Below are 56,534 nucleotides of genomic sequence, written 5' to 3'. Positions count from 1 at the left end.
TCCGGTGACCACCGTCGATCTGGACAACGGCGCCGACTGGGGTGCCCGCGTGGGCGAGGTCGAGGCCTACTCCGACATTCCGGAATGGCGCCTGGCCGTCGTTCTGTCGGTCGACGAGAACGAGGCGGCCATCGGTCTTCAGCCGCCGCGGCTGGCGTCCGGCGCGCTGTCGATCGAGCGCGAGCGCGGACGCATTCCCTACAAGGAAACCGCGTGGCGCCGGCTGCAGGACGGTCCCAAGCGGGGCCAGGACCATGCCCGCTACACGGGCGTGCGCAACATGACCGATCTCGTGAAGCGCGGCGACGTGGTCTACGTGCAGAAGGTCGAGGGGACCGAAGACGGGAACGACATCTGGCGGCTGCGCCAGGTGCCGGAGATCTCCGGCGGCATCGTCGCGATGGATCCGCACACCGGCCGCGTGCTCGCAATGGTCGGCGGCTTCAGCTACGCCGAAAGCGAGTTCAACCGCGCCACGCAGGCCTACCGCCAGCCCGGCTCGTCGTTCAAGCCGTTCGTCTACGCGGCGGCTCTCGATAACGGCTACACGCCCGCGAGCGTCGTGCTCGACGGCCCGATCGAGATCGATCCCGGCGCGGGCCAGGCCGTGTGGCGTCCGAAGAACTACGGCGGCAAGTTCGCCGGCCCTTCGACGCTGCGCTACGGCATCGAGCGGTCGCGCAACGTGATGACCGTCCGGCTCGCCAAGGACATGGGCATGCCGCTCGTGGTCGAGTACGCGCGCCGCTTCGGCATCTATGACCAGCTGAAGCCGTACCTGCCCATGGCGCTGGGCGCCGGCGAGACCACCGTCATGCGGATGGTCGGGGCCTATTCGATCATCGCCAACAGCGGCCAGAAGGTCACGCCGACCCTCATCGACCGCATCCAGGACCGCTACGGCCGAACGATCTACCGGCACGACGACCGCGTCTGCCAGGGCTGCGTGGCCGACGAATGGCACAACCAGCCGGAGCCGACGATCATCGACGAATCCGAGTACGTGCTCGATCCGATGACCGCCTACCAGATCACCTCGATGATGGAAGGCGTCGTCCAGCGCGGCACCGCGACCCGCGTCAAGGTTCTCGGCAAGCCGATCGCCGGCAAGACGGGCACCACCAACGACGAGCGTGACGCCTGGTTCATCGGCTTCACCCCGGACCTCGTGGCCGGCGTGTATGTCGGCTATGACCAGCCGCGCCCGATGGGCCGTGGCGCCACCGGCGGCCAGATCGCCGCGCCGATCTTCATCGACTTCATGAAGGAGGCGCTTGCCGACAAGCCGGGCGTGGAGTTCCGCGTGCCGGAGGGCATCAAGCTCGTCCCCGTCTACGCGAAGTCGGGGCAGCCTGCGCCGAACGGCGGACCGGGCGTGATCCTGGAGGCGTTCAAGCCGGGCACCGCCCCGGGCGACACCTTCTCGGTTATCGGCATGAGCAACAACGGCAAGTCGTCGCGCTCCTCGGTGACGCGCGAGAGCGAGCGGGCCGTGCTGTCGGGCACCGGCGGCCTCTACTAGCCCTCCATACCTGTGCGGACCGCTCGGCGATTGTGCGATCGGTCCCGACCCCTTATGTCGGTGGTCCCGCCCGCGTGGCGGGGCCGTGCCACCCCAATCGGACATTTGCGATGCGAACGGACACGATCAACACGGTCGAGGAAATCAAGCAGGCGTTGGGCCTGCTGAGGAGGTATCTTTGACTGGGATCAGGCACTCAAGCGGCTCGACGAGCTGAACGCAAAGGCCGAGGATCCCAGCCTCTGGAACGACCCCGAGGTCGCCCAGGGCCTGATGCGCGAGCGCCAGTCGCTGGAGGACCAGATCGGTGCCGTGCGCCGTCTCGAGCAGGAACTCACCGACACCGTCGATCTGATCGAGCTCGGCGAAGCCGAGGATGAGGCGACGATCGTCGAGGATGCCGAGAAGCAGCTGAAGACCCTGCAGTCCGAGCTCGCGCGCCGCCAGGTCGAGGCGATGCTGTCGGGTGAGGCCGACGCGAACGACGCCTACCTGGAAGTCCATGCCGGTGCCGGCGGCACCGAAAGCCAGGACTGGGCCAACATGCTGTTGCGCATGTACGTGCGCTGGGCCGAGCGTGCCGGCTACAAGGTCGAGACGCTGGAAGTCCACGACGGCGAAGAGGCCGGCATCAAGTCGGCCACCATCCACGTCAAGGGTCACAATGCCTACGGCTGGCTGAAGACCGAATCCGGCGTGCACCGGCTGGTGCGGATTTCGCCCTTCGACAGCCAGGCCCGCCGCCACACCAGCTTCGCCTCGGTCTGGATCTACCCGGTGATCGACGATTCCATCGAGATCGAGATCAACGAAGCCGATGTGCGCGTCGACACCTACCGCTCCTCCGGCGCCGGTGGCCAGCACGTCAACACCACCGACTCCGCCGTGCGCCTCACCCACGCGCCCTCCGGCATCGTGGTGGCCTGCCAGACCGGCCGCTCGCAGCACCAGAACCGGGCGACCGCCTGGGACATGTTGCGCGCGCGCCTCTATGAGGCCGAGCTGAAGAAGCGCGAGGAAAAGGCCATGGCCGAGGCCGCGTCGAAGTCCGACATCGGCTGGGGCCACCAGATCCGCTCCTACGTCCTGCAGCCCTATCAGCTGGTCAAGGATCTGCGGACCGGTGTGGAGAGCACCGCGCCCTCCGACGTGCTCGACGGCGACCTGAACGCCTTCATGGAAGCCTCGCTCGCCCAGCGCGCCTACGGCGACACCGCCGCGGAAATCGCGGACGTCGAGTAGCGCCTCCTTCGTCCGACCGGATCGGATGGACCGAATCGAAAAGGGCGCCGCAGGGCGCCCTTTTTACGTCCGGATCGTTTCCAGCGGCCGGTAGAAGCCGGGGGTGAGGCCAGCCTGGGACCGCGCGCGGTCGTTGAACGGCGGTTTCAGCGCGCTCCGGAAATGCTTGCGCACCAGGGCGTGGAAGGTGGGCTCCGCCGGCCGGCGTTCGCGGTCGCACAGGAAGCGGAACCACTTGGCGCCGTAGTAGACGTGCTTCTTCTCGTCCTCGTAGATCCGCCGCAAGACGGCGGCGTCGGCCGTGTCGCCGCGCGCTTCGGCCTTCGCGATCATCGAGGGGGTGACGTCGAGGCCGCGGGCCTCGAGGACCAAAGGCACGATGGCGAGCCGCGCGGTCAGGTCGCCGCCGGTCTCCTCGGCCGCCTGCCACAGGCCGTCGTGGGCGGGCAGGTCCCCGTAGCGTGCGCCGAGCTCGGCCAGTCGGTCGCGCAGCAGGCCGAAGTGGATGCTCTCTTCCAGCCCGACCGTCACCCAGTCGTCGAAGAAGGAGCGGGGCACGCGCTCGCCGGCGAAGCGGCCGACGATGTCCCACGCGAGATCGACGGCGTTGAGCTCGATGTGGGCGATCGCATGCAAGAGGGCGATGTGCCCCTTGCGGCTGTCCGACGATCGCCGCGGCATGTCGCGCGGGGCGAGCAGGCGTGGTTCCGCCGGGCGGCCGGGACGTGTGGGGGGCGGCGGGTCGAGCGACGGGAGGCGCAGCGAAATCTCGCGGGCGAACCACAGGGTGGCCGTGCGATGGGACAACGCGATCTTGGCGTCGAGGTCGGCGGTGGCGACGATGGTGCGCGCCGCCGCCGCCAGCGATGCGGGCGGCGGCGGGGTCGTGGACGCGGGCCGGCCGTCGGTCACAGTGCCTCGGCGGCCTCGAGCACGGCTTCCGCGTGGCCCGGCACCTTCACCTTGCGCCAGATGCGGGCGATCTTGCCGTCGGGTCCGATGAGGAACGTTGCCCGCTCCACCCCCATGTACGTCTTGCCGTACATGGATTTCTCCACCCAGACGCCATAGCTTTGACATACCGATTTGTCTTCGTCCGATCCCAGCGCCACGCCGAGATCGTGCTTGTTGCGAAACTTCATATGGCTGGCGACGGAATCGGGTGACACTCCGATGATCTGGATGCCGCGCTTCGCGAATCGCGGCATCAGCTCCGAAAAAGTCACGGCCTCTTTGGTGCAGCCGGGCGTGTCGTCTTTCGGGTAGAAGTAGAGAACGACCGGTTTGCCGGCGAACGAAGACAGCGAAACCGTGCCGGATGCGTCGGTCGGGAGATTGAAATCCGGTGCAGGATCGCCTTCGGAAAGCGTGCTCATCTCGTGGACCTCGTTGTGTCTGGCTGGGGATCGGCCCCGGCCTGCCAATGATGCGTTCTGGGAACGGCCGCGCCACCCCACGCAGGGGTGTTGCCTGCCACGGGGCGCCGGTCAAGGCGCCGCGCCGGTCGCGTCGCCTGGAGCTTGGCTGAAGCGAGCATGAGACAAGGACGCGGGCCGAACCGGCTCTTCCATGCCCATCTCTTCTGTCGCGGGCGTTCTCGCCCGCGCAAGGCCGCTCGCTTGGCCGGGCTGGCGGGCGTGGTTCTGCTGGTCCTCCTGACGGCGCTCGTCATCCGCATCCTCTCCGCGCCCCTCAATATTCCGGTCGCCGACCGCACCGTTCGGACGATCCTCACCAGCCTCGCGGGCAAGAACGGTCGCGTCGAGGTCGGTGGCGTATCGATCGCATGGGCGAAGAACCGCGGCTTCGAGATCCTCGTGCGCGAGGTGGTGCTGCGCGGGCCTGCCGGCACGCTCAGTGCCCCCAGCACCGTTTTCGACGTGTCCACGAAGTCGCTGTTTTCCGGCGAGATCCGAATCCATTCGATCGCGATCGAGAAGCCGAAGCTCAGCGTCAACTATCCGACGGCCGGACCGGACGAGCCGGGAAGCGCGGCGGCTGAACGCGGTCCGCCGCTGCCCGTCGCCTTCCTGCCGGAGCTCGAGCAGCGCCTGGCGCGTCTCTCCACGATCGCGCGCACCTACGGGCTGAACACGTTCCGCATCGACGACGGGGAGATACGCGTCCCCGTGCCCGACGCGCGCCTGCCCGACCGGATCTTCACCGAGATCAACGCCACCCTGCGTCCGGAGGCCGATGGCGACGTCGCGATCGACGTGCGGGGCCGCGCCGAATCCGGCGGCTGGCACTACACCATGAACCGCTCGAGCCATCCCGACGGCTCGCGCCTGGTTGCCGGCGGAACGGGGCTCGGGCTCACCGATCTTCTCAACCTGCCGATCATCAAGTCCGGTTTTGGCCTGTCGCCGGAGCTGGCCGCCTGGTTCTCCACCGACGGCAAGCTGGAGAAGGCACGGTTCCAGATCGGTGTTGACGAGGGGGTGTTCCAGATCGCCCGGGACCCGCCGCGGACGGTCGATCGCCTGCTGATCGCGGCCACCTGGGACGCGGCTGCGGATCTGGTCACCCTCGACCCGATCGAGATCGTCGCCGGCTCGACGCTCCTGACGGGGAAGGGCATCTTCACCCCGCCGAATGACGGCAGCGACACCTGGCAGTACCAGCTCACGGCCGACAATGCCCGGCTAGCCCCCGACGACATCGACGGCCCCCCGCTGGACATCCCCGTCCTCTCCGTATCCGGCACGCTCATCCCGAGTCGCAGCTATCTCACGTTCGACAAGTTCGTCGCGCGCTCGACGTCCGGCGCGATGATGGGCGCGGGTTCCTTCGATTTCGGACCCAGTGGTCCCAACCTTGCCGCCGCGCTCAGCCTGTCGCCGATGTCGGCCGCGACCCTCCTGCGGATGTGGCCGGTGACCCTCGGCTACGAGGCCCGCAAGTGGATCGTGGAGAACGTGCGCAGCGGGCAGATCGAAACCGCGGAGATGGAGTTCTCGCTGCTGCCGCTCGACATGGACGGCGACCCGCAGAGCAACAGCACGATGGACCGCACCATCGACATCGCCATCACCTACCGCGATGCCTCGCTGGTGCTGCCCGGCGAACTGCCGGCGATGACCCGGGCGGCAGGCACGGCGGTGGTGGCCAACCAGCACGTGACGCTCCATGCGAACACCGCTGCACTCGAGCCGCCCGAAGGGGGGCCGATCTCGATCCAGGAATTCTACGCCGACATTCCCTCGGTGATCGCGCAGCCGCCCATCGGCACCATCCGCACCCAGCTTGAGGGGTCCGCCGCCGCGGTGGCGTCGCTGACCAGCCTCGATCCCATCGATGCGCTGAAGCTGCTTGGCGTTGCGCCCGGCGACCTCACCGGCACGATCTCCGCCGGGGTGGACGCGGTCGGACCGCTCGGCGACACCATCCAGCCCGACGCGCTGAAGTGGGCGCTCGAGGCCCAACTCACCGATGTGGCAAGCTCCGTCCCCATCCAGGGCAAGACGGTGAAGGGCGCCACCCTGTCGGTGGTCGCCGACCAGACCCAGGCGACCCTGAAGGGCAAGGCGACCGTCGATGGGGTGAACGCCACCATCGACTACACCGCGGTCTTCTCCGGCGCCGACCAGGGGCAGGCGGGCGACGTGTCGTTCGTCCTCACCGAGGCCGAGCGTAAGAAGCGCGGCTGGGACCTCGGGTCGCTGCTCGGCGGCCCGATCGAGATCAGCGTGGTGGATTCCACCGACGGCAAGCGGCGCGTCGTCGCCGACCTGAAGGATGCGCGGCTGACCGTGCCGGGCTTCGGCTGGACCAAGGGGGCTGGCGTGCCCGCCAAGGCCTCGTTCGAGCTGGTCGAGATCGACAAGACGGTGGAGGTCAACGACCTGAAGGTCACGTCGGACGGCCTGGATGTCGTCGGCGCGGTGCGCATCGAGGACGGCCAGCTGGCCTCCGCGGTGTTCGACCGGTTCGCGCTGCGGCCCGACGACCAGGCGACGCTCAAGGTGCAGCAGGCGGCGAAGGGCGGGTACGACGTCTCGCTCACCGGCCGCTCGCTCGACGGGCGCGGATTCCTGGCCTCGCTGAAGAACCGGGCCGACGGCGACGGCGGTGGCGCCTCGGGCATGAGCGGCCCGCTCAATCTGCGCGTGGCGCTGGACACCGTCCAGGGCAACGGCGGCATCAACCTGACCGACCTCAACGGCACCGTGCGGCTGAACGGCGACAAGCTCGGCTCCCTCGACCTGACGGCATCGAGCAACGGGGGCCGCTCAAAGGACATCGCGGCGACGCTCGCCCCCCGCAAGGGCGGCAGCAGGGTGCTCTCGGTGGCGACCGGCGACACCGGCCGGGTCCTGAAGTTCCTCGGCATCTATCAGCGTCTGGTGGGCGGCGAGGGCAGTCTGGACGCGACGCTGCACAATGACGGGCCGACCACCGGTGTCATCAACGTGAAACGGTTCGAGGTCTCCGGCGATCCCGCCGTCGCCGACCTCATCAACAAGACGGTCAGCGGCAACGGGCGGTCAAACTCCGATCCGCGTCCGCTGGCGTTCCAGCGGCCGGAGGCGGCGCGCACCACCGGCGGCTTCGACGACCTCGTGGTGCCGTTCCGCGAGAGCGGCGGCCGGGTCGAGATCACCGACGCGGTCCTGAAGGGCCCATCGATCGGCGGCACCGCCGGCGGCGTGCTCGACCTGGAGAACGACCGCATGCAGATCAGCGGCACGGTCATCCCCGCCTACGCCATCAACAACCTGTTCGGGCGGGTGCCGGTGCTCGGCGAGATCCTCGGCGGCGGCAAGGACGGCGGCCTGTTTGGCGTCACCTTCCGCCTGGACGGCCCGCTGAAGAGCCCGTCCTTCTCGTTCAACCCGGTGTCTGCGGTGACGCCGGGCATCTTCCGCCGGATCTTCGAGCAGCAGGACGCCGACGGCGTGCCCGCCTTCGATCGGCCGGTGACCGGCGACGGCCGCAACAACCGCTACTGAGGCCTCCGGGACGCTACGGATGGCTCCCGGCTGGGCCGGGGCGACACAGCTCCAGAGCCAGTGTCATCCCGTCAGGAAGGGATGCCCCTCTCACTCCGCCTTCAGCAGCACGTGCTTCTTGCGGCCGAGCGATAGCTTGATGACGCCGTCGCCGGTGAGGTCGCCGGCGCCGAGTTCGCGACGCTCGTCGTCGACCACCTGGTCGTTGACCCGGGCGCCGCCACCCTTCACCAGCCGGCGAGCCTCGCCGTTGCTGGCCGCCAGGCCGGCGCGGCGGAAGGCCTCCAGCACGCCGATGCCGGCTTCCAGCTCGCCCATCGCCACCGCCACCGTCGGCAGGTCGTCGGCCAGCGTGCCGGCCTCGAAGGTCTGGCGGGCCGTCTCGGCTGCCTTGTCGGCGGCGTCGCGGTCATGGACGATGGCGGTCGCCTCGGTCGCCAGGATCTTCTTCGCCTCGTTGATCTCCGCGCCGCCGAGCGCTTCCAGGCGGGCGATCTCGTCGAGCGGCAGGCGCGTGAAGATCTTTAGGAAGCGCCCGACGTCGGCGTCCTCGGTGTTGCGCCAGTACTGCCAGAAGTCGTAGGCGCTGAAGACGTCCTCGTTCAGCCACACGGCGCCGTTGGCGGTCTTGCCCATCTTGGCGCCCGACGAGGTGGTGAGCAGCGGCGTCGTCAGCGCGTAGAGCTGCGGCGTGCCCATCCGGTGGCCCAGATCGACGCCGTTGATGATGTTGCCCCACTGGTCCGAGCCGCCCATCTGCAGCCGGCAGCCGTAGCGCTTGTTCAGCTCGACGAAGTCGTAGCCCTGCATGATCATGTAGTTGAATTCGAGGAACGACAGCGACTGCTCGCGGTCGAGGCGGATCTTCACGCTGTCGAACGACAGCATCCGGTTGACCGAGAAGTGCCGGCCGACGTCGCGCAGGAACTCCACGTAGTTCAGCTTCATCAGCCAGTCGGCGTTGTTGACCATCAGCGCGTCCGACGGCCCCTCGCCGAAGCGCAGGATGCGCGAGAAGATCCGCTTGATGCTGGCGATGTTGGTGTCGATGGCCTCCGGCGTCAGCAGCCCGCGCTGCTCGTCGCGGAACGACGGATCGCCGACCATCGAGGTGCCGCCGCCCATCAGCGCGATCGGCCGGTGCCCGGTCTCCTGCATCCAGTAGAGCATCGTCGCGGAGATCAGGTTGCCGATGTGCAGGCTGGTCGCGGTGGCGTCATAGCCGACGTAGGCGGTTACCGTCTCGGTGCGGAACAGGTCATCGAGGCCGCTCTCGTCGGAGACCTGATGAATGAAGCCGCGCTGGGAGAGCGTCGCCAGAAAGTCTGACTTGAAGCCGGTCATGGAACGAGGATCCTGTGGTATCGGTCGGGGCCGGACCGCCCCTTTGGCCTCGCGGTTTACCAGCCTTGCCGACAAATTCCAGATGCGGAGTGGAGATTGAGTGTCGAAATGAGCGACGGTCGGGTGATGCGCGCCGTCGGGCTGATGAGCGGCACGTCCATGGATGGTGTCGATCTGGCGCTGGTGGAGACCGACGGTGAGGCCTCCGTGGTGCTCGGGCCGACCGAATTCACACCCTATCCGGTGGCGCTTCGACAGCTTCTGAAGCGCGCCAACGAGGTGGCTCTCGGCCTCGACGACCGCACGGCGCGGCCGGCGCCGCTCGCCGAGGCGGAGGCCTGGGTCACCCGCGCCCAGACCGAGGCGGTGGCGGCCTTCGTCGCTGGTCTCGACCGCGTGCCGGACGTCGTCGGCTTCCACGGCCAGACGGTGATGCACGCGCCCGAGCGTGGCATGACCATCCAGCTCGGCGAAGGGGCGGCGATGGCCCGCGGGCTGGGCATTCCGGTGGTCTACGATCTGCGCGCCGCGGACGTGGCGGCCGGCGGCGAGGGCGCTCCGCTGGTTCCGGTCTTTCACCGTGCGCTGGTGCTGCAGGCGGGCTTGCCGCTCCCCGCCGCCGTCCTCAACATCGGCGGTGTCGCCAATGTCACCTGTGTCGGCCCCGGCGGCGATATCGTCGCCTTCGACACGGGTCCCGGCAACGCGCTGCTGGACGACCTGATGGAGGCGCGGCACGGGGAACTGATGGACGAGGGCGGCGCGCGGGCGGCGGCGGGCAAAATCGACGAGGCGGTGGTGCGTGCCTATCTCGACGATTCCTACTTCGACCGGCCGGCACCGAAGTCCCTTGACCGCAGCCACTTCGACCGCACGCTCGTCGACCATCTGTCGACCGAGGACGCGGCCGCCACGCTGGTGGCGGTGACGGCGGGCGCGGTGGCGCGGGGACTGGCGATGCTGGAGGTGGCGCCGAAGAGCCTGATCATCGGCGGCGGCGGCGCGCGCAATCCGGTCCTGATGGCGGCGCTGGAGCAGGCGACCGGCCTGGTGCCGCAAAGTGCCGACGCGTTCGGCTGGTCGGCGGCGTTCCTGGAAGCGCAGGCGTTCGGCTATCTCGCCGTGCGGGCGCTGAACCGTCTGCCGATCACCTTTCCGAAGACCACCGGCGTGCCGGCGCCGATCACGGGCGGCGTGCTCGCCCGCCCGTGATCGCGAGGACTTAACGCGAAGGCGCTTACATGTGGCCTTCGTCGGTCAGCCGCTTGTCCAGATAGCCGCTGCAGTGGTCCATCAGGATGTCGATCTTGTCTTCGAAGAAGTGGTTCGCGCCCGGCACGATCTGCTGATCGATGACGATGCCCTTCTGGGTCTTCAGCTTGTCGACCAGCGTCTGGGTGTCCTTCATCGGCACCACCTTGTCGGCGTCGCCGTGAATGATCAGGCCGGACGACGGGCAGGGCGCCAGGAACGAGAAGTCGTAGAGGTTCGGCTGCGGGGCCACCGAGATGAAGCCCTCGACCTCCGGGCGGCGCATCAGGAGCTGCATGCCGATCCAGGCGCCGAACGAGAAGCCGGCGATCCAGCATGCGCGGGCATCCGGATGGATGGTCTGCACCCAGTCGAGGGCGGCGGCGGCATCGGACAGCTCGCCCGAGCCGTGGTCGAAGGCGCCCTGGCTGCGGCCGACGCCGCGGAAATTGAACCGCAGCACGGCAAACCCGCGCTTCTGGAACATGTAGAAGAGGTTGTAGACGATCTGGTTGTTCATCGTCCCGCCGAACTGCGAGTGCGGATGAAGCACGATCCCGATCGGCGCGTTGCGGTTTTTACCAGGCTGGAAGCGGCCCTCGAGGCGGCCAGCCGGGCCTGCGAAGATCACTTCGGGCATCGGATCGAATCCTTTAGGAGACTGTTGCGGGGGAAGGCCGGCACCGGGGTCGTCGCAAGACATGAAAATCTTGACGGCAAGGGTCACCTTCCTACACTAAGATAATCTGGAACCGTTCGAAACCGATAGCGCGCCGCGCGGAACGCACCGCGTGGTATTCGGATGGCGACGGAGTGGGCGGGTTATCCACAGCCAGGCCGCCCATTGCAAGATTTTTCCGGAATCGATCGGGGTTGAGATGGCGACGACGGCGAAGAGCCGGGTCTTCTTCGACTGGAACGCGGGCGCGCCGTTGACGGCAGCCGCGCGCGACGCGGTCGTCGACGCCCTGTCGCTCGTCGGCAACCCGTCGTCGATCCACACCGAGGGTCGGGCCGCGCGCCGGCTGATCGAAACGGCGCGCGCTTCCGTCGCGGCGCTGTGCGACGTCGCGCCGGCCGCGGTCACCTTCACCAGCGGCGGCACCGAGGCCAACCAGACCGCGCTGTCACCCCTCATGGAGGTCGATGGCCGGCCGGTCCGTTTCACGCGCCTGCTGGTGTCGGCGGTGGAGCATCCCTCGGTGATGGCCGGCGGCCGGTTTTCCGCCGACGCGGCCTCCGTCGTGCCCGTCGATGCCGACGGGGTGATCGATCTCATCGCGCTGGAGCGGATGCTCGGCGAGGGCGAGGGCCCGATGCTGGTCTCCCTCATGGCGGCCAACAACGAGACCGGCGTGATCCAGCCTGTGGCCGAGGCCGCCCGCATCGTGCGCGCCGCCGGTGGCCTGCTGCATGTCGACGCGGTCCAGGCGGCCGGGCGGCTGCCGCTGTCGCTGGACGCGCTCGGCGCCGACGTCCTCACGCTGTCGGCCCACAAGATCGGTGGTCCGCGCGGGGCCGGCGCCGTCGTGCGGCGTCCCGGCCTCGCCATCGCGCCGCTCATCACCGGCGGCGGTCAGGAAGGCCGGTCGCGTGCCGGCACGGAGAATCCGCCGGCCATTGCCGGTTTCGGGGCCGCGGCGCGCGGGGCGATCGACGATCTCGCCTCACAATCGCGCGTTTCGGCCCAAAGGGACTGGTTTGAGCGGTCGCTCATGCTTATCTCCCCCGGTGTGACGGTTTTCGGCGCGAATGTCGCCCGGCTGCCCAACACGTCGGCCTTCTCGGTGCTCGGAGTGAGCGCGGAGACGGCCGTGATCGCGCTTGATCTTGCCGGCGTTGCCGTGTCCTCCGGATCGGCTTGTTCGTCGGGCAAGGTCTCCGCCTCCCATGTCCTCGGCGCCATGGGCGTGCCGGCCGAGACAGCGGCGGGCGCGATCCGGGTCAGCTTGGGCCCTTCGACCTCCGATCCGGAGATCGAGCGGCTCCTTTCCGCGTGGCAGACCGTCAGCCACCGTTTCGCGCGGCGTCCGGAAAATCCGGCGTCGCATTCAGATCGTCTTCGACAACCAGCGGGCCTTGAACCCGCCATGGATGGAGAGACCGATGCCAGCAGTGCAAGAAACGATCGACCAGGTTCAGTCGATCGACCTGGACAAGTACAAGTACGGCTTCATCACGGACATCGAGTCCGACAAGGCGCCTAAGGGCCTTGATGAAAGCACCATCGCCTTCATCTCCCAGAAGAAGGGAGAGCCGGAGTGGATGCTGCAGTGGCGCCTGGAGGCCTACAAGCGTTGGCTGACGCTTGAAGAGCCGACCTGGGCGCGGGTGCACTACCCGAAGATCGACTTCCAGGACCTTTATTATTATTCCGCGCCCTCCACGGCGGCGGGGCCGAAGAGCCTGGACGAGGTCGATCCGGAGCTGTTGCGCACCTACGAGAAGCTCGGCATTCCGCTCAAGGAGCAGGAGATTCTCGCCGGCGTCCGCAAGCAGGGCGAGGCCAGCACCCTCGACGAGGACGGCCTCAGCGCGCCGTCGGGCCGCGTCGCCGTCGACGCGGTGTTCGATTCCGTGTCGGTGGTGACGACCTTCAAGAAGGAGCTCGCCAAGGCGGGCGTCATCTTCTGCTCGATCTCGGAGGCCGTCCGCGAGCACCCGGATCTGGTCCGCCAGTATCTCGGCACCGTGGTGCCGGTCAGCGACAACTTCTATGCGACGATGAACTCGGCGGTCTTCACCGACGGCTCCTTCGTCTACGTGCCGCCGGGCGTGCGCTGCCCGATGGAGCTGTCGACCTATTTCCGCATCAACGAGCAGAACACCGGCCAGTTCGAGCGGACGCTGATCATCGCCGACAAGGGCTCCTACGTGTCCTACCTGGAAGGCTGCACGGCCCCCCAGCGCGACGAGAACCAGCTGCATGCCGCCGTGGTCGAGCTGATCGCCCTCGACGACGCCGAGATCAAGTACTCGACGGTGCAGAACTGGTACCCGGGCGACATGGACGGCAAGGGCGGGATCTACAACTTCGTGACCAAGCGCGGCGACTGCCGCGGCGCGAACTCGAAGATCTCGTGGACCCAGGTGGAGACCGGCTCGGCCATCACCTGGAAGTACCCGAGCTGCATTCTGCGTGGCGACAATTCGCGTGGCGAGTTCTACTCGATCGCCATCTCGAACGGGCACCAGCAGATCGATTCCGGCACCAAGATGATCCATCTCGGCCGGAACACGTCGAGCCGCATCATCTCCAAGGGCATCGCCGCCGGCAAATCCGAGAACACCTACCGCGGTCTCGTCCAGGCCCACCGGCGGGCCACCAACGCGCGCAATTTCACCCAGTGCGACTCGCTGCTGATCGGCGACCAGTGCGGCGCGCATACGGTGCCCTACATCGAGGCGAAGACCCCCTCGGCGCAGTTCGAGCACGAGGCCACCACCTCGAAGATCTCCGACGACCAGCTGTTCTACTGCCGCTCGCGCGGCATCGGGGCGGAGGAAGCGGTCGCGCTGATCGTCAACGGCTTCGTCAAGGACGTGATCCAGCAGCTTCCGATGGAGTTCGCCGTGGAGGCGCAGAAACTCATCGGGGTCAGCCTGGAAGGGTCCGTGGGCTGATCCCAGCATGGACGCGCACTTCTGGTTCAGGCCGAAGACGCGGGGATACGGCGCCGTGCCTGTCGACTGGCGGGGATGGGCGGCCATCGGGATCTACCTGGCTGTCCTGTTCGTCGCCACGCTCGGCTTCATCGCTGCCTTGACGGAAGCCAACACCGGCCCGGCGGTCGCCGCCACGGCCATCTACCTCGGCTTCGTGGTCATCTGGACCCTTGGCTTCCTGGGACTTGCCCGCGCCAGAACCGACGGAGACTGGGCCTGGCGCCCGAACGAACATGAAACCGGCCCGGCGCCGCTCCGCGACAGAACGCGCGAGCCGGCCGACGGTCCCGACGCAACAGACGGACATTGAGACGATGACGAACATGCTCGAGATCAAGAACCTGCACGTGAGGGTCGAGGACCGCGAGATCCTGAAGGGGATCGACCTGGACATCGGCGCCGGCCAGGTGCACGCCATCATGGGCCCGAACGGCTCCGGCAAGTCGACGCTCTCCCACGTGCTGGCGGGGCGCGAAAACTACGAGATCACCGAGGGCACGGTCCGCTTCAACGGCGTCGACCTGCTGGAGATGGAACCGGAGGAGCGCGCCGCGGCCGGCGTGTTCCTGGCTTTCCAGTACCCGATCGAGGTTCCGGGCGTCGCCAACATGACGTTCCTGAAGACCGCGCTGAACTCCCAGCGCAAGGAGCGCGGCGAGCCGAACCTGTCGACGCCGGACTTCATGAAGCGGGTGAAGGCGGCGGCCGACAAGCTCGCCATCAGCCAGGAGATGCTGCGCCGGCCCGTCAACGTCGGCTTCTCCGGCGGCGAGAAGAAGCGCAACGAGATCCTCCAGATGGCGGTGCTCGATCCGAAGCTGGCCGTCCTCGACGAGACCGACTCCGGCCTCGACATCGACGCCCTGAAGATCGTCGCCGACGGCGTCAACGCGCTGCGCTCGCCCGAGCGCTCGTTCATCGTCATCACCCACTACCAGCGGCTTCTTGAGCACATCGTGCCTGACGTGGTGCACGTGCTCGCCGGTGGCCGCATCGTGAAGACCGGCGGCAAGGAGCTGGCGCTCGAGCTCGAAGCGCGCGGCTACGCCGACTATGTCGAGGCCGCGTGAGGGAGGCTGACATGGCACAGACCCCCGAGATCAAGCGCACCCCGGCCGAGACGGCGCTCGCCGAGTGGTTCGCCGCCGGCGAGGGCGAGCGGGCCGGCGAGGGCCCGGTCGGCGACATGCGCGCCGAGGCGTTCGGCCGCTTCAGCGGCCAGGGCCTGCCGCACCGCCGCATCGAGGCCTACAAGTACACCGACCTGCGCGCGACGCTGCGGACGCTGCCGACCGCCGCCGGTCCGGCAGCGCCCGAGGCGGCCGCTGCCGCGCTTGGCGCCGTGCCCGCCCTGGAAGGCGGCTTCGCGCCGGCGCGCATCGCCATCGTCAACGGCCGCTTCGAGCGGGGCCTGTCCGACCTCGACGGTCTCGACGGCGCGGTCACCGTGCAGGGCTTCTCCGAGCTGTTCGCCGACGGCGATCCGATCCTGTCGAAGCTCGGCGCACTCGCCGCCGACGTCGACGATCCGATGCTGGCGCTCAACACGGCGCTGTTCGACGGCGGCGTGGTGATCACGGTCGCGGCCGGTGCCACCGTGGCGCGGCCGGTCGAGATCCTCCACGTCATCGCCGGCGAGACCGCGCTCACCACCATGCCGCGCCACGCGGTCTTCGTGGGCGAGGGCGCCTCCGTGCGCATCCTGGAGCGCCACGAGGCGGTCGGGCCGGTGGCGCACACCACCAACGCGGCGATCGAGCTGGACGTGGCCCCCAAGGCCTCGGTGGTCTGGGCGAAGCTGCAGGCCGAGCCGCTGGCCGCCACCCACATCGGCACGATGACCACCGCGATCGGCGCCGACGCCCGCATCGCCCACCTGACGGTGACGCTGGGCGCGAGGCTTGCCCGATCGCAGGTGTTCGCCCGCATCGACGGCGAGAACGTCGAGGCCTCGTTCGACGCCTCCACCTTCGTGCGCGGCGAGCAGCACGCCGACAACACCCTCGTGATCGACCACAAGGTGCCGAACGGCGTCAGCCAGGAGCGTTTCCGCACCGTCGTCGACGACACCGCGCAGGCAATCGTCCAGGGCCGCATCAACGTCTGGAAATACGCCCAGAAGACCGATGCGCGGATGATGTCCAACGCGCTCCTCCTCAGCGAGGGCTCGGAGGTGGTGAACAAGCCGGAACTCGAGATCTACGCCGACGACGTCCAGTGCGCCCACGGCGCGACGTCCGGTCAGATCGACGAGGAGGCGCTGTTCTACCTGCGCTCGCGCGGCATCCCGCGGCGTCTCGCCGAGCGGCTGCTGATCGAATCGTTCCTGATGGGCACGATCGAGACGCTCGGCGACGCGGAGTTCACCGAGATCCTGTCGGCGCGCATGCGTGCCGCCCTGGCGACGGGATGAGGAAGCCATGAGCGACGCCCTCGACATCGCCGGCCAGGCGGCCGCCCCCTACGACGTGGAGGCGGTGCGCCGGGATTTCCCGATCCTGTCGCGGACCATCCACGGCAAGCCGCTCGTCTACCTGGACAACGGCGCCTCGGCCCAGAAGCCGACCGCCGTGCTGGACCGCATCCAGCGCGCCTACGCGGAAGACTACGCCAACGTCCATCGCGGCCTGCACACCCTCGCCAACGCCTCGACCGAGGCCTACGAGGGCGCCCGCGCCATCGTCACCGCGTTCCTGAACGCGCCGTCGAGCGAGGAGGTGATCTTCACCCGCTCGACCACCGAGGCGATCAACCTGGTCGCCTCCAGCTTCGGCGGCATGGTGCTTGGCGAAGGCGACGAGGTGGTGCTCTCCATCATGGAGCACCACTCCAACATCGTTCCGTGGCACTTCCACCGCGAGCGCAACGGCGTGGTGCTGAAGTGGGTGGACGTGCGCGATGACGGGTCGTTCGACCTGGAAGCCTTCGAGCGCGCGCTCACCGACCGCACGAAGATCGTCGCCATCACGCACATGTCGAACGTGCTGGGCACCGTCGTGCCCATCAAGCAGGTGGTGGAGATCGCCCACGCGCGCGGCATCCCGGTGCTGGTCGACGGCAGCCAGGCCGCCGTCCACATGCCGGTCGACGTGCAGGACCTCGGCTGCGACTTCTACGTGATGACCGGCCACAAGCTCTACGGGCCGACCGGCATCGGCGTGCTCTACGCCAAGCGCGAGCACCTGGAAGCCATGCCGCCCTACATGGGCGGCGGCGAGATGATCGGCAGCGTGTCGCGCGACACGATCACCTACGGCGACCTGCCCAACAAGTTCGAGGCGGGCACGCCGCCGATCGTCCAGGCGATCGGGCTCGGTGCCGCGCTGGAGTACATGCAGGCGCTGGGCCGCGACCGCATCGCCGCCCATGAGCGCGCGCTGACGGCCTACGCCCAAGAGCGCCTGCAGGGCATGAACATGATCCGGCTCTACGGCAACGCCGCCGACAAGGGCGCGATCTTCTCGTTCGACATGGACGGCGCCCACGCCCACGACGTGGCCACCATCCTCGACCGGGAGGGCATCGCGGTCCGCGCCGGCACCCATTGCGCCGAGCCGCTGCTCGCGCAATTCGGCGTCACCGCCACGTGCCGGGCATCATTCGGGCTCTACAATACGCTCGAGGAAGTCGACCGCCTTGCGGACGGCATCGAGAAAGCCCATAGATTCTTTGTGTGAGGAGAGCCGGAATGAATGAAACGACGCTCGATTCCGCTCCGGATGCGGCCGTGGACGACGTAACGTCCGAAAACGGGCAGGTCTCGACCATCCCGGCGGAAGAACTCGACCGGCTGACCGACGACATTATAGCGTCTCTAAAGACGGTCTATGATCCGGAAATACCGGTCGATATCTACGAACTCGGTCTTATATACAGGATCGACATCGACGACAGTCGCACCGTCGACATCGACATGACGCTGACGGCGCCCGGTTGCCCGGTGGCGGGCGAAATGCCCGGCTGGGTGGAGAACGCCGTGTCCACCGTCGAGGGCGTCGGCGACGTGCGGGTGAAGATGGTCTTCGATCCGCCGTGGGATATGAGCCGGATGTCCGACGAGGCGCGCGTCGCGCTCGACTTCTTTGGATAGTTCCGGGCAGACGAGTTGGGTTTGCTGGAGAGTGAAGTCATGGCCGTAGCAAGACCGAAGCCGCAGGTGATCACCCTGACCGACGCCGCCGCCGAGCGCGTGCGCGAGATCATGGGCAACGCCGACAAGCCCGTCGCCGGGCTGCGCATTGGCGTCAAGAAGGGCGGCTGCGCCGGCATGGAATACACGATGGAGTACGTCGAGGAGGCCAAGCCCTCCGACGACTGCGTCGAGGACAAGGGCGTGCGCGTCTTCGTCGATCCGTCGGCGGTGCTGTTCCTGCTCGGCACCCGCATGGATTTCAAGGTCGACAAGCTGCAGGCGGGCTTCGTGTTCGAGAACCCCAACCAGGTGTCGGCCTGCGGCTGCGGCGAATCCGTCGAGCTGAAGCCGGCCACGCTCGAAGACGCCTGATCCCATGGACGTCTTCGACCGCCTGAAGGACGAGGCGGCCGATGAATGGGCGGCCTATGTTGGCCACCCGTTCGTGGAAGGCCTTGGCTCCGGCGAGCTCGACGAGGGCGCCTTCAAGCACTACCTCGTCCAGGACTACCTGTTCCTCATCCAGTTCGCGCGCGCCTATGCGTTGGCCGCCTACAAGGCGACCACGCTGGACGAATTGCGCACCGCCGCCCGCGGTGTTTCCGCCATCGTCGAGACGGAGATGGACCTGCACGTGCGCATGTCGGCCCGCTGGGGCCTGACGCGCGACGATCTGGCCGAGGCCGTCGAGGCCCGCGCCACCGTCGCCTACACGCGCTTCGTGCTCGACACCGGCCAGCGCGGCGATCTCCTCGATCTCTACACGGCACTTTCCCCCTGCATGCTCGGCTACGCCGAGATCGGCGCCAATCTCTCCGAGGTGCCCGGCGCGCTCGGCTCGGCCAACCCGTACCGGGAATGGGTGGCGGAATACTCCGGAGCTGCCTTCCAGGCGGCCGCCGGCGAGGCCCGGGCCGCCCTCGACAAGCTCGCCCGGGACCGGCTCACCGAGGCCCGCTGGCCCGACCTCGTCGACATCTTCCGCCAGGCCACCCGGCTGGAGGCGGAGTTCTGGGACATGGGCATCACGCTGTCCCAGTAGCGCGCGCTGGCGCCGCGGTGTGACCGCTGGCATCATCCGGTAACACCCGGAGACGCCGGCCGCGTGAGCGCAGGATCGCCCGTTGCTCGATCAGGATTATCTGGAAGATCTTTTCGCCCCGTTCGGGCCGGTCACCGTCCGCCGCATGTTCGGCGGGCAGGGGGTGCGCTTCGGCGACCTGATGATCGCGCTCGTCGCCGGCGGCGTCGTCTATCTGAAGGCGGATGCCGAAACCGTGCCGCGCTTCGAGGCGGCGGGCTCGGCCCCGTTCGATTACGACCGCAAGGGCAAGTCGGTCAGCCTGTCGTTCTGGCGGTTGCCGGAAGAGGCGGTCGACGATCCGGACGCCCTGCGGGAATGGGCGGAGCTGGCGCTCGGCGCTGCCCACCGCTCGGCGGCGAAGAGCCCGCCCCGTAAGCCCCGAAAGAGCAGGCGAATATCCTGAGCGCCCCCGCCGGGATCGCTCTGCTCGCAGCCTCCGCTCGGAGGGCCCGGCGGTCGGCTGGCAGTCGCGCGCTGGTTTCGTGAATCCCAGTAGAGGTGCGGGATTTTCCAGCCGGGATGATCTGTGGGTCCAGCCCGGGAGTCTCCAGGATGGACCGCATCTTAATCCTCAAGCAAATATATATAGTGGTGATTTTCTGTCAGTGCCTTCTCAGGCCGAACAATACATAATGCATCATCGCCGTCTACATACATGCAGCGAACAATATTCTTTCCGCTGACGAAGTGGCCGTTTCGAAGTTCACTATGATGAACTCGTTTAGGCTTGCGTCCCGCCTGTGCCAGGCCAGTCTCGATTGAGTCTGCGGTTTCGTCGCACCAGTCTTCAACATCTTCAAAGACGCGACAGTCGATACGGATTACACCACGAACCATTGTGACAGCCGGGGTGTCACGGCCCATGCGTTTCGCTTTTGCTTGATCGTAGCATGTAAAGTGAGCCGATGTCTTCGAATACTCACGTTCCACGCATTTGAAATTGAACCATTCACTTAGATTTCTGGCTGTTTCCGCGATCGTATGTTCAAGGCTAACCGGCCCGTACCGCATCGTTCCAGCCTGCGCTGACGGAACAAGAAATAGGAACACGAGTGCAGTCAGAAGAATTTTCATCACCGCCCACCAAAGCAAATCCTTTGGCAGCATAGTTCCGCGGTCAGCAGATTATCAAGGCTCCCGAGAGATCGTAAGTTCACCGGCCGGCCGATCATGGCGCTTGGACCTGCCATGCGCCGACGTTTGCCCCGCATTATTCAGCGGTGGCAGGCTAAGACATCAGCGCACGTTGAGAAGTGTGCGGATCCGCGCGTACTGATCCTCGATGGGCCGGTTGGCGCGGGCGGGATCGGCCGGCGGCAGCATCTCCGGATCGGTCTCGCAGACGACCCGGCTCTCGCCGCTGCGCGCGGCGACGGTAAGGCAGCGGTCGGCAAGCGCGATGGCCTTCGCAGGATCCTCGTCCGCCATCAGCGAGACGGCGGCGGACGCGAAGATGACCTTCGCGTTGCCGTGCATCTCCGCCAGGTCCTTCTTGGCCTCCAGGCTGCGGCGCACCGCCTCGGCGATGGAGACCGTCTGGCGCAGCGTCACGCCCGACAGGATCAGCCCGATGGTCTGGGCATCGTAGCGGTAGACGGGGCCGAGCTTCTCGAACACCCGCGTCAGCGCCACCAGCATCACCGCCTGCATCGGCGAAATCAGCAGGTCGTTCTCCGCCTTCGCCTCGCCGGGCCGGCGGCACGACGACAGGAAGATGGTCTGCGGGCCCTTCTTGGCGTCCGGGTGCAGCCAGCGGCGTCGCACGTCCTTGGAGAAGGCATGGCGGTTCGGCAGCTCGGAGAGCTTGTCGAAGGGGGTTGCGCGGACGGACGGAGCCTCGGGCGCCGTCTCGACGGGGCGCGGGCGGGGCTGCGCGAAACGCCCGTCGGCAGGGGAATGGGGCGCGGCCGGACGCGACAGACGGATGGGGGAGACGGGGGGCGCGGCATCGGGAGCCGTCCGGCGAGCGTCGGACAGGTTCTCTGGGGCGCGGGGAAGGCCGTGGAGGGCGTCGGAGACGGCGCCCCGGGTGGCGGCAGCCATGGCGGGCGCGACGGCGCTGCGGCCGGGTTCAGGGGCCGGCTCGGCCGCCATCCGCGCCGCCGCCGGCGGCTCCGCGGGAAGCAGCATCAGCAGCCGGTCGATGTCGTCGCGGGTGATGTCCTGGCCGCGGCCGTCCATCCGGTCGATGTAGCCGGTGACGACCGGGTCTTCCTGGGTGACGTAGGCGAACCAGACGCGGAAGGTGTCGGCATCGACCGAGAAGCCGCGCCGGTGCGCTTCCTGGATGGCCATCCGGGCGAGCGAGATCGACGTATCGGTGGCGGCGTTGATCAACTCGAGTTCCCCATCACGCGGTCGAACGGCTCAACGCCGTGCGACGGTCCTGGGGAACTGTCCTAAATCTCGGTTAACCGCGGGTTAACCGGCGGGACTCTGCGAGCGGAAAAGGGGAGTGAGAGCCCTTCGGCCCTCAGTCCACCAGCGTGTCCGAGGTGTTGTCTTCCTCGCCGCCGTCCTCTTCGTCGGTGGACGGCAGGGGTGCCGGGCTCGGGCGCACGGGCCGGAGCAGGAAGGCGGGCACGAACTCGCTCTCGCCGAACACCGGCTCGCTCTCCTGGCGCGACCGGCGTCCGCCGCCGCGCTGCTGCTGGGAGGAGCGATCCCGCGAGGTGTCCCGGGGAGCCGGGGCGCTGCGCGCGGCGGGTGCCGCCGGCGCAGGGGCAGCGGCAGCAGGTGCCGGCGGGGTCGGAGCGGCGGCCTGCTCCTTCTGGGGAGCGGCCTCCGACGATCCCGAGGATCCGGAAGATCCGCCGCGCGAGCGACGCCGCGACCGCGGAGCGGCCTCCGGCTTCGCTTCGGACTTGGTGTCGGCGGCAGGTTCGGTCGTCGTCTCGGCGGGTTTCGCCTCGGCGGTCTCGGCAGCCTCGGCCTGTGCCGGCTTGGCGTCGCCATCCCGGCCGCGACGGCTGGAAGACCCGCGGCGGCGGCCCGAAGTGCCGCGCGACGCCGGAGCGTCGTCGTCGGCTGCCGGAGCGGCCGGCGCATCGCCTTCCCAGGGAATCTTCTTGCCGATCAGCTTTTCGATGTTGTCGACGGCGCGCTTGTCGCCCGGCGTCACGATCATCTGGGTCGTTCCGGCGCGGCCGGCGCGGCCCGTGCGGCCGATGCGGTGGACGTAGTCTTCCGGGCTGTGCGGAACGTCGTAGTTGAAGACGTGGCTCACCGCCGGAATGTCGAGGCCGCGGGCCGCCACGTCGCTGGCCACCAGATAGGTCAGCGTGTTCTTGCGGAAGCCATCGAGCATGTTGGTGCGGGAGCGCTGGTCCATATCACCGTGCAGCGCGCCGGCGTTGAGGCCGTGGCGCTCCAGCGAGCGGGCCACGACGCCCACGTCGCGCTTGCGGTTGCAGAAGATGATCGCGTTGGTCAGGTCCTTCGCGTCCTCGATCAGACGGCGAAGCGCGGCGCGCTTGTCCTTCGGATCATCGCGGGAGGCGACCAGGGTCTGCGTCACGTTCTCGGCGGTCGAGGACGGCGCGGACACTTCGACGCGGGCCGGGTTCGTCAGGAACTTGTCGACGAGATGCTGGATCTCCTTCGGCATGGTCGCCGAGAAGAACAGCGTCTGGCGCGTCGGCGGCAGCAGCTTGCAGATCCGCTCGATGTCCGGGATGAAGCCCATGTCGAGCATCCGGTCGGCCTCGTCGATGACGAGGATCTCGATGCCCTGCATCAGCAGCTTGCCGCGCTCGGAATGGTCGAGCAGCCGGCCCGGCGTCGCGATCAGCACGTCGACGCCGCGCGCCAGCTTGCGGTTCTGTTCCTCGAAGGAAACACCACCGATCAGCAGCGCGATGTTGATCTTGTGATTTACGCCATAGCGCGAAAAGTTCTCTTCGACCTGGGCCGCGAGCTCGCGGGTCGGTTCCAGGATCAGCGTGCGCGGCATGCGCGCCCGGGCGCGTCCCTTTTCAAGGAGCGTCAGCATGGGCAGCACGAAGGACGCGGTCTTGCCGGTGCCCGTCTGCGCCAGTCCGAGAACGTCGCGCCGTTCCAGCACGTGCGGAATCGCACCGGCCTGGATGGGCGTCGGTTCGGTGTAGCCGGCCGCGAGAACGGCGCTCAGCACTTTTTCGCTCAGTCCGAGCGTTTCAAAACTCATGTGGGTGGGTAATGCCACTTTCTGCCGCTTGGTCAAAGAAAACGTCGGGAAAAGTGACCTGCGGCTGGTTGGTCACATGCTTACCTAAGCATCTGGCAGGTGTTGTCAACGTGATCTGCGAGATTTTCGGCCTTTCGAGGCCAGAACAAGAAGGGGTGGCGCAGCCGCGCATCACATATCAAAGTGCGCCCAGCCGAATTGAGGAGAATGTTTGATGCACTTTGATCCGACCGCCCGCTACCCCTCGCGGAGGTCTCCGGTCTTCGCCGGAAACGTCGTTGCCACCTCCCAGCCGCTGGCCGCCCAGGCCGGTCTGTCGATGCTCGCGAAGGGCGGAAACGCCGTCGATGCGGCGCTCGCCGCCGCCATCACGCTGACCGTCGTGGAGCCGACCGGCAACGGTCTGGGCAGCGACGCCTTCGCGATTCTGTGGGACGGTTCGGAGCTGCACGGGCTCAACGCGTCGGGCCCGGCGCCGGCCGGGTGGACGCCGGAGCGATTCGCCGGTCGCAACACGATGCACTTCCGCGGCTGGGAAGCCGTCACCGTGCCGGGCGCCGTCTCGGCGTGGGCCTCGTTGTCGCAGAAGTTCGGGCGGCTCGATTTCGCCGACCTCTTTGAACCCGCCATCCGCTATGCGCGCGACGGCTTCGTGGTCACGCCGATCATCGGCAAGCTCTGGGGCCTCGGCGCGCGCGAACTCGCGAGCCAGCCCGGCTTCGCCGAGATGTTCATGCCCGGCGGTCGCGCCCCGGAGGCGGGCGAGCTGTTCCAGGCGCCCGATCTCGCGCGCTCGCTGGAGCTGATCGCCGGCAGCGGCGGCGAGGCGTTCTATCGCGGCGAGCTGGCCGGCAAGATCGCCGCCCATTCCGCCAGCTGCGGCGGCGCCATGACCGAGGCCGACCTCGCCGGCTACAACGCCGAATGGGTGGGAACCATCGGCATGGACGCGTTCGGCGTGTCGCTCGAGGAGATCCCGCCGAACGGGCAGGGCATCGCCGCGCTGATGGCGCTCGGCATCCTCGACACCCTCGATCTCGGCTCCGAGCCGGACAGCGCCCAGTCGCTGCATTTCCAGATCGAAGCGATGAAGCTGGCGCTCGCCGACCTCGCGGCCTATGTCGCCGATCCGGCGCACATGAAGGCCGTCTCGGCCTCCGACCTTCTCGACAAGACCTATCTTGCGGGGCGCGCCAAACTCATCGATCCGGGCAAGGCGCAGACCTTCGATCCCGGCAAGCCCCAGGACGGCGGCACGGTCTACATCTCCGCCGCCGATTCCGACGGCATGATGGTGTCGTTCATCCAGTCCAACTACGCCGGCTTCGGCTCGGGCGTCGTGGTGCCCGGCACCGGCATCAGCCTGCAGAACCGCGGCGCGGGCTTCAGCCTCGCCGAGGGCCATCCCAACCAGGTCGCCCCCGGCAAGAAGCCGTTCCACACCATCATCCCGGGCTTCATCATGAAGGACGGCGCACCGCTGACCTCGTTCGGCGTCATGGGCGGGCCGATCCAGGCCCAGGGCCACGTCCAGATGGTGCTGCGGATGGAGAAGTTCGGCCAGGACCCGCAGACGGCCATCGACGCGCCGCGCTGGCGCGTGCTGGACGCCAAGCGGGTCGCCATCGAGCCGGACATCGGCAAAGAGGCGCTTTCGGGCCTGGAGGCGCTCGGCCACGAGGTCACCTTCGACGCGCCGGGCGAGGCCTTCGGCTTCGGCGGCGCCCAGGCGATCCGGCGCCTCGCCTCCGGCTACGTCGCCGGCTCCGACCACCGCAAGGACGGCCAGGCCGTCGGCTTCTGACCGCCGGGTCTTAAGCGCTCTCCTCCAATAGAGCCGGCCGGGTGGCATACCCGGCCGGCTTGGGCCCTTGGTCTTCCCCGATTGCCGGTTGGATCCGCCATTCCGTGACGGCCGTCACGGTACCGTCCGGCACGAAGTTGCACTGTCATCCCGATGCTTCGACGGCGCGCTGCCGGGACGGGGCTCGGACGCACCTCGGGACCGTCGCAAGTCTGGCATCAGACCTGCATGGTTAACGTCCGATCGCAGCGATCGGACGGGGACGACCCGAGGGGCAAGCCGGTGGAGGATGTCATGGGTGCGGATTGGGACTTGGGCCAGGAGATCACGGCGCTGATGGAACGCGCCCGCCAGACGGCCGACGACAAGGCCGCCGCCCCGGCCGGCCACGACGGGCGCACCGACGCGGGATCGCAGCGCCGCTGACCGCCGGACCAGTTCCGGCCTCTATCGATCCGACGCGATCGAGAACAGCTTGCCGGTCCAGGGCAGGGCGGCCGCCAGCGACGGCCGCACCGTGTCACCCAGGATGCGCCGCAGCTCCTCCGCGATCCGTCCGGCGAGGTCGCCGGGATCGTCGGAGCGCCCGAACAGCGCCATGGTGCGGGTGAACGTGCCGCGCGGCATCTCCGCCACCTCCAGCCGTTCCAGCCGGTAGGCCTCCTGGGCGAGGCAGAGCGGCGTCGTCAGCGACCACCCCATCCCGTCGGCCACCGCCGAAAGCTGCCCCGTCGCGGTGTCGAACTCCGTCCGGTTCGGCAGGTCGAGGCCAAGCCGGCTCACCTGCCGCTCGATCTGGCGACCAATGGACGAGCGCAGCGTGTAGCGGATGAACGGCAGCCGCGCCGGATCGGGGAAGCCGCTGGCCGGCAGCGTCTCGCCCTTCGGCAGCACCACGACGAACGGCTCGGTGCAGATCTCGTGGCGGGTCACCCCGTCGAGCCCGTCCAGCTCCTCGCCGGCGGAGACGACGAAGTCCACCGCCCGCGACAGCAGCGCCGCGTGGTGATCGGGCGAGATGCCCGACCAGATCCGCCAGCGCTCCGACAGGCCGGCCAGCCGGCGCACCAGGGCCGGCCCCGTGGTGCCCGCCATGCTCTCCGCCATGGCGAGCGTCGTGCAATCGCGCGGCCGTTCCGCCACGCCGCGCAGCGCCGCCAGCGCCCCGCCGGCCTCGCTCACCAGCGCGCGTCCCCGTTCGAAAAGCAGCGTGCCGGCGCCGGTCAGCGCGATCGGCCTGAGCGACCGGTCGAACAGCGTCGCGCCGACCGCCTGTTCCAGGCTGGCGATGGTCTGGGAGACGCCGGACTGGGTCATGCCCAGCCGCTGGGCGGCCGGCGTCATGCCGCCCGCCTCCACCACGGCAAGGAAGACCCGCAGCGCCTTGAGGTCGAAGCCGGTTGGAAAATCGGTCACGTCGGCGCGGATCCCGGAGATGCGGTGGCCGTCATCCTGCTTCGGATTCGCGGCCGCGATCAACCGGCATGCCGAGTGCGCCGCCGGCCCCGTGCCTCACGCCTCGGCGGCCGCGCCCACCGGCAATCCCGCCGGCGCCACCGTCGTCCAGCCGAACTCCCGGGCCGCATCCGTCAGCCAGTCGGCGAACGACACGGCGAAACTGGTGAGCACGTAGAGGTCGAACACGTCGTCGGCGCGCCGGAGCACCAGGCAGCCCATGTGGTGGATCGAGGTCTGGGCGAGGCGGCCGGGCGGAAAGGCCGCTACCGAGAAGTCGATCGCCGCCGCCTTCGCCATCAGCGCCTCGACGGCCGGCCCGGTGATCCGGACGCCCGCCCGCGCATGGGAGAGGTCGGCCACCGCACCGACGGCGCCGGGCACCGCCGCGGCGACATCGGCCACGGTGTCGTCCGAAAGCACCAGGTAGCGCCCCGGCGCGATGCGCCCGCACAGCCGGCCGCCGCTCTCGGTGAAGGACTGACCCTCGGGAAGGTGGATGCCGACGGGCGCCAGCGCGGTGGCGAGTTCCGCCCGCCTGCCGGGCCATGCCTGCACCTGCGCCGACGCGGTCCCGACGATGGGGGCGATGGTGATCGGCGCCGCGGTCCGTCGCCCGCCGCTGCGGCCGGCATCCAGGTGTCCGCCGAACGGATCTCTCGGATCAGCCATGGAGGCGTTCTCCCTCAGGGTCGAAGAAATGCGGCGAGATGACCTCGACGGCGACGGGATCGCCGCCGCGGATCGGGTCGACCACCGTCAGCCGCTCGCCCGTCCGGCCGCCGCCGGACACCAGTGCCAGCGCGATGTGATGGCCGAGCGCCGGGGAATAGGTGGGCGAGGTCACGTGGCCGAGGCTGGTGACGCCCTCCGGCATGGTCTCGCTGATCACGTGCGCGCCGGTCCGCAGCGGCCGGTCGTCGAGCGGCCGCAGCCCGACCATGACCTTGCGGTCGGTGGCGGTCATCGCCGGCCGGTCCATCAGCGCCTTGCCGACGAACGCCTTCTTCGACGACGCCATCCGCCCCAGGCCGAGATCGGCGAGCGTCGTCCGGCCATCGAGCTCGGGGCCGGAGACGTGGCCCTTCTCGATCCGCAGCGTGCCCAACGCCTCGGTGCCGTAGGCGATCAGCCCGAACGGCTGGCCGGCATCGTGGATCGCTTCCCAGACCGCCAGCCCGTCGCGGGCGCCGCAATGCACCTCGTACGCAAGCTCGCCGGAGAACGAGAGGCGCGCGACAAGCACCTCGGCGTCGCCGACGCGGCCCAGGCGCACGCCCATGTAGGGCGTCCCGGCGTCGGAGAGGTCGACGTCGCTCACCACGCACTCCAGCACCTCGCGGCTCTCCGGCCCGGCGATGGCGAGCCCCGCCCACTGGTCGGTGGCCGACGCGACGGCGACCCGCAGCTCCGGCCAGTCGATGGCGAGATGGCGCTCCAGCTTCGCCAGCACGCCGGCGGCGTTGGCCGTCGTGGTGGTCATCAGGAAGTCGTCGTCGGCAAGCCGCCAGGTGGTGCCGTCGTCGTAGACGAACCCGTCCTCGCGCAGCATCACGCCGTAGCGCGCCTTGCCCACCTCCAGTTTCGCGAAGCCGTTGACGTAGACCCGGTTGAGGAAGTCGGCCGCGTCGGGACCCTGCACGGTGATCTTGCCCAGCGTCGACACGTCGACGATGCCGACCGCCTCGCGCACCGTCCGCGCCTCGCGGATGTAGGCGTCGGTGACGCTCTCGCCGGGCCGCCGGTAGACGCGCGGGCGCATCCATGCGCCGGTGGCCAGCATGTCGGCGCCGTGGTCGACGTGCCAGTCGTGCATCGGGGTGCGGCGGACGGGGCGATAGTGGCTGCCCACCTCGCGGCCCGCCAGCGCACCCAGCGACACCGGGGTGTAGGGCGCGCGGAAGCGCGTGGTGCCGACCTCGGGGATGGAACGGCGCTCGGCTTCGGCCATCAGCGCCAGCGCGTTCATGTTCGAGGTCTTGCCCTGGTCGGTGGCCATGCCCAGCGTCGTGTAGCGCTTCAGGTGTTCCACCGAGCGGTAGCCCTCCTGATGCGCGAGCTTCACGTCGGACACGGTCACGTCGTTCTGGAAGTCGACGAACGCCTTGCCGCGCGCCTTCGGGCTCCGGATGGCCCGCACCGGCATCGACGGCGTTCCCGACGGCGCATCGGGATCGTCCACGGCCGGCCCTTCGGTGGCGGGCCGGTCGATGCCGAGTGCCGAGAGGGCCTCGCCCGCCGCCCGCGCGCCGTCGGCCAGGATGTCGGCGAGACCCGCCTTTCCGGCCACCGCTCCGGCGGCGATCCACGCCTCCCGCGGCGTGCCAGGTACGAACGCATCGATCTCGGCCCGCCAGACGGGCGGTCCGCCGGCTTGGCTCGCCAGATGCAGCGTCGGCGTCCAACCGCCGGAAACGGCCAGCACGTCGGCCGAGATCGCCTCGCGCCAGCCGTCCTTCGGCTGCCCGGCCGCGTCGGCGCGGGCAAGGTGGATCTGCCGCAGTCCCTTGCCGCCGGTCACGTGGCTGACCACGGTGCCCGCGTGCAGGGCGATGCCGTCGCTGGCGATCCGGTGGGCGAAGGCCTGCGGCGGCTGCGCCCGGGTGTCGATCACGGCGCGCACCTCCACGCCCGCGGCCAGCAGCATCTCGGCCGTCCGGTAGATCCCGTCGTTGGTGCCGGCGACCACGGCCGAGCGGCCGGGCGCGACGGCGTAGCGCGCCAGATGGCGCTCGACGGCGGAGGCCAGCATCACGCCCGGCAGGTCGTTGCCGGCGAAGACGAGCGGCCGCTCGATGGCGCCGGTCGAAAGCACCACCCGGCCGGCGTGGATCGTCCAGTGCCGGTGCCGTGGCAGATCGGGACCGCGCTCCGCGAGGTGATCCTGCACGCGCTCCACCGCGCCCAGCACGTTGCCGTCGTAGTAGCCGTACACGGTGGTGCGGGTGAGAAGCCTCACGTTCTCCATCGCCGCCAGCTCGTCGATCGCCGCGCGCATCCAGGCGAGCGCCGGCTGGCCGTCGAGGGTGGCGCGGCTTTCGTAGAGCGAGCCGCCGAAGGACGCCGTCTCGTCGGCGAGCACCACCCGGGCACCCGCCCGGCCGGCGGTCAGCGCGGCCGTAAGGCCCGCCGGTCCGCCGCCGACCACGAGGACGTCGCAGAAGGCGTTGGTCTTCTCGTACCGGCTCAGGTCGGCATCGGCGCTCGCCGCGCCAAGGCCCGCCGCGCGGCGGATGAACGGCTCGTAGAAGTCCCACGCCTTGCGGCCCGGCCCCATGAAGGTCTTGTAGTAGAAACCGGCCTTAAGCCCCGGCGAAAGCAGCGAAAGCGGCAGCGACATGAAGTCCAGCGACAGCGATGGCCAGCGGTTCTGGCTGACCGCGCCGAGCCCCTCGAAGATCTCGGCCATGGTCGCCTGGATGTTCGGCTCGCGGTCGGCGCCGCTGCCGAGCGTCATCAGCGCGTTCGGCTCCTCCGGTCCGGCGCCCAGCAGGCCGCGCGGCCGGTGATACTTGAAGGATCGCCCGAACAGCGTGTGGCCGGAGGCGAGCAGCGCCGAGGCCAGGGTGTCCCCGGCAAAGCCGGTTTCCGCGCGGCCGTCGAAGCGGAAGGAGACCGGGCGGGCGCGATCGATCAGCGCGCCGCCTTCGGCAAGCCGGAACCCGCTCATGCGTTGTCTCCCGCCGGCGACGCGAGGCGCGCGCTCTGGATCTCGTGGGTGGTGGTGTCGCGCTCGACGCGGATGAAGGCGCGGCAGCCCTGGATGTGGTGCCAGAGCTCGGAATGAGGCCCGCGCGGGTTCTCGCGCTGGTAGACCGCGGCGAACCAGGTGTCCGCGTCGGCATCGAGCGGCGGGCGAACCACGGTCGCGTCGCCCTCGTAGGTGAATTCGCTCACCGAGCGGGGGCCGCAGATGGGGCAGGGGACTCGCATGGTGTCGCCTCAGTGCAAGCGCGGGGTGGCGCCGGCGCCGCGCTCGTCGAGCAGCGCGCCGGTGCGGAAACGGTCGAGGGTGAAGTCGGCGTTGAGCGCGTGCGGGGCATCCCGGGCGATCGTGTGGGCGAAGCACCAGCCGGAGGCCGGTGTCGCCTTGAAGCCGCCGTAGCACCACCCGGCATTCAGGTAGAGGCCGGGCTTCGGCGTCCGGTCGATGATCGGGCTCCCGTCCATCGACATGTCCATGATGCCGCCCCACGAGCGCAGCAGCCGCAGCCGGGAGAGGGAGGGGAACATGGCAACCGCGGTCGCTGCCACGTCCTCGACGATCGGCAGGTTGCCGCGCTGGGCGTAGGAATTGTAGCCGTCGATGTCGCCGCCGAACACCAGCCCGCCCTTGTCGGACTGGGAGATGTAGAGATGGCCGGCACCGTAGGTGATGACCGTGTCGATGAACGGCTTCAGCCCTTCCGACACGAAAGCCTGCAGCACGTGGCTCTCGATGGGCAGGCGGTCGAACCCCGCCATCCGCATGACGTCGGAGGTGGAGCCTGCCACCGCCACCCCGACCTTGCCGGCGGTGATGGCGCCGCGCGTGGTCTCCACGCCGGTGACGCGGTCGCCCTCGAAGGTGAAGCCCGTCACCGCGCAGTTCTCGATGATGTCGACGCCAAGCATGTCTGCCGCCCGGGCGTAGCCCCACGCGACGGCGTCATGGCGCACGGTACCGCCGCGCGGCTGGCAGAGGCCTCCAAGGATGGGGAAGCGGGCGCCGTCCGACAGGTCCATGCCCGGCACCCGCCGCGCCAGTTCGTCGCGGTCGAGCAGTTCGGCATCGACGCCCGCCAGCCGCATCGCGTTGCCGCGGCGGGCGTAGGCGTCCATCTGGCTCGGCGTGTGGGCGAGGTTGATGACGCCCCGCTGGGAAACCATCGCGTTGAAGTTCAGCTCCCGCGACAGGCCTTCCCAGAGCTTCAGCGACCATTCGTAGAAGTGGGTGTTCGCCGGCAGCATGTAGTTCGAGCGGATGATCGTGGTGTTGCGGCCGATATTGCCGCTCCCGAGCCAGCCTTTTTCCAGGACGGCGACGTTCGTGATCCCGTGTTCCTTGGCGAGATAGTACGCGGTGGCCAGGCCATGGCCGCCTCCACCGACAATGACGACGTCGTAGGCCGGCTTCGGGGTGGCCTTCCGCCACGCGAGCGGCCACGACCGATTGCCGGTCAGGGCATTGGAAAGCAGGGAGGTCAGCGAGTAGCGCATATGGGGTCTGCCTAAAACCTGCCGGGCTGTATGGGCAGGCTGTTTGGTGTCGTATAGAAGGGCAACGCTACTTGATTTCGGGGGCGTGGCGTCAGACCACCTGGGCGTCATGACGAATTTTTCTCGCCGCCATTACTTCGGCTGATGGCCGGATGGCGGAAGTGTGCGTACGGCGCGCCGGGCAAATTCTCGGGCGGCCTGCCAGTCGTCCGCGGGCGGTCTGGCTGGCCCTCGATGGATGGTTCGGGGTGCCGACAGACGCGGAAGGGGATCGCTGGGGTGTTTCAGCAGAAAACCGGGATACCGGTCCAGCCGACGCTGTCCCAGCGCCTGGAAAGTCTGCTCGCGAACGATGATGCCATGACGTTGGCCGAGCTCCGTGGAGAGCTCCACGCGATTCAGCACGGCGTCGTGGCGCTGGAATCCCGCGTCGAGCACGACGCCCTGACCGGGGCCTTCAACCGCCACGGCCTCCGACGCCTCGAACAGGAGATGACGGCGCGCAGCATCCGGTTCGGCATGCCGATTTCCGCCCTGTTCATCGACATCGATCGTCTCAAGGATCTCAACCGGCTGCACGGCCACGTCGCCACCGACGAGCTGCTGCGCGCCGTTGCCCTGCGTCTGCGCGAGTTCAGCCGCCCGTATGATTACCTGGTGCGCTGGGGCGGCGACGAATTCATCCTGCTGCTCCCCGACGTGACGCGCGACGCCGCCGCCCTCATCGCCGACCGCATTCGCCGCAACGTCGTCGAGACGCCGTTCGACCGGGATGGGGAAACGATCTGGATGTCCGTGTCGATCGGAGTCGGCGAGCTCGGCGCGGGGGAGCCGGTGATCGATCTCATCCGCCGGATCTCGGAGATGATGTACGAGGCGAAGTTCGCCGGCGGCAACCGTGTCCGGGTGTTCGACACCTCGCACGACGCGGCCCCTCGGCGATCGGCCGCCGACGACTGAGCGGGGGTGCCTCCGCCTGGCGGCGCGGTCCCGCTCGGACGGCAACACTTTGTTGGCGATTCCGCGTCAGACTGCAGGTATCGCTGCCTCCATCGACCTAATTTGATTCATTAAGATTGGGTAAATAGGCATTTTTACTCAGATATTTATGGTTAATATCTGATGTAATTTCTCAGATTGTCGTGCGGTTCGCCACGTGCTGGATCGCATCGATCAGGACCCGCGTCGACGGCGGCACCTCCGCGTCGGCCCGGGTCGTTACCCCCACCGGACCCGACGTGTCGGACACGTCGAACGGCAGCACCTCCAGCGTTCGCTCGTCCACGTCGATGGCGATGACGCCCGAGGAGATGATCCACACCGCGTTCGAGCGGCGGGTGTAGGCGCGGCCGAAGTCGTTGGAGACGGTCTCGATGCGGTCGGGGATATGGCCGATGCCGTTGGCGATCAGGTAGCGCTCGACGATGCCGCGGATCGCCGCTTCCTCGTCGGGGAACAGCACCGGGTAGTCGACGATGCGGGCGAGGTCCGGCGCGGCGGCGAGGGGATGCCCCGGCCGGACGGCGAAGGTCACCGTCTCCGAATAGAGATGCTGGAAGCTCAGCCCCATCATCGTCTCCGGCGCGCCCAGGCGTCCCAGCACGAGGTCCAGGGCGCCGAGCCGCAGCTGGTCGAGCAGGTGAAGGTTGGGGCCCGAGACGATCTTCAGCGTGACGCCCGGCTGGGCCTTGCGGAAGCGATCGACGGCGGCGGGCACCACACGGCCGGCAACCGACGGCAGCACGCCCACGGTCAGCCGGGTCTCCTGCGCCATGGTCGCGCGCGACACCCCGTCGAGGCCCTGGCGCAGCGCCGCGATGCTGGCGCCCGCGTAGCGCAGGAACATCTCGCCAACCGGCGTCAGCGCCACGCCGGCGCGGCTGCGCTCCATCAGCTGGACGCCGAGGATCTCCTCCAGCTCGGCCAGCGCCTTGGAGACGGCCGGCTGGCTCACTCCCAGGCTCTGGGCGGCCTTGGCCACCCCGCCGAGGCGGGCGGTCTGCAGGAAGCACTGGAGATGGCGGAATTTGACGCGGGCCGGAATCATATCGTTATGATTATCTATCTTATCGAAAAAGTCATTTTACATGACCGAATGCCGATATTTAGCTTTGACCAATGTCAAAGACGAATTCGGACGCCGCCGTCCACAACGACACGGTGAGCGCACGCATGCCGCACCGACCGGCGCACGACGCGGTCCGGCCGTCCTGGCGGCAAGGGGAAGGAACGCAATGAGCATGGACGAGCGCCACGCGCAGGGCATGACGGTCCGCCGTTCGGTGCTGGGCGACGCCCACGTCGACCGGGCCGAGGCACGCAAGACCGGCTTCGACACCGACTTCCAGCGCCTGATCACCGAGATGGCGTGGGGCTCGGTCTGGGACCGGCCGGGACTGACCAAGCGCGAGCGTTCCATGCTGACGCTCACCCTGCTGGCCGCCGGCGGCCACCACGACGAGTTCGCGATGCACGTGCGGGCGATGCGCAACACCGGCGCGACCGTCGAGGATCTCCGCGAGCTCCTTCTGCACGTCTCCATCTATGCCGGTGTGCCCGCCGCCAACACGGCGTACGGTATCGCAAAACAAGTTCTCGCCGCGGGCGAGGGTCCTCAATCGAGGGAGGAACAGGACACATGAACGACCAATCGACGCTCAGCTGGGCGGGTCCGCTGAAGGACCGGCTCAACGACCGGTCGGCGCTTCCCACCGGCTTCCAGCCGCGCGACCGCAGCCTCCAGCCGGCCGCCTTTTTCCCGAACTACAAGTCCACCGTCGCGCGCTCGCCGCAGCAGGCGCTGCTGTCGATCCCGCAGACCATGTCCGAGCTCACCGGCCCGGTGTTCGGTCACAACGACCTGGCGCCCCACGACGACGACATGATCGTCAACGCCCAGGTGGACGGCGAGCCCATCGGCGAGCGCATCATCGTCCACGGCCGGGTGATGGACCAGCACGGCCGTGGCATCCCCAACACCATCGTGGAAGTCTGGCAAGCCAACGCCGGTGGCCGCTACCGCCACGCGCTGGAGGACTACATCGCGCCGCTCGACCCGAATTTCGGCGGCTGCGGGCGCTGCGTCACCGACGACCAGGGCTACTACCACTTCCGCACAATCCGCCCGGGCGCCTATCCCTGGCGCAACTACCGCAACAGCTGGCGCCCCGCGCACATCCATTTCTCGCTGTTCGGTCCGGCCTTCGCCACCCGCCTCATCACCCAGATGTATTTCGAGGGCGACCCGCTGATCCCGATCTGCCCGATCGTCAACGCGGTACCCGACAAGGCCGGCGTCGATGCGATGACGGCGCTGCTCGACATGACCGCGAACACCCCCCACGACTGCCTCGCCTACCGCTTCGACATCGTGCTCCGCGGTCCGCGGCAGAGCTATTTCGACAACAGGCCGGAGGGACTTTGAGATGCCGGTAACGCTGCTTCGTGAAACGCCGTCCCAGACGGCTGGTCCTTACGTCCACATCGGCCTCCTGCCGTCCGCCGCGGGGCTTCCCGTGCGCACCCAGGAGAACCTCCACGTCGTCGCCGGCCCGCAGACCGAGGGCGAGGCGATCAAGCTGGAGCTCAACCTGTGGGACGGCACCGGCGCCCCGATCATCGACGCGGTGGTCGAGCTCTGGCAGGCCGACGGCAAGGGCCGCTACCGCCATCCGCTCGATCCGCGCGTCGGCGAGCTCTCCGGCGACTTCCGCGGCTTCGGCCGGGCGGCGTCGGACCTGAAGTCGGGCTACTACTTCTTCGAGACGGTGAAGCCCGGCCGGGTGAAGAACACCGACGGCACCCTGATGGCGCCGCACGTGTCGCTGGCGCTGTTCGCCCGCGGCATCAACATCCACCTCAACACCCGCGTCTACTTCTCCGACGAGGAGTGCAACGCCGACGATCCCGTCCTCAAGATGGTGCCGCCGGGGCGCCGGGAAACGCTCGTCGCCGAGCGCCAGTCGGGCAGCGGCACGGCCACCTACAGGCTGGACATCCACCTGCAGGGCCCGAACGAGACCGTCTTCTTCGACGTCTGATCGCCTGCATGCCCCGGGTCCGGCGGATCCGGGCAGCAAACTTCCCGGCGCGCACCGATCCGGTGGCGCGCCGGGCTCGTATCCGCTGTCGGACGACCGATGGCACAGGGGCGCCGGCCCCGGTATCCGTCCGGACCTGTAGAGTACGGCAATCCAAGACTTACCCGGGAGCAAGCGCGTGAAGACCCAAGTCGCAATCATCGGCGCCGGCCCGTCCGGCCTGCTTCTCTCCCAGCGCCTGCATCTGGCCGGCATCGAGACCGTCGTGCTGGAGCGCCAGAGCCGCGAGCACGTGCTGTCGCGCATCCGCGCCGGCGTGCTGGAGCAGGGGCTCGCCGACATGCTGCGCGAGGCCGGCGTCGGCGCGCGCATGGACGCGGAGGGCGAGGTCCATGACGGCGTCGAGATCGCCGTCGAGGACATGCGCATCCACATCCCGTTCGGCGAGCTCACCGGCGGCAAGACGGTCATGGTCTACGGCCAGACCGAGGTGACCAAGGACCTCTACGAGGCCCGCGACGCCATGGGCGGCATCGTCATCCACAACGCGGCCGACGTGGCCCTTCACGACGTCGACGGAGACAGCCCCTACGTCACCTACGAGAAGGACGGCGAGACCCACCGGGTCGACTGCGACTTCATCGCGGGCTGCGACGGCTTCCATGGCCCCAGCCGCAAGACGATCCCGGCCGACAAGCTCCGGGTCTACGAGAAGGTCTATCCGTTCGGCTGGCTCGGCATCCTGTCGGAAACGCCGCCGGTCTCCGACGAGCTGATCTACTCGGGCCACCCGCGCGGATTCGCGCTGTGCTCGCTGCGCTCCCGCGTGCTCAGCCGCTACTACGTCCAGGTGCCGTCCGACGAGAAGGTCGAGAACTGGTCCGACGACCGCTTCTGGGAAGAGCTGAAGCGCCGGCTGCCGTCCGATGTCGCTTCCGAGCTGGTCACCGGCCCGTCCATCGAGAAGTCGATCGCGCCGCTCCGCAGCTTCGTCGCCGAGCCGCTCGCCTACGGTCGGATGTTCCTGGTGGGCGATGCCGGCCACATCGTGCCGCCGACCGGCGCCAAGGGGCTCAACCTCGCCGCCTCCGACGTGTTCTACCTCTCCAGCGCGCTCATCGACTATTACCGCAAGGACGAGGAGGGCGGCGTGAAGGGCTATGCCGCCAAGGCGCTCCGGCGCATCTGGCTGGCCGAGCGCTTCTCCTGGTGGATGACGACGCAGCTTCACCGCTTCGACGAGGATCCGTTCGACAACCGCGTCAAGCGCGCCGAGCTCGACTACCTCGCCCATTCCCGCGCCGCCAAGATGGTGTTCGCGGAAAACTACGTCGGCCTTCCCTACGACTGATCAGCGGTCGGTCCCGTTTTCAGATCGGGCCCCGTGCGCGCCGGACCAGGCGGGCACGGGGCCTTTTCGTTTGCCGGCACCGCGGTCTTTCACTCTAAAACTATTCCTTTTCATGTAATTTCTGTGTGCTATCCTCCGTCGAAGGGGCAATCTTCGGGAGACAGATCCGCATGGCCGGTGCATCCGCTGCGATCGCGCGCAAGTCGACCTCCGACGGCCGCTTCGGCTACGTCGAGGCCGGTGATCCGTCCGCCCCGGCGCTGGTGTTCATTCACGGCATCGGCGGAGCGGGCGACGTGTTCACGCCGCAGCTCACCGCCTTCGCGGATCGCTACCGCGCCATTTCGTGGGACGTGCCCGGCTACGGAACGTCAAGGTCGCTGGACGAGGCCACGCTGCCCGCGCTGGCCGTGGCGCTGGCCGATTTTCTGGCCGCGATCGAAGCCCCGGACGCCATCCTGGTGGGACAGTCGCTGGGCGGCATGATCGTGCAGGAAGCGCTCGCCGCCGGCCTCGTCGCGCCGCGCGCCATCGTGCTCACCGGCACCAGCCCCGCTTTCGGCCGTCCCGACGGCGACTTCCAGAAAGAGTTCATCAAGGGCCGGCTCGCCCCCCTCGACGCCGGCAAGAAGATGGCCGACCTCGCCGACGGGATGATGAAGGGCCTTACCGGCCCGAACCCGGACCCGGAAGGCTTCCGCATCGGCCGCGACGCGCTCGCCGCCACCAGCGAGGACAGCTTCCGCGCCATGGTCCATGCCCTCGTCCACTTCGACCAGCGCGCCAATCTCGCCAACATTTCCGTGCCGGCCCTTTTGATCGCCGGCACCGAGGACACCAGCGCGCCGGCGCCGATGATGAAGCGCATGGCGGAGAAGATCGCCGGTGCCACCTACGTCGAGCTCGACGGAGCCGGCCACCTCGCAAACCTCGACCATCCCGATGCCTTTACCGAGGCCATGCGCGGCTTTCTCGCCGGCCTCGACGGCGCCCCCCGAGCCTGACCAGGAGGACCGACCCATGAACATGCCCGCAATCGACGTGAGCGCTGTCGATCTCGACGCGCCGATGTTCGATCCGGTCGCCTACCGGCTGACCGACCAGCAGGCGGCCTGGTGCCGGACGGCGCGCGCGCTCGGCAAGTCGAAGTTCGCCGCCCGTGCCTTCGAGTACGACCGCGAGGCGAAGTTCCCGACCGAGAACTATCACGACCTGCACGAGGCCGGCCTGCTCGCCCTGTGCATTCCCGAGCGCTTCGGCGGCGGCGGGGCGGACTACCAGAGCTATTCGCTGGTCGCCGCCGAGATCGGCCGCTACTGCGGCGCCACCGCGCTCACCTGGAACATGCACGTCTGCTCGACGCTGTGGTCGGGCCCGCTCGCCGACGATCTGGAGATGAGCGCGGAGGACCGCGCCGACCAGGAGCGCCGCCGCGCCATCCACTACAAGCGCATCGTCGAGGACGGCGCGATCTACGCCCAGCCCTTCTCCGAGGGCGGGGCGGCGGCGGCCGGCGGCGTCGCCTTCTCCACCGAGGCCGTGCCCACCGAGGGCGGCTGGATCGTGCGCGGCAAGAAGATCTTCGCCTCGCTCTCCGGCAGCGCCAACTACTACGGCGTGCTGTGCACCGAGACCGAGGCGGACGGCAAGAAGAGCCGGCGCAACACCCTCTATCTGGCCGTGCCGGCCGACGCCAAGGGCGTCAGCGTGGTCGGCGACTGGGATCCGCTCGGCATGCGCGGCACCGTCTCGCGCACCCTCATCTTCGACGACGTGTTCGTGCCGGAGGAAGCGGCCCTGATGCCGCGCGGCATGTACTTCCAGGCGGCCTCCAACTGGCCGCACATGTTCATGACGCTGGCGCCGACCTACGTGGGTCTCGCCCAGGCCGCCTACGACTTCACCGTCTCCTACCTGCGCGGCGAGGTGCCGGGCACGCCGCCGGTGAAGCGCCGCATGTACCCGACCAAGCAGATCGCGGTCGCCGAGATGCGCATCAAGCTGGAGCAGCTGAAGTCGCTCTGGTTCCAGGCGGTTACCGAGGCGCGCGCCCATCCGACCAAGGACCAGGTGATGCGCGCCTACGCCACCCAGTACACGGTGATGGAATTCGCCAACGACATCGCCCGCCTCGCCATCCGCACCTGCGGCGGCCAGTCGATGCTGAAGACGCTGCCGCTGGAGCGCATCTACCGCGACAGCCGCTGCGGCGCGCTGATGCTGCCGTGGACGGCGGAGCTGTGCGTCGACCGTCTCGGCCGCGCCACCCTCTACGAGGACGGCGAGACGGACGACTGATCCTCCGGGGCGGCGCACGGGGGGGCGGTCCGGTCACCGCGTTCCGGCGAAAGCCGGATCGCGGGGGCACGAGATCGGAGGCCCGAGGCGTCGCAGGGGTTGCCGGCGTTCGTCGGCATGAGCGGATCGCGGCGCCGAGGCGACCGCCCGCAGCGACCAGGCTCTGATCGACAGCACACGGACATTTGCCCATGGATCTTTCCGACCTGATCGACCGCAACGCCGCGTTCACGCCCGACAAGCCGGCCATCCGGTTCAACGGCGAGGTCCTCACCTACGGCGCCTTCGCCAACCGCATCCACCGCACCGCGCGTCTCCTCAAGAGCCGGTTCGGGATCGGACGGGGAGACCGCGTGGCGATCCTGTCGCTCAACCGGCCGGACTATCTGGTGCTGCTCTATGCCTGCGCCCGCCTCGGCGCGATGCTGGTGCCGGTCAACTGGCGCCTCGCGGTGCCCGAGCACCTCTACATCCTCGAGCACGCCTCGGCGAAGCTCCTGGTGGTCGAGGAGGCGTTCGCGGCCGTGCTGGACACCATGCCCGACGCGGTCCCCGACTGCCGCGTGATCGGTCTCGATTTCACCCCCGCCGGCGGCGTCCGCCTGGAAGATGCCCTTTCGCGGATCGAGGGCGATGGCCGCAATCCCCACATCGACACCACCTGTCCGCTGCTGATCGTCTACACCTCCGGCACCACGGGCCGCCCCAAGGGCGCGGTGCTGCGCCAGGACGCGCTGGTCTGGAACGCCATCCATTCCACGCACCTGCACAACCTGACGTCCGACGACCACGTGCTCACGACGCTGCCGATGTTCCATGTCGGCGGCCTGAACATCCAGTCGACCCCGGCGCTGCAGGTGGGCGCGACGCTGACCGTCCACGACCGCTTCGACGCGGCGGCGGCGGTGCGCGCCATCGCGGCCGACCGGCCGACCCTGACGGTGGTCGTGCCCGCGACCATGGCCGCGATCCTTGATGAGGCGGCGAAGACGGGCGCCGACATCACCTCCCTCAGGGCCGTCGGAGCCGGTTCGACCATCGTGCCGCAGCCGCTGATCGAGGCGTTCCAGGAGAAGGGCATCAAGGTGCTGCAGGTCTACGGCTCGACCGAGACCGCGCCGATCTGCATCTACACCCGCATCGGCGGCGTCGACGCGGTCATGCGCAAGGGCACCGTCGGCCTGCCGGGGCTCGCCTGCGAGGCGCGGGTGGTGGACGAGGCCGGCCGCGAGGTCGCGCCTGGCGTTGCCGGCGAGATCATCGTGCGCGGCCCGACGGTGCTCTACGAGTACTGGGGCGACGAGGCCGCCACCTCCGACGTGCTGCGCAACGGCTGGTTCCACACCGGCGACATCGGCACCCGCGACGCGGACGGCTATTTCTACGTCCACGACCGCAAGAAGAACATGATCATCTCCGGCGGCGAGAACGTCTATCCGGCCGAGATTGAGCGGGTTCTGCACGAGCATCCGGATGTTGCCGAGGCCGCCGTCATTGGCCGTCCCGACCCGCAGTGGCAGGAAGTGCCGGTGGCGTTCATCGTCGCCCGGCCGGGTGCCGAGATCGGCGGCGACGCGCTCATCGCCCACCTCAGGACGCATCTCGCCCGCTTTAAGGTCCCGCGGGAGATCCGCTTCGTCGACACGCTGCCCCGCAACGCCCTCGGCAAGGTCCAGCATTTCCATCTGAAGGCGCAGCTGGCGGACGAGCGCGGTTAGCGGTCCAGCGGGTCAGATCCTGCCGGGTTCACCGCGAGCCCGATCGCGCTGGAGCCAGAGAAAAGTCAGTCCCACGATCGGGATGAGAATGTCGGACCAGAAAATGACGCCGGCGTTGCCTGGTGCGAAATTGTTGTGGGCGACCATCTGATAAATGTGCCCGCCGGCCGCTCCCCAGAGGAAAAACGTCGGCCCGACGATGGCCGCGATCCGCAGGCCTCGGTCACCGAAGAAGGCGAGCAGGCCGACTGCTGCGAAGCCGAGCGAGGCAAATCCGACTTCGGCCTGGAAGGGACTGGGGGCCCAGCCGATGAACTTCGCGATGTAGTCTCCGAAAAACACGTGCGCCACGAAGTTGTAGAAGTATGAAACGAATATCGAGAACAGCAGGAAATAGGCGAAGAGCTTCTCGATCACCACAGACCGGGTCGGATGGGGTGCCCGCAAAATGGCGATCCCCGCTACAAAGAGGCCGATCACGAACAGGTTGAGCGTGAAGTTGGCAAGTAGAAATTCGATTGCGGCGCCCATTGAGTTGTTTCCCCTTTTGACCGCATCCGGATCCGGCCGATGAGTGGTTCTCCAAGACACGAACACGGTTGAGAAAGCAAGCAACGGCCTACCCCATGCGGCTGTTCCCTGCACGAGGTTCCCCGGGGCGCGCCAGCGCAATGCAATGCGTCGTTGATCAAAAAGTGTACCGACCGGCACCACCGCGGCGATTCAGCTTGTGCGCGGAATGCTGTAAGGAAGGCCCTCGAAGACCAATCGACCCCGTGGCAGGAAGGGAATGAGGCGAACGTGCTCGAACATCTCCTGAAGCAGAACAAGGACTGGGCGCGGAAGCAGATCGAGCGCGATCAAGGCTACTTCGACCGGCTCGTGCACCAGCAGGCGCCCGAGTATCTGTGGATCGGCTGCGCCGACAGCCGCGTTCCGGCCAACGTCATCACCGACCTGCCGCCCGGCGAGGTCTTCGTCCATCGCAACATCGCCAACCTGGTCCACCACGCCGACCTCAATTGCCAGTCGGTGCTGCAGTTCGCCATCGACGTCCTGAAGGTCCGCCACATCATCGTCTGCGGCCACTATGGCTGCGGCGGCATCCGGGCCGCCATGGAGCGCTCGCCGAGCGGGATGGTGGACCACTGGCTCCAGCCGATCCGCGACATCGCCCGCATCAACCGGGAGGAGCTCGACGCGATCACCGACGACGAGCAACGCTTCGACCGGCTGTGCGAGCTCTCCGTCGAGGGCCAATGCGACCGTGTCCTGCAGAGCCCGATCGTCCGCGATGCACTCGACCGTGGCCAGGATCTCCACGTCCACGGCTGGGCCTACCGCCTCACCGACGGCGAGATCCGCTGCATCGCCGACGACAAGAGGCGCGCCGAGGGGTAGGGCCGGCTGAAACGATCAGGGCACGGCCAGGTCGACCACCTTGCCGCCGATCGCTTCGAGGCGTCTGAAATAGGTGGCGGGGACGAGCAACTGATAGGGAAAGTAAAGCCCGGGCTCTGCCGCCGGTTTGCCGTCTAGGCCGACCAGGCGCTCGAGGACCATGGCGACTCCCAGTCCGGTCATCGGGAACTGGCCCTCCGGATGGACAACGGCACGACGCGTGCGGAGCGGCTTGCCTTCATGGTCGTCTCCGGCCAGCTCGATGATGATCTCGGTCGACATCGCCTGACCGCGGCGCCGGCTCGAGGAGACGCCGAGGGCGAGGTTGAATTCGACGTTCGGCGCGTCCGTTGCCGCCGCCAGGGCGACGACGTCGTTGATCGAGAGCCCGAAGGCGTCCATCGGTGTGCCGTCGAGAGCGTGGACCGTAGCTCTGGCGTCTTCCCCTTGCCGCCAGACATAGGCGCCGTTCCGACGGGTGAGGGCGGGGGCAATCACGTCGGTCAGGCCCTTCAGATCGGTCAGATGCGCTGCCCCACCGAGGTCCTCCTCGTCGAACACCGCCCCAAGCCGGATCTCCCGCAGGCGGCCGAATGCACGGGCCGCATCGAGGGTGGGGATCGTCGTGGCGCCGACGAGCCATTCGGTGCCCAGGACGATCGCCGCGGTTCGAGGATTGTGGACGTAGGTCGCGACGTCGGGACCCATGTCCTCGACGCCGGACGCAATGCTGATGTGTGGGACACCCCGCGCGTTGGCGTAGCGCAGCCCGGCCCGCGTCTCGTCCGGCAGCAACACGGCGACCGCACTCACGGCGCGCCGGCCCAACCCGAGATCGTCGGCCGCCAGGTCGATGGCGACACCCTCGGCGTTGCCGACCGTTGCGGCAACCCTGTCGGCCTTGGCCAGGTCGCGTCCCCCGATCAGAAGCGGTGCATCCGGGTGTGCATCCCGCAGGTGCCGCGCCGTCCATCTGCCGACGACGCCGGAGCCTCCGACGAGGAGGACGGGATCGATTGACATCGCTGCATCTCCTTCTCAAAATCCTACCAATGGTAACTTACGTGGCTACGGTTGGTAGGTTGCGCAAGGTGAGGCGGGGGCGGTAGTGGGCGAAACGCAGGACAGCACGGGCCGCCGAAGGCTTCCGAGGGAGGAGCGCCGGCGGCAACTCCTCGATACGGCGCTCTCGATCGTGCGCGACGAAGGCGCGGATCGGCTGACCCTCGGACACCTCGCCGCCCGCGCCAGTGTCTCCAAGCCGGTCGCCTACGACCATTTCGGCACCCGATCGGGTCTTCTGATCGAACTCTACAAGATGCTCGACCTGGAGCAGTCGCGTGCGGTCTACGCCGCGCTGGCGTTGGGCGAGCGGAGCTTGGAGGACGTCGTCGAGGCGCTGGCGGCAGCCTACATCCATTGCTCGGTAGATACCGGCGGCGAGTTTCACGTCGTCCGAGCAGCGCTCGCCGGGAACGAAGAAATGGATGCGGTCCACCAGGAGCTTCTGGCGGTGCAGGTGCAGTTCTTCGCCGCAACCTTCCGACCACACTGCGCGCTGCCGCCGGCCGAGCTGGAGCGGCGATGCGTCGGTCTGGTGGGCGCGGGCGAGGCTCTTTCGACGGCCATGGTGCGCGGCCAGTGCAGTGAGACGGAAGCGTCCGGGACCTTTGCCGCGATCATGCGGGGCAGTCTGGCTCAGGCTTCGTCCTGACTGCGCTCACGTCTGGCGGCAGTCAGCTGGGCTCGCGCTCGCGCAGCAGCTTGGCGAGTTCTGCCTTCTTCACCTTGCGGGTGGGCGTCATCGGCATCTCGTCGACGAACTCCAGCCGTTCCGGCCACTTGGTCTTGGCCACGCCCGCTTTCGTCAGGAAGGCGCGCAGGTCGTCCAGCGTCGGCGGCTCGGCGCCGGGGCGGGCGATCGCCACCAGGCAGGCGCGCTCGCCGAGCGTGGCGTCGGGAACCGGCACGATGGCGCACTGGGCGAGTGCGGGGTGTCCCGCGAGCAGGTCCTCCACGTCGGCCGGATTGAACTTCACCCCGCCGCGGTTGATCACGTCCTTGGAGCGCCCGGTGATGCGGATGAAGCCGTCCGCGTCCATCACCGCCAGGTCGCCGGTGCGGAACCAGCCGTCGCCGGTGAACGCGTCGGCGCTGGCGGCTTCGTTGTCGAGGTAGCCGGAAAACAGCGACGGCCCGCGCACCTGCAGCTCGCCCTCGATGCCGGCGGGGCAGGGGACGTCGCCCTCCACCACCCGAAGCTCGGTGCCGGGGCTGGCGCGTCCGGCCGATCCGGTGCGGGCCTCCAGCTGATCGCCGGGGCGGGTGAAGGCGCCGGCCTGCAGCTCGCTCATCCCCCAGAGCTGGCCGACCTTGCCGTTGGTGAGGCGCTCCTGGACGGTGCGGGCAAGCGCCGGCGGGCAGGCGTTGCCGGAGATCTGCAGCAGCTCCAGCGACGCCAGCAGGTCCGGCGTCAGCAGCCCGTTCGCCTCGGCCGCCACCATGTGCGCCGGCGCCGAGAACAGGTGGGTGGGCCGGTAGGTGGCGAGCGCCTCCGCCAGCGCCGGGGGGCTGTAGACCGGCAGCAGCGCGATGGTGGCCCCGGCGGCGAGCGCCAGGTTGATGGAAAAGATCCCGTAGAGATGGGTGAACGGGGCGGCCGCCAGCAGCACCGAGGTCCCGTCGACGCCCAGCTCCGGCGCGCTGCGGGCGGCGTTGGGCAGGAAGTTTTCGTAGGCGACCATCACACCCTTCGGCGCCGATGTGGTGCCGGAGGTGTAGAGCAGCACGTAGGGGTCGGACGGCGCGGGCCGGAAGTCATCCGCGCCCTCGGCCGCCGCCAGATCGTCGTAGGCGACCGCCCCCTCCGGCGTGGGATCGCCGACGGCGACCACCAGCTCGAGGTCGGGCAGGTGCGCGCGCGCACCGAGCGCGAACGCAGCCGGTTCGAAGTCTTTCGCGCAAGAAAGCGCAAAAAAGGCTGCGCTTTTTGCGTGCGCGAGCAGCGGCACGATCTCGGCTGCGCGATAGGGCATGTGGAGGGTCTGGAACACGCAGCCCGCATAGCCCGCCGCCAGGTAGGTCGTGACGAATTCGGCGCTGTTGGGCAGTTGCGCCGCGATGCGCTGGCCGCGTTTCAGGCCGGCTGCGCGCAGTCCCGCCGCAAGCCGCTGCGCGCGCGCATCGAGCTCGGCATAGGTGACGGTTCCCGATGGCGAAAGAAGCGCCGGGTGGTCGGGCTTTTCGGCCGCCCAGCGCCCCACCCAGTCTCGCAGTATGGCGCCCTTGTGCCGCGCCTCGGATGTGTCGGGATGGTCGGACAGGGCTGCCTCCGCGCGGGCTGGGTCGGTGCGTCCGCCATCGTAATGCGAGGTCCGGGCGCAACGGAAGAGGCGAGAGGCGAAACGGGACGGCGACGCGGCAGGTCCCGAGCGCGCGCTCAACCTTTGGGAGGCTTTCCACGGATTGTCACTTGCTCCCGGCGCGCGTCCTGTGGATGCTGTCGAACAAGAGGACAAGAAAATTGGCCTTTGACCGGGAGCGCACCGTGTCCCGGTGCGACTTTCGGAAACCGGAAGGGAGAACGCCCATGCAGCGACTGATCGAAACTGCCCAACGTTTCAAGGCCGTGCGCTTCGGCGCCGTGGCGCTGGCGACGACCCTGGCGCTGGCGCCGGTGGCGGCGAAGGCCGAGTTCGTCGGCATCCTCACCGGCGGCACCTCGGGCGTCTACTACCCGCTCGGCGTCGCCATCTCCAAGGTGATCGGCGACAACGTGCCGGACGCCCGCCCGTCGGTCCAGTCGACCAAGGCGTCGGTGGAGAACCTCAACCTGATCGAGCAGGGCAAGGGCGAAGTCGCCTTCACCCTGGCCGACAGCCTCGCCAACGGCGCGAAGGGCAACGAGGAAGCGGGCTTCAAGGCGCCGCTGAAGAAGGTCGTGGCGCTCGGCGGCATCTATCCGAACTACGTGCAGATCGTCGCCTCCGAGGAGTCCGGCATCAAGTCGATCGCCGACCTGAAGGGCAAGCGCCTGTCGGTCGGTGCGCCGAAATCGGGCACCGAACTGAACGCCCGCGCCATCCTCGAGGCGGCCGGCATCACCTATGACGACCTCGGCAAGGTGGAATATCTGCCGTTCGCGGAATCCGTCGAACTTATGAAGAACCGCCAGCTCGACGCGACCCTGCAGTCTGCCGGCCTCGGCGTCGCCTCCATCAAGGATCTCGCCAACTCGGTGCCGATCGTCGTGGTGGAGATCCCGGCCTCGGTGATCGACAAGATCGGCGCGCCCTATCTCGCCGCGACCATCCCGGCCAACACCTATGACGGCCAGAGCGCAGACGTCGCGACGGCCGCCGTGCCGAACTTCCTGGTGACCCGCTCCGATCTCAGCGAAGACGAGGTCTACGCCATCACAAAGGCGATCTACGACAACCTGCCGGAACTGGTCGCTGCCCACTCGGCGGCGAAGGGCATCAAGCTCGAAAACGCCATGAAGGGCTCGCCGGTGCCGTTCCATCCGGGCGCGGCCAAGTACTTCAAGGAAAAGGGCGTGAATCCCTGATTTGCGACCTGGTCGACATCGGACGCGCCGTCTCCGCAAGGAAGGCGGCGCGTTCGCGTTGTGGTGCGGGGCGGTTGTCCTGATCGCCCCGACGCGCTGAAAGTCGGCCCGGCCGGCCGGTTGCCCGCTTCATCCGGCCGGGTCATGCGAGATCGAGCGTTCTCCTGAAGGTCATCCGTCGATGTCGACCCCCGCTGCCCCCACTTCCGCCTCCGCCAGCAACGCGCCCCACGTCGACGAGGACGACGGCGCGGAAGTGGTCGTCACCGACGGCATGCACCAGCTGACCTGGGGCGAGGGGGGCTGGGGCAAGGCGGTCTTCTGGATCGCCATCATCTTCTCCGCCTTCCAGGTGACCACGGCGGCCTGGAGCCCGCTCGCCAGCCAGATCGTCCGCTCCGTCCACGTCGGCTTCCTGCTCCTGGTGATGTTCGCCATCGCCGGCAACCACAGAGGCGGCGGCATGCGCTACGTCCTGTGGGGCCTGGGCATCCTGTCGTTCGTGGTGGGCCTCTATCACTGGGTGTTCCATGTGGAGCTCATCCAGCGGGCCGGCGATCCGAACACCATGGACATCGTGGTCGGCACCATCGCGGTGGTGCTGGTCTTCGAGGGCGCACGCCGGCTGATGGGCCTGTCGCTGCCGATCCTGTGCGCGGCGTTCCTGGCCTATGCGCTGTTTGGCGAATACCTGCCGGCGCCCTTCGACCACCGGCCCTACGACTACGCGCAGGTGGTCGACCAGATGTTCCTCGGAACCGAGGGCATCTACGGCACGCCGACCTACGTGTCGTCGTCCTACATCTTCCTGTTCATCCTGTTCGGCGCGTTCCTGGAGCGCGCCGGCATGGTCAAGCTGTTCACCGACTTCGCCATGGGAACCGTCGGCCACGCCCAGGGCGGACCGGCCAAGGTCTCGGTCGTCTCATCGGCGCTGATGGGAACCATCAACGGCTCCGGCGTCGCCAACGTGGTGACCACCGGCCAGTTCACCATCCCGCTGATGAAGCGGTTCGGCTACAAGCCCGCCTTCGCCGGCGCGGTGGAGGCGACCTCCTCGATGGGCGGGCAGATCATGCCGCCGGTGATGGGCGCGGTGGCCTTCATCATGGCCGAGACCATCGACGTCCCGTACTCGGCCATCGCCACGGCGGCGATCATCCCGGCGCTGCTCTACTTCTTCACCGTCTTCGCGATGGTCCACCTGGAAGCCGGCCGGCACGGCCTTCTCGGCCTGTCCAAGGAGGAATGCCCGAATGCGTGGGCGGCCCTTGCCAAGGGCTGGTACCTGCTGCTGCCGCTGGCGATGCTGGTGTGGCTGCTGTTCTCCGGCTACACGCCGCTGTTCGCCGGGACGGTCGGACTGGCGCTGACGGCGCTGATCGTGCTTGGCGCCCCGGTGGCGCGCGCCATCGGCCCGTACGGCCTGAAGATCGTCTTCTGGATCGTGCTGGGCGTGGCGGCGTCGAGCTTCCTGAAGTACGGCATCGACGGCATCGCCTACTGCGTGCTGGCGCTGGTGGCCCTCCTGTTCTTCATCAAGGGCGGCCGGGAGACCCTGAAGATCAGCCTGGAGAGCATGGCGGACGGCGCCCGCAATGCGCTGCCCGTCGGCATCGCCTGCGCGCTGGTCGGCACCATGATCGGCGTGTTCACGCTGACCGGCATCGCCACGTCGTTCGCGGCCTTCGTGGTCCAGGTCGGCGAGAGCTCGCTGTTCCTGTCGCTGCTGCTCACCATGGTGGCCTGCCTGATCCTCGGCATGGGCCTGCCGACGATCCCGAACTACATCATCACCTCGGCGATCGCCGGCCCGGCCCTGCTGTCGCTCGGCGTGCCGCTGATCGTCTCGCACATGTTCGTCTTCTATTTCGGTATCATGGCGGACCTGACGCCGCCGGTGGCGCTGGCCGCCTTCGCGGCGGCGCCGATCGCCAAGGCGCAGGGGCTTTCGATCGCCTTCAACGCCACACGGATCGCGCTCGCGGGATACGTGGTGCCGTTCATGGCGGTCTACTCCCCGTCGCTCATGCTGCAGCCCGGGGATCCGATGGCGGCGGCGATCGGCTTCTGGCCGGCCGTTCTCTTCGTGGTGGTCAAGGCGCTGATCGCCATCATCTTGTGGGCGGCGACGGCCACCGGCTACCTGTTCGGCCGGCTGAACGTGATCGAGCGCCTCGTGGCATTCGCGGCGGCGGCGACGCTGATCCTCGCCATGCCGCTGACCGACGAGATCGGCTTCGCGCTGGCGGCGGCCTTCGTCGGCTGGCACTACTGGAAGACGCGCCAGGCGAAAGCGGCTGCCGGAGCCTGATCGATGGCGATCGGCTGCCTCGTCGCCGGATCGGTTGCGATCAAGCTCGCGGCCAGCTTCACCCTCGCCTGGACCCATTCGGTGGAGAAGATCGAATGGCAGGAGGACTGGCACGCCACGTCCGCCGGGCTGGTGCTCGACGAGGTCCGGGTGCAGGGCTCCGGCGCCGGGATGGAGCCGCCGGACGATGCGGTCCGCGTCGGGGACTTCTACGTGGCACACCCAAAGCTCGGCACCCAGCGCGAGATTCTGCTGCGCCGCTCCGGCGCGACCGCCGACTGGCGGGTGTGCATTGACGGATCCTGCCAGCGCATGGGAGCCCTGTTGCCCGAAGACGTCGACCCGGTGACGCTGACCACCTGCGAGTGACGCGACGCCGGGCGCACGGTCAGCGCGCCATGATCCCGCCGTCGATGGGAATCGTCACGCCGGTCATGAAGCTCGATGCGGGAGCTGACAGCAGCAGCGCCAGCCCCTTGATCTCATCGGGATCGGCGATCCGGCCAAGCGGCACCATGGAGGCGAACTGGGCCTCGATTTCCGGCTGGCGGATCCGCCCGCCGGCGATGTTGGTGCGGAAGGGACCCGGCGCGATGCCGTTGACCATGATGTCGTAGCCGGCGAGCTCCATGGCCGCCTGGCGCACCAGGTTCACCACGCCGGCCTTGGTCGCGGTGTAGGCGTAGCCGCACATCACCTCCGACTTCAGCCCGGCCACCGACGCCACCGCGACGATGCGGCCCGAGCGACGCGGCTTCATGTGCTTCGCCGCCGCCTGGATGGTGGCGAACACGCCGCTGAGATTGATCTGCAGCACCCGGTCCCACTGGTCGTCGTCGACCGCGTTGATCTGCCCGATCTCGGTGAGGTAGCCGGGTCCGGCGGTGACGCCCGCGTTGGCGACCGCGATGTCGAGCCGGCCGTGCCGCGCGGCGACGTCGTCGATGCAGCCGCGCAGCGCCTGGCGGTCGCCCACGTCGCACACCGCGGCTTCGGCCGCTCCGCCGCCGGCGCGAATCGCGTCCACGGCCCGTTCCAGCCCGTCGGCGTCCACGTCTGTCAGCACCACCGTGGCGCCTGCCTCGGCCAGCGCCTCGGCGATCGCGAAGCCCAGGCCGCTGGCCGCCCCCGTCACCACTCCGACCTGGTCGTCCAGTACCAGCCCCGCCTGAACCTTCATGTGCGCTCTCCCTGTTTTGGTATGCAATCTAACTCGACGGTCGATGTGAGCCAATAGCTCTTTCGCCTATTTTTATCGAATTATTTCATTGAGTTAGTTGGATTATCGGTGCGATTCACCAAATCGACGCACGTGACAGCTTGACGCGGATCCGGCGGTTAGGTGTACACTTTCGGAAAATCACCGGCGGCACAATCGAACGTCCGGTGGGAGGAAGACAAGGGAGGCGAGGCGCGATGGCGCATACGGAGACGACCGAGACGGTCGCGGGCTGTCAGGTGCGCGTCATGCGCGCGGGGAAGGGGGAGCCGCTCCTGTTCCTGCATGGCGCGGCCGGCGCAGGGCGCTGGCTGCCGTTCATGGACATGCTGGCCGAGCGGTACGACCTGATCGTGCCCGAGCATCCCGGCTTCGGAGCGTCCGAGACGCCCGAGTGGCTCGACAACATCGCCGACCTCTCGTTCTTCTACATGGACTTCATGAAGGCGTTCGGGCTCGACGGCGTGCACCTCGTCGGCACCTCGATCGGGGGCTGGATCGCGGCGGAAATCGCCACGCGCAGCTGCGCCGGCCTGAAGACGCTGACCCTGGTCGCGCCGGCCGGCATCCACGTGCCGGGGGTGAAGCGCGGCGACATGTTCATGTGGTCGCCGGAGGAGCTCACCCAGAACCTCTTCCATAATCAGGAAATCGCCAAGGCGATGCCGCAGCCGGCGGACGAGTCGGAACTCACGGTCGTCCTGAAGAACCGGCTGACCACGGCGAAGCTCTCCTGGAACCCGCGCTTCCACAATCCGCACCTGAAGAAGTGGCTGCACCGGGTCGACGTGCCGACGCTGATCCTGTGGGGCGACGACGACAAGCTGCTGCCCGTGGAATACGGGCCGGCCTACCGTGATCTGATCCCCAATTCCGAGCTCGAGATCATTCCCGACTGCGGGCATCTGCCCCACGTCGAGAAGGCGCACGAATTCACCGCCAAGGTCGCCAGCTTCATCGAGGGAGCCGCCCGATGAAATTCTACATGATGCACCTGATGCCCTATGCGGATCTCGATCTGGACTACGACAAGACCTACAACTCCGCCTGGGTGACGCTGCCGAACAGCTACTACGACCCGAAGAAGGGCGCGAAGCTCTACAACCGCTATCTCGACGAGCTCGAATATGCCGACCAGCTCGGCTTCGACGGCATCTGCGTCAACGAGCACCACCAGAACGCCTACGGGCTGATGCCGCAGCCGGGCGTCATGGCCGGCGCGCTGGCGCGGCGGACCAAGAACGTCAAGATCGCGATCCTCGGCCGCGCCCTGCCGCTGCTCAACAATCCCGTCACCGTCGCCGAGGAATTCGCGATGGTCGACAACATCACCGAGGGACGCTTCATCGCCGGCTTCGTGCGCGGCATCGGCGCGGAATATCACGCCTGGAGCTCCAATCCCGCGGAGTCCCACGACCGCTTCCACGAGGCCCACGACCTGATCATCCGGGCCTGGACCGAGACGGGGCCGTTCTCGTTCGAGGGCAAGCACTACCAGTTCGAGTACGTGAACCTGTGGCCGCGGCCGTACCAGACGCCGCATCCGCCGGTGTGGATCCCGTCGCAGGGCTCCAGCGAGACCATCGACTGGGCCGCCCATCCGGACCGGCGCTACACCTATCTGCAGACGTTCACGCCGGTGGCGATGCTCGCCAAGTACATGCAGATGTACAAGGACAAGGCCGAGGAGTTCGGCTACGAGGCGAGCGAGGACAATCTTGGCTGGTCGGTCCCGGTCTATGTCGGCGAGACCGACGAGATCGCCCGCCGCGAGGCCAAGCCCCACATCGAGACCTTCCTCAACAAGTTCCTTCGCATGCCGAAGGAGATGCTGTTGCCGCCCGGCTACCTGTCGCTGAAGTCGATGCTGGGCGTGATGAAGGCGAAGTCCTCCATCGGCAGCAAGCAGACCATCGACGACGTCATCGACAAGGGCATGTTCATCTGCGGCAGCCCGGAAACGGTGCGCCAGCGGCTGGAGCATTATCAGAAGGAGATCGGTTTCGGTCACCTGCTGACGCTGATGCAGTTCGGAACGCTGCCGGCCGATCTCACCCGCAAGAACATGGAGCTCTACGCCGCGGAGGTGATGCCGGTGCTGCGCGAAAACCTCGGGACCGGCGCGGTGGTCGCCGCGGCGCAATGATGGCAAGGGGACCGCGATCACGATCGGGTCGGCGGCCCCCGCAGGCCCCGGCCGCCTCAGCCCTCGGGGTTCGGCTGGGGCTCGGCCAGGATCGACAGCAGGTGGGCGCTCATCGCGGCCTCCGCCCAGTCGGCGTTGCGGGCCCTGAGCGCCGACAGGATCTCGTGATGCTGGCGGTGGGTGCGCCGGGTCCGGTCGTCGACCGGCTCGGAGTAGATGTTGAAGATCGAGGCGGGCAGCTCCAGCGACGAGGCGAGGATGCGTTCCAGCCGCGGGCTGTCGGCCGCCGCCGCGATCGTCCCGTGGAAGTCGTTGTTGAGCTCGTCGAACCGGGCGAGGTGCTTGTGCCAGCCGACCTCGGCGAAGTGGGCTTCCATCTCCGCCTCGACGCTTTCCAGGTGGGCGATCTGTTCGGCGGTGATGCGGGTCGCGGCGCGCCGCGCACCGTGGCTTTCGAGCTTGGCGCGCAGGCGAAAGATCTCGGCGACGTCGGCCTGGGAGAACGACGCCACCTGGCCGCGGCGGTAGCGCTCAAGCACCACCAGACCCTCGTTGCTGAGCCTGCTGAGCGCTTCGCGGACGGGCGTCCGGCTGACGCCGATCCGCTCGGCGAGCTTCGCCTCCTGCAGGGCTTCGCCGGAGCGCAGGTCGCCGGAGATGATGGCGGCCCGGATGAACCGGTAGGCCACGTCGACGGCGCCGTTGCCCTCGCCCGCGGTCTTGCTGGTTGCAGGGGTGTCGCCCATCGCCTCCGGTCTCCATGCGCAGCGCCTTCGGCGCGGCCTGTGGTCTGTCGGCCGGAACGGGAAGAGTTATACAATCGGGTGCCCGGCGGCTCTGCGGCGTTGTGGCATCGAACGCGGGGCGGAGCAACCGGTTGGCGGGCTCCGCGCCGCGCCGCCGGATCTGCGGATCCTCTGAAAGTGCATACCATAAGCGCCGGAGCACGGCGCATCGCGGGCGGGAGGCCGGCATGAAGATTACCGAAGGACAGGTCGCCTACGTTTCGGGTTCGGGCTCGGGCATCGGGCGCGGCATCGCGATGACGCTCGCGCGCCGGGGCGTGAAGGTCGGCGTCGCGGACATCCGCGAGGAGGATGCCGTGGCGACGGTCCGGCTGATCGAGGCCGCCGGCGGCACCGCGCTGCCGCTGCCGACCGACGTTTCCGACCTTGTCTCGGTAGAGGCCGCGGCGGTGGCGCTGGAGGCCGCGTACGGCCCGGCGTCGATCGTCTGCAACAACGCCGGCGTCGCCATGCACGGCGTGCCGGTGCACGAGATCGCCCCGGCCGACTGGGACTGGGTGATCGGGGTCAATGTCTACGGCGTCATCCATGGCGTCCGCACCTTCGTTCCGCGGCTGCTGGAGACCGGCAAGCCCGCCCACGTGGTCAACACCGCATCGATCGGCGGTTTCCAGGTCAACGCGAGCTTCCTGACCGGCGCGTATTCGATGACCAAGTACGCGGTGGTGGCGCTCTCCGAGGCGCTGCGCAACGAGCTCAGCGAGACGCAGGTGGGCGTGTCCGTGCTGGCCCCGGCCGCCGTCGACACCGCCATTCATCTGTCGGAGCGCAGCCGCCCCGAGCGCCTGGGCGGCGCCTACGTGCGTCCCGAGAACCACTTCATGGGCGACCTCATCAAGGACGGCGCGAAGCCCGAGGAGATCGGCGCCCACGTCGCCGCCGCCATCGAGGACGGCGCCTTCTACATCTTCACCCATCCCGAGACCGAAGCCTGGATCGACGCGCGCCACGAGGAGATCAAGTCCGGGTTCGACCGGCTCAGGTCCCCCGGCTTCGCGTCCGACCAGGCCGCCGAATAGGCAGCTGAGGAGACATCATGCTCGACCGGCTCGACACCATCCGCTCCGGCCCTGCCGATCCGACCCGCCCGCACATCGTGGGCATCGGCGGCACGACGCGCATCGGCTCCACGTCGGAGGCGGCGCTGCGGCTGACCCTGTCGATCGCCGCCCGGCTCGGTGCCTCGACCGAACTGATCTCCGGCCCGCTGCTGGACCTGCCGCCCTACGACCCGGCGAGCGACCACCGCAGCCCCTCGGCGCTGCGGCTGGTCCAGGCGATGCGGCGGGCCGACGGCATCATCATCTCCACGCCCAGCTATCACGGCGGCATGTCGGGGCTGATCAAGAACGCCATCGACTACAGCGAGGACATGCGCAGCGACCCGCGCCCCTATTTCGATGGCCGTGCCGTCGGCGTCGTGGTCACCGCCCATGGCGCCCAGGCGCTCGGCACGACGCTCTCCGGCGTCCGCTCGATCGTGCATGCGCTGCGAGGCTGGCCGACCCCCTACGGCGCCTGCCTCAACGCCCAGACGCGGCCCTTCGAGAACGGCCGGCCGACCAGCGCCGACGTGGAGGAGCAGCTGGCGACCGTCGCGAGCCAGGTCGTCCGGTTCGCCTGCGCACAGATGGCGGTCGCGGGGGAGGAATTCGAGGTTCCCGCCGCGCGCGCCTGATTGAATGCGAGCCCGCTCCGGTCAAGAGTGGATCGCATCGGGAATGGGCCGCGTCGGCCGCACATCATGGTCAGTGAGGGACTGATCGGACTTCATGGCCGCGCGATGGGCGCGGTCTAACAAAAAGGCCCCGGAAAACCGGGGTCCTCAAGGGAGGGAACACCACATGAAAGCACTACTCGGCCTGACCGCCGGGCTTCTCGCCGCCGCCGTGCTCGTCCAGCCGGCTGCCGCGGAGACCGTCTCCATCTCGACATTGCCGCCGGGCGCCATCAACAACGTCCAGGCCCAGGCGATCGCCAAGGTCGTGCAGGAGAATACCGACCTGCAGATGCGCGTCGTCACCTTCAACTCGCCGGGCGCGATCATGGGGGCGACCCAGGCCGGCCAGTCGGAATTCTCGTTCATCTCCAATGACGAGGCGGGCGCAGCCGCGTCCGGCGCCGTGCCTTACGACGGCAAGAAGATGGGCGACCTGCGCCTGGTGGCGACGGTGTTTCCGTTCAAGGTCGGCATGGTCGTTCCCAACGAGTCCGACATCAAGACGATCGCGGATCTGAAGGGAAAGCGCATCCCGACCGGCTGGCAGGGCTTCCAGCAGGGCATCTTCCTGATGAACGGCATGCTGGCCACCGCCGACATGTCGCTCGATGACGCGGAAGACGGCGTTCCGACCGCCAACCTGCTGCGCGGCGCCGACGACATGAAGAGCGGCCGTCTCGACGCGACCATGTTCGCCGTCGGCGCCCCGAAGATGGCGGAGCTGAACTCCGCGATCCCGGGCGGCATCCGCTTTCTCAGCCTGAGCGATACGCCCGAGGCGGCGAAGAAGATGGAAGCCGTGCGGCCGGAGTATCACCCGGCGCTCCAGAAGCCGGCTCCGCACCTGCCGGGCATCATCGGCGACACGATGCTGATGGAGTACGCCATGGTCGTGCTGGCCAACGACTCGGTGTCCGACGACGTCGTCTACAAGTTCCTGGGGGCGATGTACGACCACAAGGACGGCCTCGTCGCCGGCCATCCGTCGTTCAACGCGATGACCCAGGAAGGCCTTGCCACCCCGCAGCCCCGGGTCGCGTATCACCCCGGCGCGGTGAAGTTCTTCAAGGAAAAGGGATTGTGGAAGGGCGAGTGATCGCCTGACCGCACTCCGCCGAGCCGGCCGGCCGGGTTAGCC

Annotated in this window: 52 protein-coding genes (1 of these 52 running past the window's edge); 34 read left to right on the top strand and 18 right to left on the bottom strand. The window is 68.3% G+C overall.

The window, feature by feature from the left end:
* Both AB7M35_RS06355 and prfB read left to right on the top strand, forming a co-directional pair.
* A protein-coding gene (locus tag AB7M35_RS06355) for a penicillin-binding protein 1A (RefSeq protein ID WP_453958149.1) crosses the window boundary here: on the top strand, positions 1-1,522 show its 3' portion. Its footprint begins 983 nt before the window's first position; 1,522 of the gene's 2,505 nt are visible here — the last part of the coding sequence; its start codon lies off the left edge, out of view; its stop codon occupies positions 1,520-1,522.
* 110 nt (positions 1,523-1,632) lie between these two features.
* A protein-coding gene (gene prfB / locus AB7M35_RS06350) for a peptide chain release factor 2 (RefSeq protein ID WP_453958147.1) occupies positions 1,633-2,764 on the top strand; the annotation gives its coding sequence in 2 pieces (ribosomal slippage) (positions 1,633-1,701 and positions 1,703-2,764; 1,131 coding nt in all).
* A gap of 63 nt (positions 2,765-2,827) precedes the next feature.
* Here prfB and AB7M35_RS06345 read toward each other — a convergent pair.
* Positions 2,828-3,676 carry a ferritin-like domain-containing protein gene (locus tag AB7M35_RS06345; protein ID WP_453958146.1) on the bottom strand — a complete coding sequence of 283 codons (849 nt, stop codon included), beginning with the start codon at positions 3,674-3,676 and terminating at the stop codon, positions 2,828-2,830.
* The gene (gene bcp, locus AB7M35_RS06340; RefSeq protein WP_453958144.1) at positions 3,673-4,140 is read right to left on the bottom strand and encodes a thioredoxin-dependent thiol peroxidase; all 468 of its coding nucleotides are present in this window, start codon (positions 4,138-4,140) and stop codon (positions 3,673-3,675) included. The genes AB7M35_RS06345 and bcp overlap by 4 nt, the downstream gene beginning before the upstream one ends.
* A 243-nt stretch (positions 4,141-4,383) precedes the next feature.
* Between bcp and AB7M35_RS06335 the strand changes: the two genes are divergently transcribed.
* Positions 4,384-7,716, top strand: coding sequence for a hypothetical protein (locus AB7M35_RS06335; RefSeq protein ID WP_453958142.1), 3,333 nt, complete (start codon positions 4,384-4,386; stop codon positions 7,714-7,716).
* A 90-nt stretch (positions 7,717-7,806) separates the two neighbouring features.
* Here the strand turns inward: AB7M35_RS06335 and tyrS are convergent, their stop codons facing one another.
* Positions 7,807-9,060 carry a tyrosine--tRNA ligase gene (gene tyrS, locus AB7M35_RS06330; protein ID WP_453958141.1) on the bottom strand — a complete coding sequence of 418 codons (1,254 nt, stop codon included), beginning with the start codon at positions 9,058-9,060 and terminating at the stop codon, positions 7,807-7,809.
* Positions 9,061-9,168: 108 nt separating this feature from the next.
* Between tyrS and AB7M35_RS06325 the strand changes: the two genes are divergently transcribed.
* Complete coding sequence (locus tag AB7M35_RS06325) at positions 9,169-10,272, top strand: anhydro-N-acetylmuramic acid kinase (RefSeq protein ID WP_453958139.1); 1,104 nt, start codon at positions 9,169-9,171, stop codon at positions 10,270-10,272.
* 25 nt (positions 10,273-10,297) lie between these two features.
* On the opposite strand, the gene AB7M35_RS06320 is transcribed toward AB7M35_RS06325, so the two are convergent.
* The gene (locus tag AB7M35_RS06320; protein ID WP_453958138.1) at positions 10,298-10,951 is read right to left on the bottom strand and encodes an alpha/beta hydrolase; all 654 of its coding nucleotides are present in this window, start codon (positions 10,949-10,951) and stop codon (positions 10,298-10,300) included.
* Between the two features lie 238 nt (positions 10,952-11,189).
* On the opposite strand from AB7M35_RS06320, the gene AB7M35_RS06315 reads away from it, so the two are divergent.
* From AB7M35_RS06315 to AB7M35_RS06270, 10 genes are all read left to right on the top strand, one after another.
* Positions 11,190-12,518, top strand: coding sequence for a cysteine desulfurase family protein (locus AB7M35_RS06315; RefSeq protein ID WP_453958136.1), 1,329 nt, complete (start codon positions 11,190-11,192; stop codon positions 12,516-12,518).
* Positions 12,418-13,935: a Fe-S cluster assembly protein SufB gene (sufB, locus tag AB7M35_RS06310; RefSeq protein ID WP_453958134.1), complete on the top strand. Its 1,518-nt coding sequence runs from the start codon at positions 12,418-12,420 to the stop codon at positions 13,933-13,935. The genes AB7M35_RS06315 and sufB overlap by 101 nt, the downstream gene beginning before the upstream one ends.
* Before the next feature lie 7 nt (positions 13,936-13,942).
* Complete coding sequence (locus tag AB7M35_RS06305) at positions 13,943-14,287, top strand: hypothetical protein (RefSeq protein WP_453958133.1); 345 nt, start codon at positions 13,943-13,945, stop codon at positions 14,285-14,287.
* Positions 14,288-14,300: 13 nt separating this feature from the next.
* Positions 14,301-15,047, top strand: a complete 747-nt coding sequence (sufC, locus tag AB7M35_RS06300; protein ID WP_453960633.1) for a Fe-S cluster assembly ATPase SufC — start codon at positions 14,301-14,303, stop codon at positions 15,045-15,047.
* Positions 15,048-15,058: 11 nt separating this feature from the next.
* Entirely contained in the window at positions 15,059-16,390 is a 1,332-nt protein-coding gene (gene sufD / locus AB7M35_RS06295) for a Fe-S cluster assembly protein SufD (protein WP_453958131.1), read from the top strand.
* Positions 16,391-16,397: 7 nt separating this feature from the next.
* The gene (locus AB7M35_RS06290; protein WP_453958130.1) at positions 16,398-17,654 is read left to right on the top strand and encodes a cysteine desulfurase; all 1,257 of its coding nucleotides are present in this window, start codon (positions 16,398-16,400) and stop codon (positions 17,652-17,654) included.
* Positions 17,655-17,665: 11 nt separating this feature from the next.
* Entirely contained in the window at positions 17,666-18,067 is a 402-nt protein-coding gene (locus tag AB7M35_RS06285; protein ID WP_453958128.1) for an SUF system Fe-S cluster assembly protein, read from the top strand.
* Positions 18,068-18,106: 39 nt separating this feature from the next.
* Positions 18,107-18,481 carry a Fe-S cluster assembly scaffold SufA gene (gene sufA / locus AB7M35_RS06280; RefSeq protein WP_453958126.1) on the top strand — a complete coding sequence of 125 codons (375 nt, stop codon included), beginning with the start codon at positions 18,107-18,109 and terminating at the stop codon, positions 18,479-18,481.
* 4 nt (positions 18,482-18,485) lie between these two features.
* Positions 18,486-19,151: a thiaminase II gene (gene tenA, locus AB7M35_RS06275; protein ID WP_453958124.1), complete on the top strand. Its 666-nt coding sequence runs from the start codon at positions 18,486-18,488 to the stop codon at positions 19,149-19,151.
* An 82-nt stretch (positions 19,152-19,233) separates the two neighbouring features.
* Complete coding sequence (locus tag AB7M35_RS06270; RefSeq protein ID WP_453958123.1) at positions 19,234-19,596, top strand: TfoX/Sxy family protein; 363 nt, start codon at positions 19,234-19,236, stop codon at positions 19,594-19,596.
* Between the two features lie 161 nt (positions 19,597-19,757).
* Here AB7M35_RS06270 and AB7M35_RS06265 read toward each other — a convergent pair whose 3' ends face one another.
* The 3 genes from AB7M35_RS06265 to AB7M35_RS06255 form a co-directional block, all read right to left on the bottom strand.
* A complete protein-coding gene (locus AB7M35_RS06265) occupies positions 19,758-20,267 on the bottom strand; it encodes a hypothetical protein (RefSeq protein WP_453958122.1) in 510 nt (169 codons plus the stop codon).
* 162 nt (positions 20,268-20,429) lie between these two features.
* Positions 20,430-21,530, bottom strand: coding sequence for a diguanylate cyclase domain-containing protein (locus AB7M35_RS06260; RefSeq protein WP_453958120.1), 1,101 nt, complete (start codon positions 21,528-21,530; stop codon positions 20,430-20,432).
* Positions 21,531-21,666: 136 nt separating this feature from the next.
* Complete coding sequence (locus AB7M35_RS06255) at positions 21,667-23,358, bottom strand: DEAD/DEAH box helicase (protein ID WP_453958118.1); 1,692 nt, start codon at positions 23,356-23,358, stop codon at positions 21,667-21,669.
* A gap of 214 nt (positions 23,359-23,572) precedes the next feature.
* Between AB7M35_RS06255 and AB7M35_RS06250 the strand changes: the two genes are divergently transcribed.
* On the top strand, positions 23,573-25,162 hold the full coding sequence (locus AB7M35_RS06250; RefSeq protein ID WP_453958117.1) for a gamma-glutamyltransferase family protein: 1,590 nt from the start codon (positions 23,573-23,575) through the stop codon (positions 25,160-25,162).
* Between the two features lie 294 nt (positions 25,163-25,456).
* Positions 25,457-25,588 carry a hypothetical protein gene (locus AB7M35_RS06245; RefSeq protein ID WP_453958115.1) on the top strand — a complete coding sequence of 44 codons (132 nt, stop codon included), beginning with the start codon at positions 25,457-25,459 and terminating at the stop codon, positions 25,586-25,588.
* A gap of 21 nt (positions 25,589-25,609) precedes the next feature.
* Here AB7M35_RS06245 and AB7M35_RS06240 read toward each other — a convergent pair whose 3' ends face one another.
* The 5 genes from AB7M35_RS06240 to AB7M35_RS06220 all read right to left on the bottom strand — a co-directional run bounded on the left by AB7M35_RS06240 (position 25,610) and on the right by AB7M35_RS06220 (position 31,816).
* A complete protein-coding gene (locus AB7M35_RS06240; RefSeq protein WP_453958114.1) occupies positions 25,610-26,578 on the bottom strand; it encodes a LysR family transcriptional regulator in 969 nt (322 codons plus the stop codon).
* Between the two features lie 96 nt (positions 26,579-26,674).
* Complete coding sequence (locus tag AB7M35_RS06235) at positions 26,675-27,289, bottom strand: sarcosine oxidase subunit gamma (RefSeq protein WP_453958112.1); 615 nt, start codon at positions 27,287-27,289, stop codon at positions 26,675-26,677.
* Positions 27,282-30,287, bottom strand: coding sequence for a sarcosine oxidase subunit alpha family protein (locus tag AB7M35_RS06230; RefSeq protein ID WP_453958111.1), 3,006 nt, complete (start codon positions 30,285-30,287; stop codon positions 27,282-27,284). The genes AB7M35_RS06235 and AB7M35_RS06230 overlap by 8 nt, the downstream gene beginning before the upstream one ends.
* Positions 30,284-30,550: a sarcosine oxidase subunit delta gene (locus AB7M35_RS06225; RefSeq protein WP_453958110.1), complete on the bottom strand. Its 267-nt coding sequence runs from the start codon at positions 30,548-30,550 to the stop codon at positions 30,284-30,286. The genes AB7M35_RS06230 and AB7M35_RS06225 overlap by 4 nt, the downstream gene beginning before the upstream one ends.
* Before the next feature lie 9 nt (positions 30,551-30,559).
* Entirely contained in the window at positions 30,560-31,816 is a 1,257-nt protein-coding gene (locus AB7M35_RS06220; protein WP_453958108.1) for a sarcosine oxidase subunit beta family protein, read from the bottom strand.
* Positions 31,817-32,050: 234 nt separating this feature from the next.
* On the opposite strand from AB7M35_RS06220, the gene AB7M35_RS06215 reads away from it, so the two are divergent.
* Entirely contained in the window at positions 32,051-32,776 is a 726-nt protein-coding gene (locus AB7M35_RS06215; protein WP_453958106.1) for a GGDEF domain-containing protein, read from the top strand.
* A gap of 172 nt (positions 32,777-32,948) precedes the next feature.
* On the opposite strand, the gene pcaQ is transcribed toward AB7M35_RS06215, so the two are convergent.
* On the bottom strand, positions 32,949-33,863 hold the full coding sequence (pcaQ, locus tag AB7M35_RS06210) for a pca operon transcription factor PcaQ (RefSeq protein ID WP_453958105.1): 915 nt from the start codon (positions 33,861-33,863) through the stop codon (positions 32,949-32,951).
* A 193-nt stretch (positions 33,864-34,056) separates the two neighbouring features.
* On the opposite strand from pcaQ, the gene pcaC reads away from it, so the two are divergent.
* The 7 genes from pcaC to AB7M35_RS06175 all read left to right on the top strand — a co-directional run bounded on the left by pcaC (position 34,057) and on the right by AB7M35_RS06175 (position 41,223).
* Positions 34,057-34,458: a 4-carboxymuconolactone decarboxylase gene (gene pcaC, locus AB7M35_RS06205; RefSeq protein ID WP_453960631.1), complete on the top strand. Its 402-nt coding sequence runs from the start codon at positions 34,057-34,059 to the stop codon at positions 34,456-34,458.
* On the top strand, positions 34,455-35,240 hold the full coding sequence (pcaH, locus tag AB7M35_RS06200; RefSeq protein WP_453958104.1) for a protocatechuate 3,4-dioxygenase subunit beta: 786 nt from the start codon (positions 34,455-34,457) through the stop codon (positions 35,238-35,240). The genes pcaC and pcaH overlap by 4 nt, the downstream gene beginning before the upstream one ends.
* Before the next feature lies 1 nt (position 35,241).
* Complete coding sequence (gene pcaG / locus AB7M35_RS06195) at positions 35,242-35,856, top strand: protocatechuate 3,4-dioxygenase subunit alpha (RefSeq protein WP_453958102.1); 615 nt, start codon at positions 35,242-35,244, stop codon at positions 35,854-35,856.
* A 178-nt stretch (positions 35,857-36,034) separates the two neighbouring features.
* Positions 36,035-37,207 (top strand): 4-hydroxybenzoate 3-monooxygenase, encoded by a 1,173-nt coding sequence (gene pobA, locus AB7M35_RS06190; RefSeq protein ID WP_453958101.1) that lies wholly within the window; start codon positions 36,035-36,037, stop codon positions 37,205-37,207.
* A 170-nt stretch (positions 37,208-37,377) separates the two neighbouring features.
* The gene (locus AB7M35_RS06185; protein WP_453958100.1) at positions 37,378-38,211 is read left to right on the top strand and encodes an alpha/beta fold hydrolase; all 834 of its coding nucleotides are present in this window, start codon (positions 37,378-37,380) and stop codon (positions 38,209-38,211) included.
* A 16-nt stretch (positions 38,212-38,227) separates the two neighbouring features.
* Positions 38,228-39,505 (top strand): acyl-CoA dehydrogenase family protein, encoded by a 1,278-nt coding sequence (locus AB7M35_RS06180; protein WP_453958098.1) that lies wholly within the window; start codon positions 38,228-38,230, stop codon positions 39,503-39,505.
* A gap of 191 nt (positions 39,506-39,696) precedes the next feature.
* Positions 39,697-41,223 carry a class I adenylate-forming enzyme family protein gene (locus AB7M35_RS06175; RefSeq protein ID WP_453958096.1) on the top strand — a complete coding sequence of 509 codons (1,527 nt, stop codon included), beginning with the start codon at positions 39,697-39,699 and terminating at the stop codon, positions 41,221-41,223.
* 12 nt (positions 41,224-41,235) lie between these two features.
* Here AB7M35_RS06175 and AB7M35_RS06170 read toward each other — a convergent pair whose 3' ends face one another.
* The gene (locus tag AB7M35_RS06170; protein WP_453958094.1) at positions 41,236-41,754 is read right to left on the bottom strand and encodes a DUF6790 family protein; all 519 of its coding nucleotides are present in this window, start codon (positions 41,752-41,754) and stop codon (positions 41,236-41,238) included.
* A gap of 270 nt (positions 41,755-42,024) precedes the next feature.
* Between AB7M35_RS06170 and AB7M35_RS06165 the strand changes: the two genes are divergently transcribed.
* The gene (locus AB7M35_RS06165) at positions 42,025-42,624 is read left to right on the top strand and encodes a carbonic anhydrase (protein WP_453958093.1); all 600 of its coding nucleotides are present in this window, start codon (positions 42,025-42,027) and stop codon (positions 42,622-42,624) included.
* Between the two features lie 15 nt (positions 42,625-42,639).
* Here the strand turns inward: AB7M35_RS06165 and AB7M35_RS06160 are convergent, their stop codons facing one another.
* Complete coding sequence (locus AB7M35_RS06160; RefSeq protein ID WP_453958092.1) at positions 42,640-43,647, bottom strand: NAD(P)-dependent oxidoreductase; 1,008 nt, start codon at positions 43,645-43,647, stop codon at positions 42,640-42,642.
* A gap of 85 nt (positions 43,648-43,732) precedes the next feature.
* Here AB7M35_RS06160 and AB7M35_RS06155 point away from each other — a divergent pair, with 85 nt between their 5' ends.
* On the top strand, positions 43,733-44,338 hold the full coding sequence (locus AB7M35_RS06155; RefSeq protein WP_453958091.1) for a TetR/AcrR family transcriptional regulator: 606 nt from the start codon (positions 43,733-43,735) through the stop codon (positions 44,336-44,338).
* A 22-nt stretch (positions 44,339-44,360) separates the two neighbouring features.
* On the opposite strand, the gene AB7M35_RS06150 is transcribed toward AB7M35_RS06155, so the two are convergent.
* Positions 44,361-45,887: a class I adenylate-forming enzyme family protein gene (locus AB7M35_RS06150; protein ID WP_453958089.1), complete on the bottom strand. Its 1,527-nt coding sequence runs from the start codon at positions 45,885-45,887 to the stop codon at positions 44,361-44,363.
* Between the two features lie 326 nt (positions 45,888-46,213).
* Here AB7M35_RS06150 and AB7M35_RS06145 point away from each other — a divergent pair, with 326 nt between their 5' ends.
* The 3 genes from AB7M35_RS06145 to AB7M35_RS06135 all read left to right on the top strand — a co-directional run bounded on the left by AB7M35_RS06145 (position 46,214) and on the right by AB7M35_RS06135 (position 49,874).
* A complete protein-coding gene (locus AB7M35_RS06145; protein ID WP_453958087.1) occupies positions 46,214-47,191 on the top strand; it encodes a TAXI family TRAP transporter solute-binding subunit in 978 nt (325 codons plus the stop codon).
* 181 nt (positions 47,192-47,372) lie between these two features.
* Positions 47,373-49,505 (top strand): TRAP transporter permease, encoded by a 2,133-nt coding sequence (locus tag AB7M35_RS06140; protein WP_453958085.1) that lies wholly within the window; start codon positions 47,373-47,375, stop codon positions 49,503-49,505.
* Between the two features lie 3 nt (positions 49,506-49,508).
* Positions 49,509-49,874: a DUF1850 domain-containing protein gene (locus tag AB7M35_RS06135; protein ID WP_453958084.1), complete on the top strand. Its 366-nt coding sequence runs from the start codon at positions 49,509-49,511 to the stop codon at positions 49,872-49,874.
* Between the two features lie 19 nt (positions 49,875-49,893).
* Here AB7M35_RS06135 and AB7M35_RS06130 read toward each other — a convergent pair whose 3' ends face one another.
* Complete coding sequence (locus tag AB7M35_RS06130) at positions 49,894-50,685, bottom strand: SDR family NAD(P)-dependent oxidoreductase (RefSeq protein WP_453958083.1); 792 nt, start codon at positions 50,683-50,685, stop codon at positions 49,894-49,896.
* 236 nt (positions 50,686-50,921) lie between these two features.
* Here AB7M35_RS06130 and AB7M35_RS06125 point away from each other — a divergent pair, with 236 nt between their 5' ends.
* Positions 50,922-51,701, top strand: coding sequence for an alpha/beta fold hydrolase (locus AB7M35_RS06125; RefSeq protein ID WP_453958081.1), 780 nt, complete (start codon positions 50,922-50,924; stop codon positions 51,699-51,701).
* On the top strand, positions 51,698-52,870 hold the full coding sequence (locus tag AB7M35_RS06120; RefSeq protein WP_453958079.1) for an LLM class flavin-dependent oxidoreductase: 1,173 nt from the start codon (positions 51,698-51,700) through the stop codon (positions 52,868-52,870). The genes AB7M35_RS06125 and AB7M35_RS06120 overlap by 4 nt, the downstream gene beginning before the upstream one ends.
* A 56-nt stretch (positions 52,871-52,926) precedes the next feature.
* Here AB7M35_RS06120 and AB7M35_RS06115 read toward each other — a convergent pair whose 3' ends face one another.
* Complete coding sequence (locus tag AB7M35_RS06115) at positions 52,927-53,616, bottom strand: GntR family transcriptional regulator (RefSeq protein ID WP_453958077.1); 690 nt, start codon at positions 53,614-53,616, stop codon at positions 52,927-52,929.
* A 227-nt stretch (positions 53,617-53,843) separates the two neighbouring features.
* Here AB7M35_RS06115 and AB7M35_RS06110 point away from each other — a divergent pair, with 227 nt between their 5' ends.
* The 3 genes from AB7M35_RS06110 to AB7M35_RS06100 all read left to right on the top strand — a co-directional run bounded on the left by AB7M35_RS06110 (position 53,844) and on the right by AB7M35_RS06100 (position 56,492).
* Positions 53,844-54,695: an SDR family NAD(P)-dependent oxidoreductase gene (locus AB7M35_RS06110; protein ID WP_453958075.1), complete on the top strand. Its 852-nt coding sequence runs from the start codon at positions 53,844-53,846 to the stop codon at positions 54,693-54,695.
* Positions 54,696-54,712: 17 nt separating this feature from the next.
* Positions 54,713-55,354: an NADPH-dependent FMN reductase gene (locus AB7M35_RS06105; RefSeq protein WP_453958073.1), complete on the top strand. Its 642-nt coding sequence runs from the start codon at positions 54,713-54,715 to the stop codon at positions 55,352-55,354.
* A gap of 166 nt (positions 55,355-55,520) precedes the next feature.
* A complete protein-coding gene (locus AB7M35_RS06100; RefSeq protein ID WP_453958072.1) occupies positions 55,521-56,492 on the top strand; it encodes a TAXI family TRAP transporter solute-binding subunit in 972 nt (323 codons plus the stop codon).
* The last annotated feature ends 42 nt before the right edge of the window (positions 56,493-56,534 follow it).

The organism is Amorphus suaedae (assembly GCF_053629675.1).
The sequence above is the reverse complement of the archived record's forward strand: the minus strand, read 5'-3'. Positions and strand labels throughout refer to the sequence as shown.

Excerpts from the sequence above, each read along its gene's own strand:
- AB7M35_RS06185 (WP_453958100.1), top strand. The coding sequence starts at position 37,378 with ATGGCCGGTGCATCCGCTGCGATCGCGCGCAAGTCGACCTCCGACGGC.
- AB7M35_RS06110 (WP_453958075.1), top strand. The coding sequence starts at position 53,844 with ATGAAGATTACCGAAGGACAGGTCGCCTACGTTTCGGGTTCGGGCTCG.
- AB7M35_RS06290 (WP_453958130.1), top strand. The coding sequence starts at position 16,398 with ATGAGCGACGCCCTCGACATCGCCGGCCAGGCGGCCGCCCCCTACGAC.
- AB7M35_RS06170 (WP_453958094.1), bottom strand. The coding sequence starts at position 41,754 with ATGGGCGCCGCAATCGAATTTCTACTTGCCAACTTCACGCTCAACCTG.
- AB7M35_RS06255 (WP_453958118.1), bottom strand. The coding sequence starts at position 23,358 with ATGAGTTTTGAAACGCTCGGACTGAGCGAAAAAGTGCTGAGCGCCGTT.
- pcaG (WP_453958102.1), top strand. The coding sequence starts at position 35,242 with ATGCCGGTAACGCTGCTTCGTGAAACGCCGTCCCAGACGGCTGGTCCT.
- sufB (WP_453958134.1), top strand. The coding sequence starts at position 12,418 with ATGCCAGCAGTGCAAGAAACGATCGACCAGGTTCAGTCGATCGACCTG.
- AB7M35_RS06140 (WP_453958085.1), top strand. The coding sequence starts at position 47,373 with ATGTCGACCCCCGCTGCCCCCACTTCCGCCTCCGCCAGCAACGCGCCC.
- sufD (WP_453958131.1), top strand. The coding sequence starts at position 15,059 with ATGGCACAGACCCCCGAGATCAAGCGCACCCCGGCCGAGACGGCGCTC.
- tyrS (WP_453958141.1), bottom strand. The coding sequence starts at position 9,060 with ATGACCGGCTTCAAGTCAGACTTTCTGGCGACGCTCTCCCAGCGCGGC.
- AB7M35_RS06235 (WP_453958112.1), bottom strand. The coding sequence starts at position 27,289 with ATGGCTGATCCGAGAGATCCGTTCGGCGGACACCTGGATGCCGGCCGC.
- tenA (WP_453958124.1), top strand. The coding sequence starts at position 18,486 with ATGGACGTCTTCGACCGCCTGAAGGACGAGGCGGCCGATGAATGGGCG.
- AB7M35_RS06215 (WP_453958106.1), top strand. The coding sequence starts at position 32,051 with ATGGATGGTTCGGGGTGCCGACAGACGCGGAAGGGGATCGCTGGGGTG.
- AB7M35_RS06175 (WP_453958096.1), top strand. The coding sequence starts at position 39,697 with ATGGATCTTTCCGACCTGATCGACCGCAACGCCGCGTTCACGCCCGAC.
- AB7M35_RS06225 (WP_453958110.1), bottom strand. The coding sequence starts at position 30,550 with ATGCGAGTCCCCTGCCCCATCTGCGGCCCCCGCTCGGTGAGCGAATTC.
- pcaC (WP_453960631.1), top strand. The coding sequence starts at position 34,057 with ATGGACGAGCGCCACGCGCAGGGCATGACGGTCCGCCGTTCGGTGCTG.
- pcaQ (WP_453958105.1), bottom strand. The coding sequence starts at position 33,863 with ATGATTCCGGCCCGCGTCAAATTCCGCCATCTCCAGTGCTTCCTGCAG.
- AB7M35_RS06100 (WP_453958072.1), top strand. The coding sequence starts at position 55,521 with ATGAAAGCACTACTCGGCCTGACCGCCGGGCTTCTCGCCGCCGCCGTG.
- AB7M35_RS06265 (WP_453958122.1), bottom strand. The coding sequence starts at position 20,267 with ATGAAAATTCTTCTGACTGCACTCGTGTTCCTATTTCTTGTTCCGTCA.
- AB7M35_RS06220 (WP_453958108.1), bottom strand. The coding sequence starts at position 31,816 with ATGCGCTACTCGCTGACCTCCCTGCTTTCCAATGCCCTGACCGGCAAT.
- sufC (WP_453960633.1), top strand. The coding sequence starts at position 14,301 with ATGCTCGAGATCAAGAACCTGCACGTGAGGGTCGAGGACCGCGAGATC.
- sufA (WP_453958126.1), top strand. The coding sequence starts at position 18,107 with ATGGCCGTAGCAAGACCGAAGCCGCAGGTGATCACCCTGACCGACGCC.
- bcp (WP_453958144.1), bottom strand. The coding sequence starts at position 4,140 with ATGAGCACGCTTTCCGAAGGCGATCCTGCACCGGATTTCAATCTCCCG.
- AB7M35_RS06120 (WP_453958079.1), top strand. The coding sequence starts at position 51,698 with ATGAAATTCTACATGATGCACCTGATGCCCTATGCGGATCTCGATCTG.
- AB7M35_RS06145 (WP_453958087.1), top strand. The coding sequence starts at position 46,214 with ATGCAGCGACTGATCGAAACTGCCCAACGTTTCAAGGCCGTGCGCTTC.
- AB7M35_RS06250 (WP_453958117.1), top strand. The coding sequence starts at position 23,573 with ATGCACTTTGATCCGACCGCCCGCTACCCCTCGCGGAGGTCTCCGGTC.
- AB7M35_RS06130 (WP_453958083.1), bottom strand. The coding sequence starts at position 50,685 with ATGAAGGTTCAGGCGGGGCTGGTACTGGACGACCAGGTCGGAGTGGTG.
- AB7M35_RS06125 (WP_453958081.1), top strand. The coding sequence starts at position 50,922 with ATGGCGCATACGGAGACGACCGAGACGGTCGCGGGCTGTCAGGTGCGC.
- AB7M35_RS06325 (WP_453958139.1), top strand. The coding sequence starts at position 9,169 with ATGAGCGACGGTCGGGTGATGCGCGCCGTCGGGCTGATGAGCGGCACG.
- AB7M35_RS06115 (WP_453958077.1), bottom strand. The coding sequence starts at position 53,616 with ATGGGCGACACCCCTGCAACCAGCAAGACCGCGGGCGAGGGCAACGGC.
- AB7M35_RS06245 (WP_453958115.1), top strand. The coding sequence starts at position 25,457 with ATGGGTGCGGATTGGGACTTGGGCCAGGAGATCACGGCGCTGATGGAA.
- AB7M35_RS06105 (WP_453958073.1), top strand. The coding sequence starts at position 54,713 with ATGCTCGACCGGCTCGACACCATCCGCTCCGGCCCTGCCGATCCGACC.
- AB7M35_RS06320 (WP_453958138.1), bottom strand. The coding sequence starts at position 10,951 with ATGCCCGAAGTGATCTTCGCAGGCCCGGCTGGCCGCCTCGAGGGCCGC.
- AB7M35_RS06160 (WP_453958092.1), bottom strand. The coding sequence starts at position 43,647 with ATGTCAATCGATCCCGTCCTCCTCGTCGGAGGCTCCGGCGTCGTCGGC.
- AB7M35_RS06285 (WP_453958128.1), top strand. The coding sequence starts at position 17,666 with ATGAATGAAACGACGCTCGATTCCGCTCCGGATGCGGCCGTGGACGAC.
- AB7M35_RS06230 (WP_453958111.1), bottom strand. The coding sequence starts at position 30,287 with ATGAGCGGGTTCCGGCTTGCCGAAGGCGGCGCGCTGATCGATCGCGCC.
- AB7M35_RS06305 (WP_453958133.1), top strand. The coding sequence starts at position 13,943 with ATGGACGCGCACTTCTGGTTCAGGCCGAAGACGCGGGGATACGGCGCC.
- AB7M35_RS06315 (WP_453958136.1), top strand. The coding sequence starts at position 11,190 with ATGGCGACGACGGCGAAGAGCCGGGTCTTCTTCGACTGGAACGCGGGC.
- AB7M35_RS06180 (WP_453958098.1), top strand. The coding sequence starts at position 38,228 with ATGAACATGCCCGCAATCGACGTGAGCGCTGTCGATCTCGACGCGCCG.
- pcaH (WP_453958104.1), top strand. The coding sequence starts at position 34,455 with ATGAACGACCAATCGACGCTCAGCTGGGCGGGTCCGCTGAAGGACCGG.
- AB7M35_RS06135 (WP_453958084.1), top strand. The coding sequence starts at position 49,509 with ATGGCGATCGGCTGCCTCGTCGCCGGATCGGTTGCGATCAAGCTCGCG.